General features: G+C 58.7%; 58 protein-coding genes and 4 pseudogenes (2 of these 62 running past the window's edge). 26 read left to right on the top strand and 36 right to left on the bottom strand.

Annotated features, from left to right (window positions below):
- The 5 genes in view from EXN22_RS14755 to napE are tightly spaced (at most 11 nt apart) and all read right to left on the bottom strand, a layout consistent with a single transcriptional unit that may run on beyond the window.
- Positions 1-582, bottom strand: partial view of a cytochrome c3 family protein gene (locus EXN22_RS14755; protein ID WP_130264751.1) — the 5' portion only. 15 nt of this gene lie to the left of the window's left edge; only the first 582 of its 597 coding nucleotides appear in the window; the start codon lies at positions 580-582; its stop codon lies beyond the left edge, outside the window.
- Between the two features lie 9 nt (positions 583-591).
- Entirely contained in the window at positions 592-1,077 is a 486-nt protein-coding gene (locus EXN22_RS14750) for a nitrate reductase cytochrome c-type subunit (RefSeq protein ID WP_130264750.1), read from the bottom strand.
- 11 nt (positions 1,078-1,088) lie between these two features.
- Positions 1,089-3,593, bottom strand: coding sequence for a nitrate reductase catalytic subunit NapA (napA, locus tag EXN22_RS14745; RefSeq protein ID WP_130264749.1), 2,505 nt, complete (start codon positions 3,591-3,593; stop codon positions 1,089-1,091).
- On the bottom strand, positions 3,590-3,850 hold the full coding sequence (locus tag EXN22_RS14740) for a chaperone NapD (protein WP_130264748.1): 261 nt from the start codon (positions 3,848-3,850) through the stop codon (positions 3,590-3,592). The genes napA and EXN22_RS14740 overlap by 4 nt, the downstream gene beginning before the upstream one ends.
- Positions 3,843-4,013 (bottom strand): periplasmic nitrate reductase, NapE protein, encoded by a 171-nt coding sequence (gene napE / locus EXN22_RS14735; protein WP_130264747.1) that lies wholly within the window; start codon positions 4,011-4,013, stop codon positions 3,843-3,845. Before napE ends, EXN22_RS14740 begins: the two co-directional genes overlap by 8 nt.
- A gap of 157 nt (positions 4,014-4,170) precedes the next feature.
- On the opposite strand from napE, the gene EXN22_RS14730 reads away from it, so the two are divergent.
- Together EXN22_RS14730 and EXN22_RS14725 are read left to right on the top strand one after the other, a co-directional pair.
- Positions 4,171-4,521: a DUF3302 domain-containing protein gene (locus EXN22_RS14730; protein ID WP_130264746.1), complete on the top strand. Its 351-nt coding sequence runs from the start codon at positions 4,171-4,173 to the stop codon at positions 4,519-4,521.
- A 3-nt stretch (positions 4,522-4,524) separates the two neighbouring features.
- On the top strand, positions 4,525-5,484 hold the full coding sequence (locus EXN22_RS14725; protein ID WP_130264745.1) for an HlyD family secretion protein: 960 nt from the start codon (positions 4,525-4,527) through the stop codon (positions 5,482-5,484).
- 75 nt (positions 5,485-5,559) lie between these two features.
- Here the strand turns inward: EXN22_RS14725 and EXN22_RS14720 are convergent, their stop codons facing one another.
- A complete protein-coding gene (locus EXN22_RS14720; RefSeq protein ID WP_130264744.1) occupies positions 5,560-7,371 on the bottom strand; it encodes a DAHL domain-containing protein in 1,812 nt (603 codons plus the stop codon).
- Positions 7,368-8,318, bottom strand: a complete 951-nt coding sequence (locus tag EXN22_RS14715) for a cytochrome-c peroxidase (RefSeq protein WP_130264743.1) — start codon at positions 8,316-8,318, stop codon at positions 7,368-7,370. Before EXN22_RS14715 ends, EXN22_RS14720 begins: the two co-directional genes overlap by 4 nt.
- Positions 8,319-8,448: 130 nt before the next feature.
- Between EXN22_RS14715 and EXN22_RS14710 the strand changes: the two genes are divergently transcribed.
- On the top strand, positions 8,449-9,768 hold the full coding sequence (locus EXN22_RS14710; protein WP_130264742.1) for an HD domain-containing phosphohydrolase: 1,320 nt from the start codon (positions 8,449-8,451) through the stop codon (positions 9,766-9,768).
- A 121-nt stretch (positions 9,769-9,889) separates the two neighbouring features.
- Here the strand turns inward: EXN22_RS14710 and moaA are convergent, their stop codons facing one another.
- Positions 9,890-10,894 (bottom strand): GTP 3',8-cyclase MoaA, encoded by a 1,005-nt coding sequence (moaA, locus tag EXN22_RS14705; protein WP_130264741.1) that lies wholly within the window; start codon positions 10,892-10,894, stop codon positions 9,890-9,892.
- A gap of 220 nt (positions 10,895-11,114) precedes the next feature.
- On the opposite strand from moaA, the gene EXN22_RS14700 reads away from it, so the two are divergent.
- Positions 11,115-11,432, top strand: a complete 318-nt coding sequence (locus tag EXN22_RS14700; protein ID WP_130264740.1) for a DUF2388 domain-containing protein — start codon at positions 11,115-11,117, stop codon at positions 11,430-11,432.
- Between the two features lie 19 nt (positions 11,433-11,451).
- Here EXN22_RS14700 and EXN22_RS14695 read toward each other — a convergent pair whose 3' ends face one another.
- Complete coding sequence (locus tag EXN22_RS14695) at positions 11,452-12,843, bottom strand: aldehyde dehydrogenase family protein (RefSeq protein WP_130264739.1); 1,392 nt, start codon at positions 12,841-12,843, stop codon at positions 11,452-11,454.
- Positions 12,844-12,946: 103 nt separating this feature from the next.
- On the opposite strand from EXN22_RS14695, the gene ptrR reads away from it, so the two are divergent.
- Positions 12,947-13,834, top strand: a complete 888-nt coding sequence (gene ptrR / locus EXN22_RS14690) for a putrescine utilization regulator PtrR (protein ID WP_130266830.1) — start codon at positions 12,947-12,949, stop codon at positions 13,832-13,834.
- 50 nt (positions 13,835-13,884) lie between these two features.
- Here ptrR and EXN22_RS14685 read toward each other — a convergent pair whose 3' ends face one another.
- Positions 13,885-14,103, bottom strand: coding sequence for a hypothetical protein (locus EXN22_RS14685; protein ID WP_130264738.1), 219 nt, complete (start codon positions 14,101-14,103; stop codon positions 13,885-13,887).
- A gap of 123 nt (positions 14,104-14,226) precedes the next feature.
- On the opposite strand from EXN22_RS14685, the gene EXN22_RS14680 reads away from it, so the two are divergent.
- Positions 14,227-14,955, top strand: coding sequence for a TraX family protein (locus tag EXN22_RS14680; protein WP_130264737.1), 729 nt, complete (start codon positions 14,227-14,229; stop codon positions 14,953-14,955).
- A 103-nt stretch (positions 14,956-15,058) separates the two neighbouring features.
- Complete coding sequence (locus EXN22_RS26175) at positions 15,059-15,202, top strand: hypothetical protein (protein ID WP_165392215.1); 144 nt, start codon at positions 15,059-15,061, stop codon at positions 15,200-15,202.
- 45 nt (positions 15,203-15,247) lie between these two features.
- On the opposite strand, the gene EXN22_RS14675 is transcribed toward EXN22_RS26175, so the two are convergent.
- From EXN22_RS14675 to EXN22_RS14665, 3 genes are all read right to left on the bottom strand, one after another.
- Positions 15,248-16,834 (bottom strand): ABC-F family ATPase, encoded by a 1,587-nt coding sequence (locus EXN22_RS14675; RefSeq protein WP_130264736.1) that lies wholly within the window; start codon positions 16,832-16,834, stop codon positions 15,248-15,250.
- 71 nt (positions 16,835-16,905) lie between these two features.
- Positions 16,906-17,394, bottom strand: a complete 489-nt coding sequence (locus EXN22_RS14670; protein WP_130264735.1) for a tyrosine-type recombinase/integrase — start codon at positions 17,392-17,394, stop codon at positions 16,906-16,908.
- A gap of 27 nt (positions 17,395-17,421) precedes the next feature.
- Complete coding sequence (locus tag EXN22_RS14665; RefSeq protein ID WP_130264734.1) at positions 17,422-17,784, bottom strand: hypothetical protein; 363 nt, start codon at positions 17,782-17,784, stop codon at positions 17,422-17,424.
- On the opposite strand from EXN22_RS14665, the pseudogene EXN22_RS26385 reads away from it, so the two are divergent.
- The 8 genes and pseudogenes from EXN22_RS26385 to EXN22_RS14630 form a co-directional block, all read left to right on the top strand.
- A pseudogene (locus EXN22_RS26385) lies at positions 17,771-17,917 on the top strand (phage tail protein); the annotation flags it as partial. The gene EXN22_RS14665 and the pseudogene EXN22_RS26385 overlap by 14 nt on opposite strands.
- Positions 17,918-18,276: 359 nt before the next feature.
- Complete coding sequence (locus EXN22_RS14655; RefSeq protein WP_130264733.1) at positions 18,277-18,633, top strand: VOC family protein; 357 nt, start codon at positions 18,277-18,279, stop codon at positions 18,631-18,633.
- A gap of 92 nt (positions 18,634-18,725) precedes the next feature.
- Entirely contained in the window at positions 18,726-19,076 is a 351-nt protein-coding gene (locus tag EXN22_RS14650; RefSeq protein ID WP_130264732.1) for a hypothetical protein, read from the top strand.
- Between the two features lie 104 nt (positions 19,077-19,180).
- A pseudogene (locus EXN22_RS14645) lies at positions 19,181-19,303 on the top strand (DUF2514 family protein); the annotation flags it as partial.
- An 863-nt stretch (positions 19,304-20,166) separates the two neighbouring features.
- Positions 20,167-20,527 (top strand): annotated as a pseudogene (locus EXN22_RS26380) (lysis protein); the annotation flags it as partial.
- A gap of 200 nt (positions 20,528-20,727) precedes the next feature.
- The gene (locus EXN22_RS14640) at positions 20,728-21,471 is read left to right on the top strand and encodes a fimbrial biogenesis chaperone (protein ID WP_130264731.1); all 744 of its coding nucleotides are present in this window, start codon (positions 20,728-20,730) and stop codon (positions 21,469-21,471) included.
- Positions 21,468-22,460, top strand: coding sequence for a fimbrial protein (locus tag EXN22_RS14635; protein ID WP_130264730.1), 993 nt, complete (start codon positions 21,468-21,470; stop codon positions 22,458-22,460). Before EXN22_RS14640 ends, EXN22_RS14635 begins: the two co-directional genes overlap by 4 nt.
- Before the next feature lie 116 nt (positions 22,461-22,576).
- The gene (locus EXN22_RS14630; protein ID WP_130264729.1) at positions 22,577-22,786 is read left to right on the top strand and encodes a hypothetical protein; all 210 of its coding nucleotides are present in this window, start codon (positions 22,577-22,579) and stop codon (positions 22,784-22,786) included.
- A 112-nt stretch (positions 22,787-22,898) separates the two neighbouring features.
- On the opposite strand, the gene EXN22_RS14625 is transcribed toward EXN22_RS14630, so the two are convergent.
- The 3 genes and pseudogenes from EXN22_RS14625 to EXN22_RS26535 all read right to left on the bottom strand — a co-directional run bounded on the left by EXN22_RS14625 (position 22,899) and on the right by EXN22_RS26535 (position 25,689).
- Positions 22,899-23,807, bottom strand: coding sequence for a fimbrial protein (locus tag EXN22_RS14625; protein ID WP_233281631.1), 909 nt, complete (start codon positions 23,805-23,807; stop codon positions 22,899-22,901).
- Between the two features lie 268 nt (positions 23,808-24,075).
- Complete coding sequence (locus EXN22_RS14620) at positions 24,076-24,393, bottom strand: hypothetical protein (protein WP_130264727.1); 318 nt, start codon at positions 24,391-24,393, stop codon at positions 24,076-24,078.
- A 169-nt stretch (positions 24,394-24,562) separates the two neighbouring features.
- Positions 24,563-25,689 (bottom strand): annotated as a pseudogene (locus EXN22_RS26535) (acyltransferase family protein).
- 223 nt (positions 25,690-25,912) lie between these two features.
- Here EXN22_RS26535 and EXN22_RS14605 point away from each other — a divergent pair.
- Positions 25,913-26,479, top strand: coding sequence for a glycoside hydrolase family 19 protein (locus EXN22_RS14605; RefSeq protein WP_130264724.1), 567 nt, complete (start codon positions 25,913-25,915; stop codon positions 26,477-26,479).
- Between the two features lie 5 nt (positions 26,480-26,484).
- Here the strand turns inward: EXN22_RS14605 and EXN22_RS14600 are convergent, their stop codons facing one another.
- The 6 genes from EXN22_RS14600 to EXN22_RS14575 form a co-directional block, all read right to left on the bottom strand.
- On the bottom strand, positions 26,485-27,393 hold the full coding sequence (locus EXN22_RS14600; RefSeq protein ID WP_130264723.1) for a transporter: 909 nt from the start codon (positions 27,391-27,393) through the stop codon (positions 26,485-26,487).
- A gap of 61 nt (positions 27,394-27,454) precedes the next feature.
- On the bottom strand, positions 27,455-29,410 hold the full coding sequence (locus EXN22_RS14595) for an alkyl/aryl-sulfatase (protein WP_130266829.1): 1,956 nt from the start codon (positions 29,408-29,410) through the stop codon (positions 27,455-27,457).
- Between the two features lie 396 nt (positions 29,411-29,806).
- A complete protein-coding gene (locus EXN22_RS26370) occupies positions 29,807-30,427 on the bottom strand; it encodes a fimbrial protein (protein WP_233281629.1) in 621 nt (206 codons plus the stop codon).
- A 519-nt stretch (positions 30,428-30,946) separates the two neighbouring features.
- The gene (locus EXN22_RS14585) at positions 30,947-32,071 is read right to left on the bottom strand and encodes a sensor histidine kinase (protein ID WP_130264722.1); all 1,125 of its coding nucleotides are present in this window, start codon (positions 32,069-32,071) and stop codon (positions 30,947-30,949) included.
- A 476-nt stretch (positions 32,072-32,547) separates the two neighbouring features.
- Positions 32,548-33,033 (bottom strand): YybH family protein, encoded by a 486-nt coding sequence (locus EXN22_RS14580; RefSeq protein WP_130264721.1) that lies wholly within the window; start codon positions 33,031-33,033, stop codon positions 32,548-32,550.
- A 17-nt stretch (positions 33,034-33,050) separates the two neighbouring features.
- Positions 33,051-34,037, bottom strand: coding sequence for a zinc-binding alcohol dehydrogenase family protein (locus tag EXN22_RS14575; protein WP_130264720.1), 987 nt, complete (start codon positions 34,035-34,037; stop codon positions 33,051-33,053).
- Between the two features lie 136 nt (positions 34,038-34,173).
- On the opposite strand from EXN22_RS14575, the gene EXN22_RS14570 reads away from it, so the two are divergent.
- A complete protein-coding gene (locus tag EXN22_RS14570) occupies positions 34,174-35,061 on the top strand; it encodes a LysR family transcriptional regulator (RefSeq protein ID WP_130264719.1) in 888 nt (295 codons plus the stop codon).
- Positions 35,062-35,256: 195 nt separating this feature from the next.
- Entirely contained in the window at positions 35,257-35,580 is a 324-nt protein-coding gene (gene imm45, locus EXN22_RS14565; protein ID WP_130264718.1) for an Imm45 family immunity protein, read from the top strand.
- 172 nt (positions 35,581-35,752) lie between these two features.
- On the opposite strand, the gene EXN22_RS14560 is transcribed toward imm45, so the two are convergent.
- Positions 35,753-36,409 carry a histidine phosphatase family protein gene (locus tag EXN22_RS14560; protein ID WP_233281628.1) on the bottom strand — a complete coding sequence of 219 codons (657 nt, stop codon included), beginning with the start codon at positions 36,407-36,409 and terminating at the stop codon, positions 35,753-35,755.
- 194 nt (positions 36,410-36,603) lie between these two features.
- Between EXN22_RS14560 and EXN22_RS14555 the strand changes: the two genes are divergently transcribed.
- The 3 genes from EXN22_RS14555 to EXN22_RS14545 all read left to right on the top strand — a co-directional run bounded on the left by EXN22_RS14555 (position 36,604) and on the right by EXN22_RS14545 (position 38,940).
- Positions 36,604-36,921, top strand: coding sequence for a hypothetical protein (locus tag EXN22_RS14555; protein ID WP_130264717.1), 318 nt, complete (start codon positions 36,604-36,606; stop codon positions 36,919-36,921).
- 162 nt (positions 36,922-37,083) lie between these two features.
- Positions 37,084-38,520, top strand: coding sequence for an IS1182 family transposase (locus EXN22_RS14550; protein ID WP_130266827.1), 1,437 nt, complete (start codon positions 37,084-37,086; stop codon positions 38,518-38,520).
- Between the two features lie 255 nt (positions 38,521-38,775).
- Positions 38,776-38,940 (top strand): DUF2388 domain-containing protein, encoded by a 165-nt coding sequence (locus EXN22_RS14545; protein WP_233281736.1) that lies wholly within the window; start codon positions 38,776-38,778, stop codon positions 38,938-38,940.
- A 91-nt stretch (positions 38,941-39,031) separates the two neighbouring features.
- On the opposite strand, the gene EXN22_RS14540 is transcribed toward EXN22_RS14545, so the two are convergent.
- Positions 39,032-39,439 carry a hypothetical protein gene (locus tag EXN22_RS14540; RefSeq protein ID WP_130264716.1) on the bottom strand — a complete coding sequence of 136 codons (408 nt, stop codon included), beginning with the start codon at positions 39,437-39,439 and terminating at the stop codon, positions 39,032-39,034.
- Between the two features lie 282 nt (positions 39,440-39,721).
- Positions 39,722-40,591 carry an AraC family transcriptional regulator gene (locus EXN22_RS14530; RefSeq protein WP_130264714.1) on the bottom strand — a complete coding sequence of 290 codons (870 nt, stop codon included), beginning with the start codon at positions 40,589-40,591 and terminating at the stop codon, positions 39,722-39,724.
- A gap of 200 nt (positions 40,592-40,791) precedes the next feature.
- On the opposite strand from EXN22_RS14530, the gene EXN22_RS14525 reads away from it, so the two are divergent.
- Both EXN22_RS14525 and EXN22_RS14520 read left to right on the top strand, forming a co-directional pair.
- Positions 40,792-41,217 carry a bleomycin resistance protein gene (locus tag EXN22_RS14525; RefSeq protein ID WP_130264713.1) on the top strand — a complete coding sequence of 142 codons (426 nt, stop codon included), beginning with the start codon at positions 40,792-40,794 and terminating at the stop codon, positions 41,215-41,217.
- Between the two features lie 12 nt (positions 41,218-41,229).
- Positions 41,230-41,760, top strand: a complete 531-nt coding sequence (locus EXN22_RS14520; RefSeq protein ID WP_130264712.1) for a DUF2867 domain-containing protein — start codon at positions 41,230-41,232, stop codon at positions 41,758-41,760.
- 3 nt (positions 41,761-41,763) lie between these two features.
- Here the strand turns inward: EXN22_RS14520 and EXN22_RS14515 are convergent, their stop codons facing one another.
- Positions 41,764-42,045 carry a hypothetical protein gene (locus EXN22_RS14515; RefSeq protein WP_130264711.1) on the bottom strand — a complete coding sequence of 94 codons (282 nt, stop codon included), beginning with the start codon at positions 42,043-42,045 and terminating at the stop codon, positions 41,764-41,766.
- A 38-nt stretch (positions 42,046-42,083) separates the two neighbouring features.
- A complete protein-coding gene (locus EXN22_RS14510) occupies positions 42,084-42,599 on the bottom strand; it encodes a DUF3016 domain-containing protein (RefSeq protein WP_130264710.1) in 516 nt (171 codons plus the stop codon).
- 85 nt (positions 42,600-42,684) lie between these two features.
- Between EXN22_RS14510 and EXN22_RS14505 the strand changes: the two genes are divergently transcribed.
- The gene (locus EXN22_RS14505; protein WP_130264709.1) at positions 42,685-43,380 is read left to right on the top strand and encodes a metallophosphoesterase; all 696 of its coding nucleotides are present in this window, start codon (positions 42,685-42,687) and stop codon (positions 43,378-43,380) included.
- A gap of 84 nt (positions 43,381-43,464) precedes the next feature.
- On the opposite strand, the gene EXN22_RS14500 is transcribed toward EXN22_RS14505, so the two are convergent.
- Positions 43,465-44,196 (bottom strand): hypothetical protein, encoded by a 732-nt coding sequence (locus EXN22_RS14500; protein ID WP_130264708.1) that lies wholly within the window; start codon positions 44,194-44,196, stop codon positions 43,465-43,467.
- 307 nt (positions 44,197-44,503) lie between these two features.
- On the opposite strand from EXN22_RS14500, the gene EXN22_RS14495 reads away from it, so the two are divergent.
- Positions 44,504-45,130: a LysE family translocator gene (locus EXN22_RS14495; RefSeq protein WP_130264707.1), complete on the top strand. Its 627-nt coding sequence runs from the start codon at positions 44,504-44,506 to the stop codon at positions 45,128-45,130.
- On the opposite strand, the gene EXN22_RS14490 is transcribed toward EXN22_RS14495, so the two are convergent.
- Positions 45,127-47,382, bottom strand: a complete 2,256-nt coding sequence (locus tag EXN22_RS14490; RefSeq protein WP_233281627.1) for an autotransporter family protein — start codon at positions 47,380-47,382, stop codon at positions 45,127-45,129. The genes EXN22_RS14495 and EXN22_RS14490 overlap by 4 nt on opposite strands.
- Positions 47,383-47,699: 317 nt before the next feature.
- Here EXN22_RS14490 and EXN22_RS14485 point away from each other — a divergent pair, with 317 nt between their 5' ends.
- Complete coding sequence (locus EXN22_RS14485) at positions 47,700-47,960, top strand: DUF1652 domain-containing protein (RefSeq protein WP_130264705.1); 261 nt, start codon at positions 47,700-47,702, stop codon at positions 47,958-47,960.
- Here the strand turns inward: EXN22_RS14485 and EXN22_RS14480 are convergent.
- The 7 genes from EXN22_RS14480 to EXN22_RS14450 form a co-directional block, all read right to left on the bottom strand.
- Positions 47,957-48,232, bottom strand: a complete 276-nt coding sequence (locus EXN22_RS14480) for a peptidylprolyl isomerase (protein WP_017133756.1) — start codon at positions 48,230-48,232, stop codon at positions 47,957-47,959. The genes EXN22_RS14485 and EXN22_RS14480 overlap by 4 nt on opposite strands.
- A 147-nt stretch (positions 48,233-48,379) precedes the next feature.
- The gene (eco, locus tag EXN22_RS14475; RefSeq protein ID WP_130264704.1) at positions 48,380-48,859 is read right to left on the bottom strand and encodes a serine protease inhibitor ecotin; all 480 of its coding nucleotides are present in this window, start codon (positions 48,857-48,859) and stop codon (positions 48,380-48,382) included.
- Positions 48,860-48,916: 57 nt separating this feature from the next.
- Positions 48,917-49,687, bottom strand: coding sequence for a 3-hydroxybutyrate dehydrogenase (hbdH, locus tag EXN22_RS14470; protein WP_130264703.1), 771 nt, complete (start codon positions 49,685-49,687; stop codon positions 48,917-48,919).
- Positions 49,688-49,697: 10 nt separating this feature from the next.
- A complete protein-coding gene (locus tag EXN22_RS14465) occupies positions 49,698-51,089 on the bottom strand; it encodes a GntP family permease (RefSeq protein ID WP_130264702.1) in 1,392 nt (463 codons plus the stop codon).
- A gap of 234 nt (positions 51,090-51,323) precedes the next feature.
- Positions 51,324-52,715, bottom strand: a complete 1,392-nt coding sequence (locus EXN22_RS14460; protein WP_130264701.1) for a sigma-54 interaction domain-containing protein — start codon at positions 52,713-52,715, stop codon at positions 51,324-51,326.
- Between the two features lie 29 nt (positions 52,716-52,744).
- Positions 52,745-53,767: an ABC transporter permease gene (locus EXN22_RS14455; protein ID WP_130264700.1), complete on the bottom strand. Its 1,023-nt coding sequence runs from the start codon at positions 53,765-53,767 to the stop codon at positions 52,745-52,747.
- Positions 53,767-54,498: the 3' portion of a microcin C ABC transporter permease YejB gene (locus tag EXN22_RS14450; protein ID WP_130264699.1), read on the bottom strand. It continues 327 nt past the right edge of the window; 732 of the gene's 1,059 nt are visible here — the last part of the coding sequence; its start codon lies beyond the right edge, outside the window; its stop codon occupies positions 53,767-53,769. Before EXN22_RS14450 ends, EXN22_RS14455 begins: the two co-directional genes overlap by 1 nt.

Raw genomic sequence — 54,498 nt, 5'->3', positions numbered from 1 at the left:
CCCGCGCATATCCGGCAGTTTGTGGGCGATGCCCTTGTGGCAGTCGATGCAAGTGGCCTGACCGCTGGCCAGGGCCGTCGAGTGCATGGTCGCTGCGCGCTTGCTCTGGCGAGTGAAGTCCATGAACTCGAAGTTGTGGCAGTTGCGGCATTCGCGTGAGTCGTTGGCCTTGAGCCGCGCCCATTCATGCTCGGCCAGCTCGCGGCGGTGGGCGAGGAATTTTTCGCGGGTGTCGATGGTGCCGAAGAGCTTGCCCCACACCTCTTTGGAGGCTTGCATCTTGCGCGCGATCTTGTGCGTCCATTCATGCGGCACGTGGCAGTCCGGGCAACTGGCGCGCACGCCGGAGCGGTTGCTGTAGTGGATGGTGTCCTTGAGCTCGACGAACACGTTGTCGCGCATTTCATGGCAGGAGGTGCAGAACTTCTCGGTGTTGGTCACTTCGAGCGCGGTATTGAAGCCGCCCCAGAAGATGATCCCGGCAACGAACCCGCCCAGGGTCAGGAACCCCAGGCTGTAGTAGACGCTCGGGCGCCAGAGCACCCCCCAGTATTCCTTGAGCAGCCTGAACAGTGCTTGCATGGCGCCTCCTCAGGGCTTTTGCGCGGCGTTGGCGTCGTCCTGCAGCAGCTTGTCGATGGTTTCGAAGCTGTTGCCCACCAGTGGCTGCACCTCTTTTTGCGCGACATGGCACTGGGTGCAGAAGTAGCGCCGTGGCGATACCGCCGCCAGGGTCTGGCCGTCACGGTCCATGTAATGGGTGATGCTGATCATGGGCGCCTGGCTGCGCGCGCTGTTGGCGCGGCTGTGGCAGGACAGGCACTTGTTGCCGTTGATGTCGATCTGGTAGCCGCGAATGGTGTGCGGAATGGTCGGCGGCTGGTCGGGGTAGTTGCGTTCGCGCTTGAGGTCCTTGTTCTCGTCGTTGGCCAGCGGCGGCGCGGGCAGGCTCTGGGTCAGGGTGCCACCGGGGCGGCGACCGTCCGGGCCCGGGGCGTCGAGGGGGTAGTCGACCTCGGCGGCGAGCGCAAGGCTAATGACGGCGAACATCAGCAACGGCAGGCTGCGAATAGGCATGGTGGTTCTCCTCAGGCCACGCTGATCAGCTCGATGCGTATGGCGCATTTCTTGTAGTCGGTTTGTTTGGAGATCGGGTCGGTGGCGTCCAGGGTGACCTTGTTGATCAGTTTGTTGGCATCGAAAAACGGCACGAACACCAGGCCGCGCGGCGGCTTGTTGCGGCCACGGGTCTCGATGCGCGCGCGTATCTCGCCGCGCCGGCTGACCAGCCTGACCTCACTGCCACGGCGGGCATTGAGCGCCTTGGCGTCGTCCGGGTGCATGTACACCAGGGCATCGGGCACCGCCTTGTACAGCTCTTCGACGCGCTGGGTCATGGTCCCGGTGTGCCAATGCTCCAGCACCCGGCCGGTGCTGAGCCAGAACGGGTAGTCGGCGTCGGGCGCTTCGGCAGGGGGCTCGTAGGGCAGGGCGAAGATGATCGCCTTCTTGTCCGGGTAGCCGTAGAACTGCACGCCGCTGCCTTGCTCCACGTACGGATCGAGGCCTTCGCGGTAGCGCCAGCGGGTTTCCTTGCCATCGACCACCGGCCAGCGCAGGCCTCGCTCGCTGTGGTAACGGTCGAAGCTGGCCAGGTCATGCCCATGGCCACGGCCAAACTGGGCATATTCTTCGAACAGGCCCTTTTGCGGGTAGAAGCCAAAGGCCTTGGCTTCATCGTTGAGGAATCCGGGCTCCAGTTGCTCGAGCGGGAACTGGTCGACCTGACCATTGCTGTACAGCACCTCGAACAGGGTCTTGCCCTGGTACTCCGGAGCCTTGGCCAGCAGCTCGGCGGGCCATACCTCATCGGTGGTAAAACGCTTGGAAAACTCCATCAGTTGCCACAGGTCCGAGCGCGCCTCGCCCGGGGCCGTCACCAACTGATGCCAGAACTGGGTGCGGCGCTCGGCATTGCCGTAGGCGCCTTCTTTTTCCACCCACATGGCGCTCGGCAGGATCAGGTCGGCGGCCTGGGCCGACACGGTCGGGTAGACATCCGAGACGATCACGAAGTTCTCCGGCTTGCGCCAGCCTGGCAGCACCTCCTGCATGATGTTGGGACCTGCGTGCATGTTGTTGCTGGCCTGGGTCCAGTAGACGTTGAGCACTCCATCCTTGAGCATGCGGCTCTGCTGCACCGCATGAAAGCCGACTTTTTCCTGAATAGTGCCGGCGGGCAGTTTCCAGATTTTTTCGGCGGTGGCGCGGTGCTTGGGGTTGGTTACCACCAGGTCCGCAGGCAAGCGGTGCGAGAAGGTCCCCACTTCGCGGGCGGTGCCGCAGGCCGAGGGCTGGCCGGTGAGCGAGAAGGGACTGTTGCCCGGCTCGCTGATTTTGCCGGTGAGCAGGTGGATGTTGTAGATCAGGTTGTTGGCCCAGACCCCACGGGTGTGCTGGTTGAAGCCCATGGTCCAGAACGACACCACCTTGCGCTTGGGGTCGGCGTACAACTCGGCCAGCGCCTTCAGGCGCTCTTCGGGCACGCCCGATTCCTTGGCTGCGCGCTGCAGGGTATAGGGCCGAACGAAGGCGGCGAACTGCTTGAAGTCGATGTCGCTCCAGGTGTTGGCCTTGTCTGCGTTTTTTGCCTTGGCTTCGCGCGGATCGCTGGCCCGCAGGCCGTAACCGATGTCATCGGCGCCGAGGGCAAAGCGCGTGTGCTTGCTGATGAAGTCCTGGTTCACCGCGCCGCTTTCGATGATGTGGTTGGCGATGTAGTTGAGGATCAGCAGGTCGGTCTGCGGCTTGAACACCATGGGGATGTCCGCCAGGTCAAAGCTGCGGTGCTCGAAGGTCGACAGCACTGCGACCTTGACCTGGGGCTGGCTCAGGCGCCGGTCGGTGACCCGGCTCCAGAGGATCGGGTGCATCTCGGCCATGTTCGAGCCCCAGAGCACGAAGGCATCGGTGGCCTCGATATCGTCGTAGCAGCCCATCGGCTCGTCCATGCCGAAGGTGCGCATGAAGCCCATGACCGCCGAGGCCATGCAGTGGCGGGCATTGGGGTCGATGTTGTTGCTGCGAAAGCCGGCCTTCATCAGCTTGTTGGCGGCGTAGCCTTCCCACACGGTCCACTGCCCGGAGCCAAACATGCCGATCGATTCCGGGCCTTTGTCCTTGAGCGCTTGCTTGTACTTGGCGGCCATGATGTCGAAGGCCTGCTCCCAGCTGATCGGCTGGAACTCGCCCTGCTTGTCGTACTGGCCGTTGCGCATGCGCAGCAACGGCTGGGTCAGGCGGTCATTGCCGTACATGATCTTCGACAGGAAGTAGCCCTTGACGCAGTTCAGGCCGCGGTTGACCTCAGCCTTGATGTCGCCATGGGTCGCCACCACGCGGTTGTCGCGGGTCGCCACCATAACGCTGCAACCGGTGCCGCAGAAGCGGCAGGGCGCTTTGTTCCAGTCCAGGCTGACCAGGTCGGCTTCGGTCACAAGGTTACTGGCGCTGGTCACGATCGGCAGGCCCGCCGCTGCAGCGGCGATGGCGGCGGCCTGGGCCTTGGCAAATTCACGGCGGGTCATGCTCATGGCAGGTCTCCTTCTGGGGCGAGGAGTTCGTGGTAGATCAGCGCGGCATTGAGCACGCCGGGCAGGTTGTTGATCTGTTCGATGCGCTGCAGGATCTGCGCTTCGGCGTTGGCCTCAAGCACCACCACCAGCTTGCCGGCGGGGCTGTGCTGATGCAGCTCAAGGTTGTCGAGCAGGCACAGGTTGGCCTTGACCGCCTCGAACAGCTCGGGGCGTACGAGCACAACCAGGCTTGCGATATGCACGCTGTCATCCATGGGGAGGGCCGGGCGGGCCATACACAAGTTGGAAAAACCAGACGAGAAAACCGTAGCCGCCAACGATGGCGACCGACAGCAGGGGGAACAGGCAGACAATCAGAAACACGAACAGCAGGGTTTCCTTTCTGCGCGCTATTTTGTGTTCTTCAGCCAATGACATGGAGCACTCTCCAGCCAAACGTGAAGTGAGCCTAGATCAGCCTCCCTGGCCCGGGTCGCCTGGCGCGACCAACGGTATGCCTGGCCTGCAGCGTTGCTGGCGCGTCGGGTGAACTACACTCATCCCACGGCTTGCAACGCTGCGAAGGTCAGCCATCATGCTTGATTACTTTGCCTTGGGTGTGTTGATTTTCGTCGGCCTGGTGCTGTTCTACGGGATCATCGTGTTGCACGATATCCCCTACGAAATCGCCGTGCACCGTAACCACCCGCACCAGGATGCAATCCATGCCACCGGCTGGGTCAGCCTGTTCACCCTGCATGCGCTGTGGCCCTTCTTGTGGATCTGGGCAATGCTCTACCGCGAAGACCGTGGCTGGGGTTTTGGCGACGGCAAGTCGCCGCAAAACCATGTGCTGCGCCTGGAGCAACAGGTGCTCGAGCTGCAACAGCGTCTTGAGCGCCTGGAAGCGCAATCGGCCGCTGTCGATACCGACAAAGGCGTCTGAGCCATGGACCTGCTGCTGATCCTCACCTATGCCGCCATCTGCGTGGCGATCTTCAAGCTGTTTCGCATCCCGCTGAACAAGTGGACGGTGCCCACCGCCGTGCTCGGTGGCATCGTCATGATCGGTGCGTTGATTTTCACCATGAACTACAACCACCCGTACTCGGAGGTGGCCCGTTCGTATTTCGTCTCGATACCCGTGATTCCGGTGGTGACCGGCAAGGTCATCGAGGTGCCGGTCAGAGGTAACCAGCCGCTGGAGAAGGGCGATGTACTGTTTCGCATCGACCCGGCACCGTTCGAGCATCGTTTGCGCTCGCTCAAGGCGCAGATCATCGCGGCCAGGGGCGATTTGTATCGTATCAACGAACTGATCAAGCGCAACTTCGGCACCCGCCGCGAGCAGGAAGCGGCGATTGCCCGGGTCGACGACTTGCAGGCGCAACTGGACAATGCCCAGTTCGAACTCGACAACACTGTGGTACGGGCACCCAGCAAGGGCTTTGTCACCCATGTCGCGCTACGCGCCGGGATGATGGCCAGTGCTTTGCCGCTGCGCCCATCGATGGTGTTCATTCCCCAGGAAGGCCAATACTTTGCCGCCTGGATGCGCCAGAACAGCCTGTTGCGCCTGGTGCCGGGCGATGAGGCCGAGGTGGCCTTCGATGGCATTCCGGGCAAGGTCTTTCACGGCAAGGTCAATAACGTCATCGCGGTGATCGCCGAGGGCCAGGTGCAGCCCTCCGGCACCCTGATCGGCTACACCGGCTCACCGCCTGCCGGGCGCGTGCCGGTGATCATCGAGATCGACGACCCGGCTTTTGCCCCGTACCGCCAGCAGATGCCTGGCGGCGCTTATGGCCAGGCGGCGGTGTACAGCCAGCATTTCGAGCATATCGCGACCATGCGCAAGATCCTCCTGCGCATGGCGGCGTGGATGAACTACATCTTTCCGTTCCATTGAATTTGCATATCGCGGGGCAAGCCCGCTCCCACAGAGTGGAGCCGGTAGGAGCGGGCTTGCCCCGCGATTAAGTTGTCAGGCCACCCGCGTCTGGTGCACCGGCAATTCGATCCTGAAGGTGGTGCCGACACCGACTTCGCTGAGCACGCGGATCTCCCCCCGGTGGCGCTTGATGATGCCGTAGGACAGCGACAAGCCCAGCCCGGTACCCTGGCCCACCGGCTTGGTGGTGTAGAAGGGGTCGAAGATTTTCTGCAGGCTGTCGGCGGGAATGCCGCAGCCGTCGTCAGCCACTTCGATCCACACCTGCTCGCCCTCGCAGCCGCTGCGCAGGGTGATGGTGCCACGCTGCGGGCCCATAGCCTGGGCGGCGTTGACCACCAGATTCATGATCACCTGGTTGATCTGCGAAGGCAGGCACTCGACCTCCGGCAACGGCGCATAGGCCTTGACCAGGTCGGCCTTGTACTTGAGCTCGCTGGCAACGATGTTCAGGGTCGACTCGATCCCTTGCTGCAAATTGGCCCACTGCCAGTCCTGGCTCGAATCCACCCGGGAGAAATCCTTGAGGTCCTTGACGATTTGCCCGACGCGGCTGATGCCATCCTTGGACTCGCGGATCAGCAGCGGGATGTCGTCGAGGATGTAGTCCAGTTCGATCTCGGTACGCAGCGCCGCCAGGCTGGCACTCAAAGCTACCGGATCGATGGCGGTTTCTGCCTGGCGATAGGCCTTGAGCATGTCCTGCAGGCGGCTGAAATAGTCGTCCAGCGCCCCCAGGTTGGAGGACACAAAGCCGATCGGGTTGTTGACCTCGTGGGCAACGCCTGCGGCCAACTGGCCCAGGGAGGCCAGCTTTTCCGATTGCACCAGCTGGCTTTCCAGCAGCGTGCGCTCGTCGATCTCGCGCTGCAGCGCGGTGCTGGCCTGGGTCAGGGCCAGGGTGCGGCGTTCGACCCGCTGCTCCAGTTCATCATTGGCGCCCATCAGGGCGCGGTTGACCCGGTTGATTTCACTGAAACTGCGCAGCAGGCATACCGCCATGTACAACAGCAACAGCATCAGCAGCGTGGAAAACACCAGCAGGTAGAAGTGATAACGCTGGTCGATCAGCAGGGCGGCACGTTCATCGCGGTCGAGCATCTGGGTGATGGTGTCCAGGCGCTCGGCCACCGCCACCGCTTCGATCTGCTCGAGCAACTGATTGACCTTGGGCTGCTCACGCAGAATCAAGGCGATGTGGCTGCTGAGGATATCGATGGGGTTGTGGAACTCGGCGGGCAGGCGCTCCTTGTTGACCGCCAGCTTGTTCAGGCCCACGAGGATGTCGGCCGCCTTGTCATCGGTGGTCATCTGGGCGAATTCCAGGCTGCTGAGCATCAGGTCGTAGGTGTCGGTGGCGATGCTGTGCAAGCGCAAGGTGTCGGCGGCGTCCAGTTGCCCCAATCGCACCTGGATGCCATCGGCGGCGGTGGGCAGGAACGCCAGGGAGTTGCGCAAGATGGCGTTATGCGACTTGAACCGCTCGACCCACCGCGATTTGTCCTCAAGCGCCTGCTGGTAGTCGGTGTAAGCCGCGCGCCAGGCTGGGGTCGCCGCATGCCGGTGATGGGCTTCGATGCTGTCAAAGGCGCGCCACAGTTGTTTCATCTCCACCAGTGGTGACACCAGCGGGTCATAGTTGTAGTTGATGGTGGTACGCGCCTTGAGTATCTCGTTTTCCCATTGCGAGTCGTTCTGCCTGATTTGCCGGATCAGGTCGCGAGTCTGGGCGTAGGTGTCACTTTCATCGGCCTTGGACATCAGGTACAGGTACACAAGCACCGAGGCCAGCAGCGCGGCGCTGGTGGCCAGCAACAGGAAACTACGGCGGCGGGTCAGCATCATAGCGGCTTGCCTTGCCATTGGCCGGTGAGGGTCTTGAGGAACTGGATGATCAGTGCCTTGTCTTCGTCGCTCGGCGTGCGGCCCAGCTGGTAGCGGAACATCACATCCACCGCAGCCTCCAGGGTGGCGGCCGAGCCATCGTGAAAGTACGGGGCAGTGACGGCGACATTGCGCAGGCTGGGCACTTTGAACACATGGCGATCCTCCTCGTCGCCGGTGACGTTAAAGCGCCCCAGGTCGGCCGGGGTCGGGTTGCCGCGGTCCTTGAAGTAGTCGCCCAGTACGCCAAATTTCTGCAGCATGTTGCCGCCAATATTGACCCCCTGGTGACAGGCGATGCAGCCGTACTCCTGAAAGCGCTGATAACCGTATTTTTCATCGATGCTCAGGATCGCCGTATCGCCCTGCAGGTAACGGTCGAAGCGCGAGCCGGGGGTGAGCAAGGTGCGCTGGAAGCTGGCCAGGGCATTTTGCACGCTGTGTTCATCGACGCCCTGGTCATAGGCCCGGGCGAAGCCTGCGCGGTAGCCGGGGTCATTGGCGATACGTTGCACCACCACCTGCCAGTCGCTGCCCATCTCAGCGGGGCTCTGCACCACCAGGTGCGCTTGCTCCTCCAGGGTTTGCGCGCGGCCGTCCCAGAACTGGCGGGCGTTGAGGCTGGCGTTGAACACGCTGGGGGTGTTGACCGGCAAGGGTTTGCCATCGATACCGGGGGACAGCGGTTGATTGTCGGCACCGCCCTGGTCAAGCCGGTGGCAACTGGCGCAGGACAGGCTGTTGTCACTCGACAGGCGCGGGTCGTTGAACAATCTGCGGCCCAGCTCGACGCGCTCCGGTGCAAGCTCGGGCACCGGCGGCAAGGGCGAGAGCGGGCCACCCACGGTCTGCGCCAGGGCGACGGCTGGCAGCAGTGCCAGCAGACGCAGCCAAAGGACGATAGGCATCGAGCAACCCTCCGTGGTGACAATGCGCTATAAGCCTGAGAATAGTCAGGCCAGGGCGTGCGCGCTAACCGCCAGGGCAAATGTCATCTAGCCTGTGATCAGGAACAATTGTTGAGACAGGGAAGGCAGCATGGATGAAGCCGAAGTGGAAAAGCCGGTGGTGTTGCTGGTGGACGATGAGGTCTCGATCCTCAACAGCCTGCGGCGCTTGTTGCACAGCCAGCCGTATGAGGTGGTGCTGGCCGAAAGTGCAGCCCAGGCCCTGGAAGTGCTTGAGCAACGCCAGGTCAGCCTGGTGATCAGCGATGCGCGCATGCCCAACATGGATGGCGCCACCTTGCTTGCGCTCGTGCATCAGCGCTTTCCCGCTACCTTGCGCATCCTGCTCACCGGTTATGCCGACATGGACACCGTGGCCAAGGCGATCAATGACGGCCAGATCCATCGCTACATCAGCAAGCCCTGGAACGACGAAGAGTTGCTGGTGACCCTGCGCCAGGCCCTGGCCTACCAGCACTCGGAAAGCGAACGACGGCGCCTGGAGCAACTGACCCAGACGCAGAACCAGCAACTCAAGGCGCTCAACGCCACCCTCGAACAACGTGTTGCGGCGCGCACCGCCGAGCTGCAGCAGACGGCCGACATGCTCGACCTGGCCTATGAGGAGCTCAAGCGCAGCTACGTGACCGGCACCGAAGTGTTTTCGCTGCTGGCCAACCTGCGCCTGCCCAAGGCCAAGCAGACCAATCGCCAGGTCATCGAGCTGATACGTGTCTACTGCACCCGGCATGGCCTGGATGAAAGCCGCAGCCGCGACCTGACTATGGCGGCGGCGCTGTACAACATCGGCAAGATGAGCTGGAACGACAGCATGCTGACTTGCCCAGCGGACCTGCTGCCACACACCGAACGTGATCTGTACCGGGCCTACCCGAAACAGAGCGAATCGTTGGTGATGACCCTGGAACCGCTAAAGGAGGCGGCGCAGTTGGTGCTTTACCATCAGGAGCGCTGGGATGGCACAGGCTTTCCCGAGCGCCTGAAGGGTGAAGCCATCCCCCTGGGTGCCCGCTGGCTGAAGCTGGCTGTGGATTTCATCGAGTTGCAACGCGGCCTGGTACTGGAGCGGCAGATGAACAGCGATGAAGCGCTGGTCTACATCCGCAAGTATGCCGGCAGGCTGTATGACCCGGGGCTGGTGGAGGATTTCGTCAACGTCTGCGCCGAGTTCCTCAGTGACGTGACCCTGGCCGATCCGTCAGTCAAGGTCGTGACGACTCGCGAGCTGGTGGGCGGCATGGTCCTGGCGCGCAACCTCAACGCCGACAACGGCATGCTCTTGCTCAATGCCGGCAAAGTGCTGAGTGAAGCGCTGGTGGAAAAACTGATTGCCTTCGAAACCATGGAGGGTGGCCAGTACAGTGTGTTCGTCAAGGTGCCGGATAATTGAGTGGAGTACAAATGTACCCTGTGGGAGCGGGCTTGCCCCGCGATAGCATTCTGTCAGCCACATCGCATCGCGGGGCAAGCCCGCTCCCACCGGGACGGTGTACTCAAGAGCGCTACAAACCTCAGCCGCCGGTCATGTTCATGAACCGCAGAATCTGCACCTGGTCGTTGACATCGAAGGTGTGGCTGTAGGGCTTGAGGGTCATGGCCTGGCGGATGGCCTTGTCCAGGCGCGCCGTATCACCGGGGTGGGCGCGCAGCACCTGCTTGAGGTCACTGGCGTGCTCGTTGCCCAGGCACAGCAACAAGCGCCCCTCGACCGTCAGGCGCACGCGGTTGCAGGTGCCGCAGAAGTTGTGGCTGTGGGGCGAAATAAAACCGATGCGAATGTCCGGGGCCTCGGCCAGGCGCCAGTAGCGCGACGGCCCTTGGGTCGACTCGGCAGATTCGAGCAAGGTGAAATGCTCGGCGATACGTGCGCGCACTTCATCGCTTGAGCAATAGGACTCGCTGCGTTGGTGTTCGCTGATCACGCCCAGGGGCATTTCTTCGATAAAACAAATGTCCAGCTGGCGGTCGATGGCAAAGCGCACCAGTTCGACCACCTCATCATCGTTGCGGCCCTTGAGCACCACGCAGTTGAGCTTGGTGCGGCGAAAGCCTGCGGCCCGGGCGGCATCGATGCCGGCGATGACCCGGGCCAGTTCGCCCGTGCGGGTCATGGCCTTGAAACGCTGGGCGTCGAGGCTGTCGAGGCTGATGTTCAGGCGCGCCAGGCCTGCATCGAACAAGGGTTGGGCCAGGCGCACCAGTTGCGAGCCATTGCTGGTCATGCACAGCTCACGCAGGCCGGGCAGGGCGGCGAGGCGCGAGCACAGCTCGACAATGCCTGCGCGCACCAGCGGCTCACCCCCGGTCAGGCGGATCTTGCGCGTGCCCATGGCCACGAAGCGTTCGGCGACCTGGTACAGCTCTTCAAGGGTGAGGATGCGCTGGCGTGGCAGGAACTGCATGTCTTCGGCCATGCAATAGACGCAGCGAAAGTCGCAGCGGTCGGTGACCGACATGCGCAGGTAATCGATTTTCCGACTGTAGCCGTCGACCAGTTGTGTGCCATGTGCACTCATGAAAAGCGGGGTCTCTTGTCGCGCGGCGCGAAACGCATTGCCGATGGGAGGGGTGATGATTGCCGAGGGTAGGTAGCGCTCACTCCTGCGTCAAATCACTTTTAATGACCAATCGATAAGGCCCGTCTATCGACCGCCCTTGTGCAGCAGGGCAGGGAACTCCCCAGCCCCAACGGCAATCCTAGTTGTTGTTAGGTACTCTTTATCCGGAGGCACCATCATGCGCCGTCTACTGCTCGTTTCTTCGCTTGTGCTCTGTCTGCCCTTTGGCTCGGCCCTGGCCCGCGTCGATGCCGGTGATGTCGCCACCTCGGCCGGGGTATCGGCTTCGCTGTATTCGACCTTCAAGGATGACAAACGCATCATCCCGGCGCGAGACGACGCCTCGTCGTTCATCGCCAGTGACGGTGCCATCCGTGGGGTGTACCTGGAGTCGATGCTGCAGAGCATCCGCGCACAGAACCCGGACCTTAAGGCCAGTGATGAAGAACTGGCCCGGGCTATTTTGCTGCAGGACGAGTTTGGCGCCGGGCGCTAAGCGCCGGTGTTGGCGGTGATCAGTTGCGATCAATCCACACCGTCTGCGCGTTGCAGAACTCGCGGACCCCGAAGTGCGACAGCTCACGGCCAAAGCCGCTTTTTTTCACGCCGCCGAAGGTTACCCGTGGGTCACTGGCGCAGTAGCCGTTGATGAACACGCCACCGGTGTCCAGTTCATCGGCCAGTTGCTGTGCCAGGGCCGCGTTGCCGGTGTAAATCGTCGAAGCCAGGCCGAACTCACTGTCGTTGGCAAGCTCCAGGGCGTGGCGGGCATTGCGGGCGGTGATGATCGACGCCACCGGGCCGAACAGCTCCTGCTTGAACGAGGTCATCTGGTCGGTAACGTCGGCGAGCACGGTTGGCTGGTAGTAGTTGCCCTGTCCTTGGACCTTGCCACCGCCCAGCAGCAGGGTCGCGCCTTCGGCCAGGGTGGCCTGGACCTGTTGATCAAGCTCCTCGCGCAGATCGAAGCGGGCCATGGGGCCGATGTAGGTGTCGGCGTTGTGCGGGTCGCCCATGACAAGGGCCTGGGTGGCTTCGACGAACTTGCGGGTGAATGCCTCGACCACCCCTTGCTCGACAATCAGGCGCTTGGCGGCCGCACAGACCTGGCCGGTGTTCTGGTAGCGGCCGATCACCGCAGCCTTGACCGCTTCGTCGAGGTTGGCATCGTTGAGGACGATGAACGGATCGGAACCGCCCAGCTCCAGCACGCATTTTTTCAACGCCGCACCGGCTTGGGCGCCGATGGCCATGCCAGCGCGTACGCTGCCGGTCAGGGTTACGGCCGCGATGCGCGGATCGGCAATCGCCTTGCTCACGCCTTCAGGGGTGACGTTGATGACTTCGAACACACCCGCCGGGAAGCCGGCCCGCTGGAACGCATCAAGCAGCAAGTAGGCGCTGCCCATTACGTTCGGGGCATGCTTGAGCACGTAGGTATTGCCGGCCAGCAGTGCTGGAACCGCGCCCCGCAGCACCTGCCAGATCGGAAAATTCCACGGCATTACCGCCAGCAGCGGGCCGAGCGGGCGGTACTCGATACGGGCCTGGCCGACAGGCACCGGGGCCGGTTCTGCCTGGAGCATGGCCGGACCGTTGGCTGCGTACCATTCACACAGCTGGGCGCATTTTTCGATTTCGCCCCTGGCCTGGGCGACCGGCTTGCCCATTTCGTCGGTGATCATCCGCGCCATGGCCAGCGCGTTATCACGCAAGGCACCGGCCAAGGCCAGCAACAGCTCGGTACGGGTGTCCACCGGTGTACGCCGCCAATTGGCAAAACCCTGGGTGGCGCGGGCCAGAGCAGCGTCGAGCACGGCGTCGCTTTCATAGGCGTAGTGGCCGATCTGTTCGCCGCTAGCAGGGTTGATCGACAAAGCGTGGGTGTGAAGGTTAATAGCGGTCATCACGGCGGTCCTGATAAGAGGAGAACGCTTTCAGAGTACTGCGTTGTGCCTTTGCCTAAAATTGAATAATACTGAGCAAAACATTCACGCAGCGAGAATGATGATGGATCTGGTGCAACTGGAAATGTTCAAGGCGGTAGCCGAGCAGGGCAGCATCAGTGCGGCGGCCCAGCATATCCATCGGGTGCCGTCGAACCTGACCACACGGATCAAGCAGTTGGAGCAGGAACTGGGTGCCGAGCTGTTCATCCGCGAGAAAAGCCGCTTGCGTCTGTCGCCGGCAGGCTGGAACTTTCTCGACTATGCCCGGCGTATTCTTGAACTGGTCGCGCAAGCGCGGCTGACCGTGGCCGGTGACGAGCCGCAAGGGTCCTTTGCCCTGGGCTCGCTGGAAAGTACTGCCGCCGTGCGCATCCCGTCGCTGTTGGCGGCTTACAACCAGGCCTATGCCAAGGTCGAACTGGACCTGACCACCGGGCCTTCGGGGGCAATGATCGACGGCGTTCTGGGCGGGCGCCTGAGCGCAGCCTTTGTCGACGGGCCGGTGCTGCACCCGGCGCTGGAGGGGGTGCCGGTGTTCGTCGAGGAGATGGTGCTGATCGCACCGCTCAACCATGCGCCGATCACCCGTGCGGCAGAGGTCAACGGCATGACCATCTACGCCTTTCGCGCCAACTGCTCCTACCGTCATCACTTTGAACGCTGGTTTGCCGATGACGAAGCGGTGCCGGGCAAGATCATCGAAATGGAGTCCTACCACGGCATGCTCGCCTGCGTCAGTGCCGGTGCCGGCCTGGCGTTGATGCCGCGCAGCATGCTGGAAAGCATGCCCGGTTGCAGTACAGTGAGCGTCTGGCCGCTGTCCCAGCGTTTTCGCTACCTGCGCACCTGGCTGGTGTGGCGCCGGGGCACGGTGACGCGCAGCCTGAGCACCTTTGTCCAATTACTGGAGGAGCGCGGCGAAGTGCTCAAGGCTGAAGATGACAGGTAGGAGCGGGCTTGCCCCGCGATAGTCTTCTGCCATCCACCTCGCATCGTGGGTCAAGTCGGGTCGCCGCATCGCCGCTCCCACTGGCTGAGCAACTGATCGGCCAGCTCGGCATTGATCGCCACCAGTTTGGCAATGTCTTGCCGCGCCTTGAGCAGTTCGGTATTCAGGTACTCGGCCTCGTTGGTCATCAGCACGGCCTGATGCTTCCACATTTGCACCAGGGTCGGTGAATCAGGTAAGCAGAAGTCTTCTTCGTAGTCGTTCATCATGGCGGCCCGCTGTTGCTGTATGCATATACAGTAATTCAAGTTTGCAACTGTTTGCCAGCCCATCCGACAAACTGCACCGCGTTGGCATTGTCCAACCCCCATTGCCCCCCCACCAGGACAGCCATGGCAGCACAGCGCACCGCCCACAGGGAGATTGCCCTGGACCTGCTCAAGTGGCTGGCAATCATCAGCATGGTTGCCGACCACCTGCGTTTCCTCTGGCCTGAGCAAGTCTGGCTGTTCATGGTCGGGCGCCTGGCGTTCCCCTGGTTCTGCCTGGCGATTGCCGCCAATGTTGCCCGTTCGCTGCCCGGGCAGGTGTACACCCGGGCCAATGCCCGCTACCTGATCGGCTTGCTGGTGTTTTCATTGATCTCCGAGCCGCCTTACCGCTGGCTGAATGTCGACTCGCCAACCCTCAGCGTCATGCCAACCCTGACCCTCGGCCTGCTGGTCGCCTGGGGCGTGCACCATCGCCGACCCGTGATGGGCCTGTTAGCGTTGCTGGCGTTGGTAGTCGGGGCAGGGGCGGCCAAATGGCTGATGTACGGGGTGCCCGGCGTGTTGCTGCCCGCAGCATTCGTGCTGGCCTTGCGTTTGCGCGGTGTGGCCTGGCTGTTGCCCGGGGTGACGGCGGCGATGGCCAACCTCACTGATCTCTGGCTTGCACAGCACTCCTTGCATCCGCTTGCGTTGTTGGCCCTGGGCGTGGCGTTTTGCTCGGCGGGGCTTGGGTTGGCGATGCTGCGCCTGGGCTGGCGCCAACACATCTGGCCGATAGGGCGCTGGGGTTACGCCTTCTATCCGCTGCACCTGGCGTTGATCAAGGCGCTGATCGAACTCAGTCGCTAACGCCTTCTATACTCAGGTCACCGACTGGTTCACCCGCTGCAGTACCGCCGACCCAGGACCACTTGATCAAAAAGGGCATGATCAAAGCCCGGGTGTGAGCATCATGACTATTCACTGGGGGTACCTGTTGCTGGCGGCGATGCTGATCGCCTCCATTGTCGTGCTTGCCTGCGGCGCAGCCTTGGCCCGGCGGCGCCGACGGGAGGAGTCGGTTGCCCGGCAAAACCCGCGCAAGCCCGACCCGTAAAATCCTCGTCGGCAATGGGCTGCCAGGCAGGCAGCCCGGCCTGGATCAGATCACTACACCCTGGCTGCGCAGGTAGTCATCGTAGGTACCGCTGAAGTCGATGACACCGCTTGGGCTCAGCTCGATGATGCGGGTTGCCAGCGAGGAGACGAACTCACGGTCGTGGCTGACGAAGATCAGCGTGCCCGGGTAGTTTTCCAGCGCCAGGTTGAGCGCCTCGATCGATTCCATGTCCAGGTGGTTGGTCGGTTCGTCCATGATCAGCACGTTGGGCTTTTGCAGGATCAGCTTGCCGAACAGCATGCGGCCTTGCTCACCACCGGAGATCACCTTGACCGACTTGAGGATCTCGTCGTTGGAGAACAGCATGCGCCCCAGGGTGCCACGGATCACTTGTTCGCCCTGGGTCCATTGGCCCATCCAGTCGAACAGGCTGACGTCTTCTTCGAAGTCGTGGGCGTGGTCCTGGGCGTAGTAGCCGAGCTCTGCGCTTTCGGTCCATTTCACCGCACCGGCATCCGGGCTCAGCTCACCGACCAGGGTACGCAGCAGGGTGGTTTTGCCGATCCCGTTGGGGCCGATGATCGCCACGCGCTCGCCGGCTTCAACGGTGAAGCTGAAGTTCTTGAACAGGGTCTTGCCGTCGAAGCCCTTGGACATCTGCTCGATGGTCACGGCCTGACGGTGCAGCTTTTTGGTCTGTTCGAAGCGGATGAACGGGCTGACCCGGCTCGATGGCTTGACCTCGGCCAGCTGGATCTTGTCGATCTGCTTGGCCCGCGAGGTGGCCTGCTTGGCTTTCGAGGCGTTGGCCGAGAAGCGGCTGACGAAGGTCTGCAGTTCGGCGATCTGGGCTTTTTTCTTGGCGTTGTCCGACAGCAGTTGCTCGCGCGATTGGGTCGCGGCGGTCATGTACTCATCGTAGTTGCCCGGGAACAGGCGCAGCTCGCCGTAGTCCAGGTCAGCCATGTGGGTGCAGACGCTGTTGAGGAAGTGACGGTCGTGGGAAATGATGATCATGGTGCTGTTACGCGCCGTGAGAATATTTTCCAGCCAGCGAATGGTGTTGATGTCCAGGTGGTTGGTCGGTTCGTCGAGCAGCAGCACTTCCGGATCCGAGAACAGCGCCTGGGCCAGCAGTACGCGCAGCTTCCAGCCTGGGGCGACTTCGGTCATCGGGCCGAAATGCTGTTCCAGCGGGATACCCAGGCCCAGCAGCAGCTCACCGGCGCGGGATTCGGCGGTGTAGCCGTCCATCTCGGCGAACTCGGTTTCCAGCTCCGCGACAGCCATGCCGTCTTCTTCGGTCATTTCTGGCAGCGAATAAATGCGATCGCGCTCGGCCTTGACCTTCCACAGCTCTTCGTGGCCCATGATCACGGTATCGATCACGGTGAATTCTTCGTAGGCGAACTGATCCTGGCGCAGCTTGCCCAGGCGCACGTTCGGCTCGAGCATGACCTGGCCGGCGGACGGCTCCAGGTCGTTGCCGAGGATTTTCATGAAGGTCGACTTGCCGCAGCCGTTGGCGCCGATCAGGCCGTAGCGGTTGCCGTTGTTGAACTTGACCGAGACGTTCTCGAACAAGGGCTTGGCGCCGAACTGCATGGTGATGTTAGCGGTAGAAATCAAGTGCTTATCCTGCGGGGGTTCCAGAGGTGTGTTTAGGTGCCGTCGCCTGATTTGGGCCAATTTTGGGCCAATCAGACTCTAGCCGGCAGCTTCTCCAGCTCCCTCCAATCCGAGGAGGAGCTGATCCATTTTGCGTAAGTAGAGAGCAACATCTCGACGCTATGGCCGAGCTGGTTCGCGATGAACGCGGGGTTCATCCCAGCCATTAGGCACATGGTTGCGTAGGTGTGGCGCGTGTCGTACTGCCGACGTTCACGGATGCTCAACGCGGTGAGCGCGAGCTTGAAGTGCTTGATTGTAACACTTGGCTCTCTGATCCACATCCCGCCTTTGCCTGGCTGGAACACAAATGAGCTGGTCGGCGTGGCGGACTTCGAAGCGATCCGACGAAGATCAGCCAGGCGCCTGGCCTGGCGCAAGGCGTGAAGCGCGCGCTCATTGAGCAGAATGACCCGGTGATGCTTCGTCTTGGTCCGGTCTTCGGGCTGGCCGTCGACGATAATGCGGCGGATGTTTGCGGTTCTCGCCTCCAGATCAATGTCATCCCACTGCAGACCCATGGCTTCCCCCGGGCGCAGCCCGGTGAATTAAGCGAACTCGAAGAACGGCGCATAGATCTGCGAGTACTTGCGCAGTGTCTTATAGAGGTAGGTGATAATTCGCTCGGCCTCTTCCCTGGTGTAGGGATCAACCACCTTCTTCACCACTTTCGGTTTGTCGAGCGATGTAGTGGGGTTTTTCGCGATCAGCCCGTCCAAGACCGCCGTTTTGAACACGCTTGCGAGCTTGATGATTGCATTGCGCTTCACGCCACTGGAGGACCACTCAATGTTGGCGATGATTCCTCGCAGCATGGTTGGCGTGATCATATCGATCCGGCGCAGGCCCAGGTACGGCATCCAATAGAGGTTGAAACTGCTCTTGTAGTTGTTACGGGTGCCCTGGCACATCCTGTCCTGGCCTGAGGGCGATCTGCGCACCATCACCCCAAGCGGCAGTACGCCGCTGCTGGGCCAGCCATTCGTGCATGGCGCCTGGGACTGCTGGCAGGCCTGTGCAGACTGGTATCAACGGGAGTGGGGGCGAGCCACCAGCGTTGTTTCAGGGCGCCAACCAGTGATAGCTTGTTGCCTTCATGCATGGATGAGGTGCTTATGGCTACCCGATTCAAAACGAACAGTGAACTCGAGGCCTGGGACCGCTACTTCGCAGCAGCGCTGAGCGCCTCGGTCGCACCAGCTGGGTTGAAGAACACGTCTATCAGCGCGCTGAATGAGGCTCTCGAACATGCAGCAGCGACCGCTGATGCCATGATGGTCATTCGGGGGCGAAGAGAGCCGAAGACTTGAGGCAAACGCCCAGCCCCGCGCTGGGCTTTTTGCGTCTGGTGCAAACCTTCCGTTTGCCTGTGTTAGATTTTAGGCTCCAACACGGAGGTGCCAATGAGCAACAGAGGGAAGGATCGCCAGATCGACAACATTGAGTTCAACGTCAGCGACATCAAGCGCAGCAAGGACTTCTATGGCGCGGTGTTCGGTTGGTGCTTCGTTGACTATGGCCCAACATACACCGAGTTCAGTGACGGTCGGTTAACCGGTGGCTTCACCACTGGCGAGCCAGTCAGGCCAGGCGGCCCACTGGTCATTTTGTACTCAGACGACCTCGCTGGCGCCGAGAGCAGGGTTGTGGCTGCTGGCGGCAAGATCAGCCGGGAAGTTTTTTCGTTTCCTGGTGGGAAGCGATTCCACTTCGTCGACCCAGATGGCTACGAGCTTGCTGTCTGGACAGCGGCGGTCTGAGGGAGATGGAGCCCAGCCTAGTGCTGGGCTTTTTGCATTTGGCTACCCGGTCAGCTCCGCGCTACAGTCACCCATTTCAAGGGAGGGATCACATGCGAATTCTGATAGGGGCGTTGGCGGTGGCGGTGCTGGCGGGGTGCGCCTCCATGGGGGAGCGTAGAGCCGAAGGTCCTGCTAAGGCCCTAGCTAGCACCAAAGCAGTGAACGAAGTTTCAGAATGTGTTTTGTTCGCTTGGCAGGAGCAGTCACTTGCTGGCGCCCATTACGACGCCTCTCTTCAGCCATTGCCTGGGGGTGGGAAGACTGTTGTAAGTGCCGGTCAGGTTGAGTTTGCAGATTTCAAGCCGGTAAACAACGGAACGAAAGTTGAGGTGTATTTTCAGTCCGGCTTGATGGATTGGCGAAAGAACAGACGAACCGAGGCAGTTCAACGCTGCCTTTAACATTGGCGGGATGGTCATTACAAGAACCCTTGTTGCCGCCTGCAAACCATAGAGGTGTGGACCATGGCTCGCTACGCTTCATCCTTCCCGCGCACAGCACCGTCATGGCGCTCTCTGATCTGTTCGCACGGGCTGACGCTCGAGCGGGAGAGCTGGCGAAAGCGTATGACCTTGCCCGAATAGCTGGGCTGGCGTGCGAGGCGTCCTATACTGCTCTGACCAAATAGCCGGAGCAGTAGAGTGAAGAAGACTACTGCGGGAATTATCGAGGCTGGCGAGCCGCTTATTCGCTAAGCAATAGATGCAATCCGGCTGAACCACCAAGCGAAAGCGGCTGCTGCAGCACCGGAGGAGTTGAGCACTTGCGCCTGCTGGCTGAGTCATTTGGTGGATTATCAGCTGCGGGGTCTTGATCGTCAGCCCCTCACGCGTCACTGAGCTCGCGGGACAAATTTGTGGTCTTGGTATTTCCTAGCTCTTAAGAATCTTGAGCTATGTAAACTCTCTGCTAAGATGAGGGGCGGAAGTGTATATTTTATCGCTTTTGCCTGTTTTATCTTCTAAGGATGCTACTACATGGAGGTTTTATGGGGAACTCTGTAAAGATAACTTTTGAGAATGTTACGGGCCATACGTGGGAGCGTAACGATTATGACTTGAATATGGAGTGGGGGACTACCGATCCTTACCCGCCGTATGTGATGAATCCAATGAAAAAAAATCATTGGGGGGCGCATGGTGTAACGTCTGGATGTGAAGGGAAGGTAACTTATCGGTCGCGTGACAAGCCTGGTCTATCAATGAGAATTTCATTCGATAATCCTCTTGTCGGCAAAAATTCTTACTATGTTGATTTTTTTGGGGATACGTCGCTAACATTTGATGTTGAGAATCCAGGTGGGAATCATGCGAATCCTAAAATTATCATAAGGCACTCTGGTGACTTGCCTGATGATAATTAGGTTTTTAGTGTAAGGTTCCGGCGAGCACTCCTTCTGAATCTAAGTATTAAGGGTGTGCTCGCCAGCTCCTTGCGCTAATTCGATTATGCGAATCATCAAGGCAAAGAAAAGCCCACCAGGCGGGCTCGCGAGAGCGAGAGGCGGCCGCAGTCGCGGTGATCGACTGGCAGAGTTCGGAGCAGGACCGGGGCGGAGCCCGTGAAGATCAGCTGCTGGCCAAAGACAAAACCCACCACCAGGAGCTGACCAATGCTCAAGCAACCCAGGCTCGCCTGCGCGATCGTCTTGCTACTTCTGATCTCCGGTTGTCAGTCTTACTCGCCACCCCAGCCCAGGGTAGTGGCTGTGGGTTGCCAACCACCACCGGCCCCGCGACGCGAACTTGACCGAGCGGCTGCTCAACGAATTGTCGCCATCACAGATGCGGGCGATCAAGGATTAATTGCTCTGCAGGCATGTCAGGCTCATGTCCGCACAATCGCACAATAATGAATAAGGGAACAGGCGCAAAAGAAAGCCACATAAAATATTGGATAACTGAATCGCGAATCTGAAGTGGTTGCCCCCCCTCGAAGACACCATCGCCGTGTTTTAAGAATCGTCTTATGTCTATTGGTGAGGCTGTTCTTTATGATGGCTGTTTTCCTTAAGTATGCGTCGATATCGCGTTGTTTGGCGTGGGGGTTTTGATGGCTATTAATAGCTGTTCTGCGTTGTTTGCTAAAGTTTGTTTATTTTCGTTATGGTCATTCAGCTTTTGTGTTCAGGCTCAAATCAGCTTTGATGGGGCTACACGGTTTGTACTTAATAGTGACCAAAAACTAATCACGATGATCGCGGTCAATGAGGGTGCTGATACGGCACTGGTTCAAGTTATGCTTGAGCGGGGGGAACCTGATGACGCTGAGGATCTCCCACTGGCCATATCGAAACCGTTACTATTAATTCCCCCTTACGGCAAGGCTTCTATAGACATTATATATCAAGGGCAAGGGCTGCCAAATGATAGGGAGTCATATTTCCTTATAAAGGCTTTGGTTGTCCCTAAAAAGGCTAAGAACAAAAGCGAGGTGAGCTTGGCAGTTCAGCATAATTTGAAGCTTTTTTATAGGCCGGTTTTTGCGAGCTCTATTGAAAGTGCTTATGAAGAGATTAGCTGGACTAAGAGCGGTGATGTGGAAGCAGGCGTGGTTGAAAACAAATCACCTTATTATCTGACCATGACCAATATTCAATTTTTTAATCGCGGTGGTCAAGAATGCGGAAATGTCTTGAGCCACATGATGTTAAAGCCATTTCAGGCTGTCTCCGTCTCAGCCTTGGGATGCGGTAAAGATATTACCCATGTGAACTATCGGGTTGTCGGCGATTCGGGGATTACCTACGCAAGAACAGCAAAATTTCCATTAGTTACAGGGGTAGAAAAATCATGAAGTATCGAGAATTTATATTTGCGGCGTTGTTTTTCTTAATATGGATCCCTAAGAGCTATGCGCTGAAGTGCGAGCAAAAGGGAACCGCGTTAGTGAGTGATTCGTATCTGGTCAATACGAGCGTTGCAATACCGAACCAACTGCCTGCAGGTACGATCTTGTACCGGCAGCCTAGTCAAACTGTCGAAGTTTTGTGTTGGGTTGACATCAATGGCCAGTCAGAGGAGAACATATATTTTTATGTTAACCCTCGCAATGTTAGCGTTGGTGATGATATTGAGATTGGGGTGACATATGAAGGCAATGACTATCTTTCCTCTGCACTGGCAGGAGGTAAGCTCGACATCGGCTGGAGCGTAAGAGGGTGTCCTAATGAATTAGTTTGCGGGTCGCAAAAAGAGTCTAAGACAATGACGTACTCTATCTTCTTTGCAAAAAAATCTCCTGCAGGGGCAAGCAAGGAGGGACCGTTAATATCCATGGCTAACTATATGGCATTCCAGTTTGATGGCAAGGGCGGGGTCAGGCCGGGGAAAAGTTACAATTTGACAGTTAAAGGATTGGATCGCTTCAGGTACGTGCCATGTGTTTCGTCTATTGATATATTTCCGGGCTCTATTAATTTTGGTAGGTTTACATCATCTTCCGCCAAAGTCGGGGAGATTATTAAAGAGGTTCCGTTTGTTGTTAGTGAGCGCCGGAGTTGCGACGCTGTTTATGGGGTTGACGGGTATCTTGAGCCGATGAATGCAGTGCTGTCGGAAGACATGACAATACTTTTGCCGTCCAACAATAAGTCTGTTGGGATTAGTATTTTCAAAGGTTCCGGTCAGCAGGCAGTTAAGTTTAGAGAAGAGTTCGAGTTGACACCTAAAACCAGTCCGGTTGGCAACTCAGCTCAATTCACTGCAAGGCTTCAGTGGATGACGGATACCCCGATCTTGGGTGGTTTCGATGCTGGGGCCATTGTGAACATTTTTTACAAGTGAGTTTATATAGGGGGCGTGGTGCCGGCTCAGTCTTCTGCACATCGATTACGCTCCTAGCCGCTCAAATACCAAGAGAAATCTATACTGTTTCGACTAAATGAACGGAGCGGCAGAACGTGAAGAAGACCCTTGCGGGAGTTGTCGAAGCACGCGAGCCACTGATCCAGCAGGCTATCGATGCGCAGCGCCGCTACCAAGCATCCCAGGACGCCGGGCGGCCAGGAGAGGAGGTTGAGCGTCTGAGGCTGCAGGCCGAGTCGCTTTATCAGGCTGTCACTGAGTACCCGTTGCGTGCACTAGGCGGCGAAAGCGCAACACGGCACTAATCCGGCATGATCAGTTCGCCCACCGGTAGCGCACATTTCCCACTGCAGTGTTCTCCCTAAATCATTCGAACACATCCGATGCAGACGGAAAGTCAGACGTCCTTTAAATGCTTCACAGGTAATTCACGATAAAGGTCACCTCGGTGTTAGCGCTGCCCGCCCGGAGTTCTTCAGTGCCTAGACGGTAGTAGGCTGCGGATAGCGGGATCTTGAAGTTGAGGCCGGTCGTGGTGAACGCGTCGAACGGATAACTGGTATCGAGTGCGATGGGCTGGCCGAGAGCATTCATCAATTGCAGGCCGATACCTTTGGCGGTGGATTTGGCGTTGAGCGCAACAATGCCGTTCGGGCCATCGATGACCGGGGTGTTGGCCTTGAGCGAGTAGGTCACTTTCTTGATGCCGTTCTGGCATTGATTTAAGGCAATGTCGAAAGGCACCGTTCGCGGCTTGGCGCCAGCCTCGCGAAATTCCTGTAGTTGATAGTCGTCACCCATCACTACCGGCACGGATGGGGTCTGACAGGAGGCTGCATTCAATACGATGGGGTTGAGCAGGTTGAATTTTTTCAGGATCAGATCATCGTCTTGCAGGCTTGCCAGGTAGCCGGCATCGACGTTGACTTTGGCGTTCAGCTCACCCGTCTTGACAACTTCGAACCTGATACTGCCTACCCCCATGTTGTACCCGTTGCTCGGAACGATCGGTTGCAAAGACGTTTCATAACGACCCAGCATATCTGCCCAGATGCGGAACGACAGCCCTGTTCTACCCAGAGGTAAGGTTCTTTCTCCAGCGCTCACCGTGCCCAGCTTTGGATTGAGCGATACACCGTATAGCGAAGTTGCCGTGCACTTCCATAGATGATTTCTGGAGGCGTGCACTGTGTCTTGGTAGACGACTGTGCCATTGGGCGTGTCGATGGGGATGGTCAGACTTTGGTTCGCCAGATCGGCGCCGAAGTTAAGGGTCTCGGTGGTGGAGTTGATGGCTGTGCAGCTCCCGGCCATGGCGTCAGACATGCAAGTTAGCAACGCTGAGCCAAAAAAGGTGAGTAGCGGGCGCTGTGGTTGTAATTGCTTCATTGGGAGAAATTTACATGTCGGCCAGGAAGCGCCGTACGATAAACATGCAGCATGCTGATGGGCATCAGGCGATTCTTAAAGCACTGACCGAGTCCGCCGATGAAGGAAGTCGAGCACCTACGACTGAAGGCCGAGTCGTTGTACCAAGCAGTCACTGAATGCTAGTTGCGTTCGCTCGACGGTCCTGCGCGATCGCGGCAATGACTCATCTCCGGCCATCTGGTGCCGGCGGCATCGTGCCCCAGTTGGGGGGGCATCCGCCGAGCTGCCGATTCTTCAGTCCGGTATTTTCCACCAAGGCATCGGATAGCTTCCAGGTCATCTGCTCGATGCTTGCCTTCAGCTTGGTGATCTCGACGGCCTGGTCGTGATGGATGGCGACCAGCTTCTCGATGTTCTCCCGGGTCCGGTCGAGCTCATACCGTAGCTGTTCGCACTCGGCCTCAATCAGGCGAGCGTGCTGGCGCAACATTTGAGCAGGCGTGGGCATGCCCAGCGCGAAGCTGTCGTCTTCGATGATCACGGTGTCACCTACCAAACGCTTGATGAATTGGCCGCAATCGCCTGACTTCCCCGCACTCCAGCGTCGGCCTGTAGCGCCGCCCTGGATTATCGAGTCTGCTGACTTCTACCTTCTTTAAAATCCGCCTATCTGAAGGCGGATTCTTATGTAGCGCTAACCAGAAAGTTATCTATGCGACTTCTTTTTGTGTGGCGACTGTTTTTGATGTCTTTAGATTGGATAGTAGTTTTGATACGCTTATTTTTGAAGAATCCCTCAAGGGCTTTTCGATCAGGTGGTAAACCACCTCTGAAAGAATTAGTGAAACTCCTACGTTAATGGCGACGAAATATGCAAATGGCATATTTCCAAATCCGTATATGTCCATCAGTGAAGGTAGGTTTGTTACAACAAGCCAATGGGTCAGGTAGAGGCTGTAACTCGCATCGCCGAGCCTAACAAAGAAAGAGTTTGCCTTTAAATTGTTCCTTTCAAGCGTTAGCGCGATAGCAACTATACAGAAGGCTGAACCTCCGACAAGCAGAGGTCTGGAAAATGAACCCAAAGCGCTAACGACTGAACCAATTTGGTACAGGCCACCAAGGACTGCTACAGACACTGCTAGTGGAAGCAAAAGCTTCATGGTTAGCTTTTTAGCGTCAAAAAGCGAGTAAAGATAAACACCCAGAATGAATTCGATCATGAAAGGGTGCAGCAGTATGTTAAAAATCCCTGTCGGACGGAACTCAGCCAATGCGGAAGTCCAGCAATTACCACCAAGGCGAGTAGGGCTGTGAAGAACCTAGTTGGCCTGGCCCCGACCAGCAGGCAGACAGAAAACAACACATAGAACCAGAATTCATAAATTAGAGTCCAGCCAATGGAATAGATAGGGCCTCTATTCCAGTGGGTGAATGTCAGGGATTGCAGGAGCCAATCAAATGATGTTTTGGCAAAGTTGTACTGATCGCTAAGATACCACGGGCAGGAAGTCAGGTTTGGCGGGCATGAGATAGACATGAATGCAAGGATGTATGCGACGATTGTAAATCGCCAGTACAAAGGTATTACCCTGAAAAGCCTTCTGACTAAGAATTCAATCGATTTCTGCGGGGCGCTTCCCTTCATGCCTTTGGATACAAAGGCCATGATAAAGCCGGAAATGATAAAGAATACATCGACGCCAAAAGCACCGATTGCAAAAAGATCTGTTGGTATTCCGCTTCCCGCATATCGATTAATTAGTAGATGTGCGAATACCACAGAAAAGGCGGCGAAGAACCGCAGCGCCTGTATGTTGTTTATTGTTTCTCTCATTGCAATGCCGGTCCTTTTTACCGCTTTACTTGTCTGCTTGATGGGAATGTCATCAGTTTCCGTGACTTCATTGCCGCTCAGCTCCTTTCGGAGAGGGGCATATGCTACCCGACTCATCGACCCAAGCGAACGCCTTTGGAAGCAAATTGCTAGCCCAATATCAGACCAACCGTCGCTGAAGCTGAAATCTGCCGACGGTAGGTCCCCCTACCCGGAGTAACACATGTCCCCTTTAAGCGAGCAGCTGCTGCTGCAGATTTTCCCTAATGCCCGCCCAGTTGCGGGCATTTTTTTGCCTGCGCTGAACCGGGCCATTGCTTGCCACAAGATCAACAGCCCATTGCGCGTAGCCGCGTTCCTGGCCCAAATCGGCCATGAGTCTGGCCAGTTGCGCAACCTGGTGGAGAGCCTGAATTACAGCGTTGAGTCCTTGCTGGCGAAGTTCAGTCGCGATCGCATCAGCGAGACGGATGCCAAGGCCTATGGCCGCGCCGCCGGCCGCCCAGCAAATCAGCAGACCATTGCCAATTGTGTCTATGGCGGAGCCTGGGGTACGAAGAGCCTCGGCAACAAAAGGCCAGGAGACGGCTGGCTGTACCGAGGCCGCGGCATGATCCAGATTACTGGTCTGGTGAATTACATTCCGTGCGCCGCCGCCCTGGGCCTTCTGGGGCACCTACGAGCACGGCCGCTCGACCCTGAATGCCGAGACGGCTGCTTCCGACGCAAAACGGACGATCGCGGTGGCTACAAATTCTTTCAGTTGCAACCCACGACCCTATGTTGCTGAAATCCTCACCAGACGTACTGCAAGCGCAACGTCCAAGTGTTTACGTCCGGCGAGCCTGTGCGCTCAGAGACGGTATCAGAATAAGCAATCAAACCCCCGAACTGGGGCGATAGCATGAAGCCCAGGCTGGCACCCAGTAATGTGTTCTCTTGCTGATTATCCTGGTTGACGCCATTGATCCTGGTTTCTCCGCCTTTGTTGTAGGTCGCATCGAGGGAGGCCCACAACGCGCGATTGAAGCTGTAGCTGTAGTGGCCTTCCACAGCGTACAGCGGCTTCTGCTCAAGCTTGTTGTCGCCCAGGTAATCATCATTATCGCCATACAGAGATACGTAGGTGTTGACCTCGAGCCAGGTCGGCCCGATAGGCGTGCCAAATGCCAGCTCCGGCTTGAACACCCAGCGGTTGGCGCCGATATTGATGATGCGCTTCTTGTCGTAGTCGCCCGTGGGCGCCGTTACCCACAAGGCCCCGGTCAGGAATGTCTCGGGCTGCCAGGTGACGAATTCTTCTTGGGTCAGCGCCGGCCCGCCGAACAGGTTGTGCACGAAGACCAGCTGCACATCACCCATGCCGCCGTTGTGCTTGGTACCGTCAAAAAACCGCGCGTCGTCGAATGATGCGCTGACATCAGCGTACGGCTGGATTACCTGTATCGCAGAGTTTCGTCCGTCGATGCCAAAGGATCTTGCGTAGCGCAGGATGTACAGGTCGGCGTTCAGCGACAGTCCGTCGATCGGTAATGAAGTGTCGATTGGTGTGTTGGTGTCGATGAGGTTGTAATAGCCAAAGATCATGTTCAGGTCGGTTGGAAGGTTCTGCCAGTCGCGAGCGTTGTCTGCGTGAGCGGTTATGGACGCGGCAATGCTGATACCCAGCAGCGTTGTGTCGATACACCACGAGCGTCGAAGCATGGAGGGTCCTCACTGTTCATCCATGGAGTTGCCCCGGTCATGTACCGGGGCTTATGGCAGGTCAAGGCGTGACGATGTCGAACATCGTCGGGAAGGTATCAAGCAGTCCCAACAGCTCGTTGACCTTGGTGACATCCCCGTCCACCTTGGCCTTGCCTGCGGCAATTTCCTTGTCCAGGTCCACGCCGCCCATCATCAGCCCGGCGAAACCGAGCTTGTCGACTGTCAACGTGGCGTCGGCTTTGTCCAGCACCTTGCCTTCGGTGTAGATGATCACACCGTTGCGTAACTCCACCGCGTAATTACTGCCATCGGGCTGTTTCCAGTTCAGCAGTGCGTGCTTGCCGATGGCTTTTGGGCCGTTGATCCGCACGCCCAGGTAATCGAGCAGCAGGTCCGGGCTCATCGCAGCCACCATGTCCGGGCTCGAGGTGCTGATGCCCGGCACCTTCGGTACGCCATTGCGCAGCTCGTAGGCGCCCATCAGGTATTCATTGCGCCATGTCGGGTTTTCCGTTTGGTAGCCCAACTGTTCGAAGGCATCAGCCTGCAAGTTGCGCGCCTGCTGATTGGAAGGGTCGGCAAATACAACATGCTTGAGCACCTCGGCGGCCCAGCGGTAGTCGCCCTTGTCGATCGAGGCCTTGGCCTTGGTCATGACCGCTTCGGCACCACCCATGAATTCAACGTACTTCTGGCCCGCCTCGGTGGGTGGCAGCGGGTGCAAATTGGCCGGGTTGCTGTCGTACCAGCCCAGGTAGCGCTGGTAGATGGCCTTGGCATCATGGTTCACCGATCCGTAGTAACCACGGTTGTGCCATTTTTTGCCGGTGCTGTCGGGCAACTGCAATTGTTCGGCGATCTCGACCATGGTGTAACCCTTGTTCGCCAGGTTAAGGGACTGGTCATGGATGTACTTGAACATGTCCCGCTGGTCGGCGATGAAGTCGACGATGCGTTGCTGGCCCCACATCGGCCAATGGTGCTGGGCGATGACCACTTCGACCTCACTGCCATGGGCGTTGATCGCCTGGTTTAGGGTCTTCCACCAATTCGCCGCGTTGCGTACCTGGGCGCCGCGCAGGGTGTACAGGTTGTGCAGGGTATGGGTGGCATCCTCGGCGGTATTGAGCAATTTGAATTGAGGGAACCAGATCAGCATTTCCGACGGCGCTTCGGTGCCCGGTGCCATCTGGAACTCCATCTCGACGCCGTCGATGTTGCGCTTCTCGCCAGTCTTGGTAATGGTGTCGGTCGGCGCAATCAGGGTGAAGGTACCGAACGAGGTCGTTTTGCCGAGCCCAGCATCCAGCTGCCCACGGGCACTACGCGGCAACAACGCGCCGTACTGGTAGAGGGTGCGTCGGCTCATCGCGTTGCCGGCCAGCACGTTCTCGCTCACGGCTTCTTCAAGGAAGCCCTCGGGTGCGATGATCTTGACCTTGCCAGACTTCACGTCCTCTTCGTTGGTTACCCCTTTTACGCCACCATAATGGTCAGCGTGACTATGCGTATAGATCACCGCAACAACGTCTTTTTTGGGCCGATTTTTGTAGTACAAGTCGAGACCCGCTTTGGCAACTTCAGTGGTTACCAGCGGGTCGATGATGATCAAGCCGTTATCCGTTTCGATGATCGTCATGTTGGACAGATCGAAACCGCGAATCTGATACACCCGGTCGGTGACTTTGAACAACCCGTTGTTCAAGTTCAGCTCCGCAATTCGCCACAGGCTCGGGTTGACCGTATCGGGTGCCTCGCCTTTGATGAAGTCATAGCTGGTCAGATCCCACGACGTTCCTCCTTTTGCATCTTTAATCGTCATTGGCACCAGCGTTTCGATGAAGCCTTTCTTGGCGTCCTCAAAATCCTGCTTATCTGAGAAAGGCAGCTCTTTAAGCACCGCCGCATTGGCCTGCCGCGTTTGCTCGCTCGCATCCTTTGGCGCCACTTGAGCCAAAACCAAGCCACTGTTCAGGCTAATCGCCATGACCAACAAATGATGACGAAACTTCATCAAAATCACTCCTGTGGGACAGTTAGTCTTTCTCATTGCTGAAGCGAATAAATTAGCGAATGCCACAGTTACTAACCACGGGACGCTTGCCGGCAGAGTTGACCCCGCAGTGAGTGGCGCAGATGCGATAGGGGATGGCTGATTTCGCAGAACCTCCTTCACGAATACTCTGGTTAAGACGTCTTGGGGAATGCCAAATTCGCCTTTGCCGCTCAAGCATAGACGTTGGTTAAAAATGTGCCGGGAAGAGGCCACCGCTGATTCGGCAGGCAATCGATGCGCAGCGCCGCGACCATGCCGCCCAGGTTTCAGGTCAGCCTGCCCGGGAAGTCGAGCGCCTGCGCCTGGAGGCCGAGTCACTTGCAGACGAGGAAAGTCAGACGCCCCTTAAATGCCTCACAGGTAATTCACGATAAAGGTCACCTCGGTGTTAGCGCTGCCTGCCCGGAGTTCTTCAGTGCCTAGACGGTAGTAGGCTGCGGATAGCGGGATCTTGAAGTTGAGGCCGGTCGTGGAGAACGCGTCGAACGGATAACTGGTATCGAGTGCGATGGGCTGGCCGAGAGCATTCATCAATTGCAGGCCGATGCCTTTGGCGGTGGATTTGGCGTTGAGCGCAACAATGCCGTTCGGGCCGTCGATGACCGGGGTGTTGGCCTTGAGCGAGTAGGTCACTTTCTTGATGCCGGTCTGGCATTGATTTAAGGCAATGTCGAAAGGCACCGTTCGCGGCTTGGCGCCAGCCTCGCGAAACTCGTTGAGTTGATAGTCGTCACCCATGGCTACGGGGACGGCAGGTGTCTGGCAGGAGGCAGCATTCACTACCAGAGCATTGGCCAGGTTGAATCTATTCAGGATCAGTTCGCCTGATTGCAGGTTGCCCAGATTACCGGCAGCAATTCTGACTTGCGATGCCAATGGGCCTGACTTGATGATTTCCAGGCGGACCGTGCCGGATGCAATACCATAGCCTTTTGGGCTGATCGCAAATAAAGAAGGCTCATAACGATCTAACATGTCCATCCAGATACGGAACGAGAGCCCCGTTTTACCTAAGGGGAAGGTCGTTACGTTACTGGCCGGAGTGCCTAGTGCAGGATTTACTGCCACGCCATATAGCGAGTTGTACTGGCACGACCAACTGTGGGTTGTCGATTGCTGCGCGGTGTCCTGACCACTGTGCCATCCGGCGTGTCGGCGGGGATTGTCAGGCCTCCACTGGCCAGGCCTACGCCGAAGTTGAGGGTTTGAGTGGTGGGGGAAGGGTTGAATGTGCAATTCGCCGCCATCGCGTCCGACGCGCAGGCCAGCATCGTCGTCGCGGCAATGCCGAGCAGGGGATTCTGTAGAGTCAAATGCTTCATGAAGAGGGCTACACGGGACGGAAAGAGCGTTGCAGCCTAATCAATCAAAGTATCAATGGACATCAGGCGATTCTGAAAGCTGAAAGGACGAATTGTCGCCATTGCCGATGGAGGTGACCAAGGATTGATTGCGCTGCAGGCCTGCCAGGCATACTTTAAAACAATTAGAGTCCTAGAGAATAGGTAGCGACACACGAAAAATTGTACCCTGTTCAAGGGTCGACCCTACTTCAATTTTTCCGTCGTGCCCCGCAACAATTTCCGCAGCTATAAATAATCCCAAACCCAGGCCTACTGTCTCCCCTCGGTTGTCGTTTGAGTACCTCGAGTAACGGCCTTCAGGGCTGAAAAGAATAGGTATTGCGTCGGGAGGAATGGGCTCGCCAAAATTCAATACATCGAATAAAACTGAGGCCTCATCAGCTTTCAGGGTTACTTCTATGGGTTGTTTCAAGTCTCCATGGCGCACTGCATTGCTAATCAAATTAGAGAACACCTGTGCCATCCGTACTGGGTCAAACTGACCTACGACTTTTTCATTGTTTTTAAATACAATTTGCGCGTCAGGATGGCCGGTGCGCAGTTCATTTACGATGCCTTGACATATGTAAAGTAAATCAGTGACTTCTCTATTGATAGGGATTCCTACCCCAAGATTACAACGTGCCAGGTCGAGCAGGTCGTTAACCATCTGATTAGCATTTCGAGCGCTGATAGCAATCTGGGTCGCAAGCCTTTTTTCGCGGTCGGGCAATTTATTCGATTTGCGTAGCAGGTCGGCACCCATCGTCACAGCGCTCAACGGCGTTCGAAGGTCATGGCCCAGCACGCCTAAGACCATTTTTCTGTTCGCTTCCACGGCTTTGCCATAGGACGCGATCGACTCGGCCAGCGCTTGATCAATTGACTCGTTGAAGCGAACCATTTCCGTGATTTGGTGGCCGTCCCCTAGATACTCTTGGGCCAGCCATAATCGGAGAACACTCGATCTAAGGGCGCGATATTCGGAAACCATCTGATCCAAGCTGAAACCAGCTATCAAGCGGGTTATTGCATGTGTTTGCGCCGCCGTACTTTCTTCGCTGGTAGGTCCGTGGCCATGGGACTTTTCAATCTGTTGCTGCTCGCTCTGAGAGGTTCGCATGTCGAGCACGACCGCTCTCAATATCTGCCCTGCATGATTTCTGAGGCCGCGCTTGTCGAGATCGGGCATGGGAGTATCTACCGATCGTGCGAAATCTTCCCACCCTTGGAGAATGGCTTCCATGTTGACGAGGATGAAATCTGGCAGCTGCATGGCGATCTCATTGAGCGTCTGGTTCAGACTGATACTATCAGCCTAGCGACATGAGAAACGGCACGTAGGACTCATGATGAACCGTTCGTCATGTGGCCCGAGGCGCTCTTCAAATGACCTCTTGAAACACTTTGCTGACATCCACAGCAGCAACATGAGGAAGACGCTGACGAGCAGTTCTCGAGGCAATGCGACGCTACCACGCAGCCAAGGATGTTCATACCGTAGCTGTTCACACTCGGCCTCAACCAGGTGAGCGTGCTGGTTCAACATTTGAGCAGGCGTGGGCATGCCCAGCGCGAAGCTGTCGTCTTCGATGAGAGACTGAATGCGCCGGGTCCCGCGACGGCCAACAGCACAAGTCCACCAGCCATTGCGACGTTCTTGAGGAACATCACCATCTGGATTTGATCGCTGAACGCGGGTTCTGAAACCGCCAACGATTAACAGCCCGGCACCGAATTCATGTCGGACTCTTACGGCAATCTGGGTGGATGGGTGGTCGAGAAGATGTAGCGCGCAAAGCGCCATTCACCATCGGTTTCTCGATGCAGCAGGAAGATTTCCTGGTTGCCTTCGGCGCTGGCCTGCCGGTCGCCGGACAGCGACTTGACTGTTCCGTTAGAGCGCGTACGCGCAAACGCCCAGTCGCGTGACAGCGGTTGAATCTCATCGATGGTAAAACGTATGTCGAGCTTGATTGTGTCGAAGACCTGGCCATACGCCGCGCGCACTGCGTCACGGCCTACGGCCGGCGGGCTGTGCTGTGGCATGAACACGGCATCGTCTGCATACAAGGTCATGACACGGTCGACGTCGGATGCGTTCAGTGCGGCCTCATAGTGGTGGAGCTGCTGGGTGACGGCTGTCTTCACAGCATCCTTGGCAGCGGGTTTGGCGGCCTGAGCCGTCATGGGTAGCAGACACGCGCCGAGAACCAGTACGATCAATGTGGTACGCATGGCAGTTCTCCTTTATGTCAGAGCATGACGACGAGCTTGCCCAGTGCACGATCGCTTTCCATCAAGCGGTGCGCGTGGCGGACCTCGTCGAAGTCGAAGGTTCGGGAAAGTATGGAGGGCATGCTCTTGGCGGCGAGTTCCTTTGCGAGCCACGCTAACGGCGTGTCCTGCAATGGCAAGGCCGGTGTTCCCAATAAGCCGCTCGGGAAGAAGTTCAGTCGCGTTCCGCCAGGCAGGTCCTGCATCAGGTGGAACTGCTCCACTACCGGCGGGCCACCGAGCAGGCCGATGACGCTCACAGCGCCGAACGGTCGCAGTGTCCTGATCGTGTCGCGCAGTGTTGTGGCTCCGACGATTTCCAGTGCGGCATCCACCCCTGCAGGCGTGATTTCGCGAATACGCTGAGCTATGTCACCGTTATCGACGACCACCTCGTCAGCGCCCATTTGGTAAAGACGTTCGATGTTCTCAGCGCTGCGCGTAGTTGCGATCACTGTCAGTCCGCGGGCCTTGGCATAGGTGATGGCGGCCAGGCCAACCGACGAAGTGCCTCCCCGTACCAGCAAGGTCTGGCCTTGTTGGATGGCTAAGCTCTTGTCAAGCGCCCCCCAGGCAGTGAGATACGCCTCCGGCAGCGTGGCCAGTTGTTCCCACGAGAGAGACAGGTTGTCCAGTGAGATCACGTTATTGCGCAGTACCGTAACCTGCTCGGCATAGCTGCCATTGCGGCTGAACTGCATGCCGCCCATGGCCGTTGCCACGCGCTGGCCGGTGCGCAAGACCCCGGCGGGGTCATGGATGACTTCGCCCACGGCCTCGATGCCGGGCACACGTGGGGTGGTGATGTCACCCATTTTGCCAGCGCGCAGGTAGGTTTCTGCGCGGTTGAGGCCAAATGCACGGACGCGGATCTGCACTTCGTCCGAGGTTGGCTCGGCTGACGGGATATCTCGCAGTTGCAGGGCTTCAGGGCCGCCCGGTTGTTCAATCACATAAGCTTTCATGGTCGTTTCCTCAGGTACGTTGCGGCTTGCTTGAAGCGATGTTTTCAAGCAAGTGAGTGCACTATCCACTACTCGAATGTGGAAGATAATCCACGCGTTAGATAGGCTATATCTCAAAAATGAGAGGATTGCTGTGATGGACTTCAACGCCGTCCGGATGTTTGTCAGCGTGGCGCAGACCGGTAGCCTCTCGGCTGCCGCCGAGCGCCTGGACATTGCGCTACCCACCTTGAGTCGACGCATTCGCGAGCTTGAACAGCAGTTGAAGGTGCAACTGCTCGAACGTTCTGTACGGGGCACCAAACTCACTGATTCGGGGACGCGCTTGTACGAACATGCCAGCCGTGGCATTGAGGCGTTGATTGAAGGCGAACACGCCGTGCTCAGTGATCAGGCGCATTTGAAAGGGCACTTGCGGCTGTCGCTGCCGCCTTCATTTGAACCGTGGTGGGAGGTACTGTCGGCGTTCCAGCGCCGCTATTCGCAGATCCAGATCAGTGTCTACACCACCGAGCGCCGCATCGATCTCATCGAAGATGGTGTCGATGTGGCGTTGCGCGTGGGCACGATCGCGCACGAGACGATGGTCGCCCGTCGCATGCTGACCTACCGTCACATTCTCGTAGCCAGTCCGGCATTGATTGAGCGCCTGGGTGCACCCAGAAGCGTCGAGGCTTTGTACGGTTTTCCCTGTGCGCTCTGGAGCCAGGGTGCCAATTCGACATGGCAGTTGGGAGGGGTGGTGTTCAAACCTGAGGCGATGCTGTCCACCAACGACTATGCGCACCTGCGCAGCCGGGCGTTGATCGGTGATGTGGTAACCGAGCTTCCGCCATTTCTGGCGGCGAGTGCCATCCGGGAAGGGAACTTAGTTGCGCTACTTCCTGAACATCCACTACCGGAACAGCAAATCAACTTGCTCTACCCATCACATCGCCACCCGTCTGCCATTGTGCGGGCGTATCTGGACTTTTCGCAGGAGTACATGGGATATCTGGTAGAGGTGTCGTCTACTTCCGAGTAAAGGGTCACTTTTGGCCGTTTTTGCCTATCGCGACCGGCCGCTTCGGGTCGATAGCCGCCACTCGCTACCGACCGCTTCCGACCCAGAGCAGCCGTTCGATAAGCACTATCTTCAGCCCAGCAGATGTTTGAGCCACGAGTTGTCGTACACTGCTCAAAGCTTTGGGCTACGTGTACATAAGGAATAGTGAGTTTCATGACAACACTTCTTGAATGCTCAAATGAGGTTTTCAGTCGCGGAACCGTGTTCAGAGTCAGGGGTTCATACCCTTATGAAGAGGTTGTGGATTTCATGGTTTTCGAAACATTGGACGAGGATCGTCGCTTTGGGCTGATGGTTACCACTGGCTATAAAGCCGGGCTGCCGCTGGTTTGGCTACCTGGGGAGAGCAATGCAGAATGCCTCGGCCTCAGCAGGGAATGGGTTTTGGCCAACTGGGGCAAGTGGATCTATCCGGACTGTGAAATCTCGCAAGTCCTTGTGATTGAAGGCTATAAACCTGGCTCGCATGTGGGGTAGTTTGACTATCCCTCCAGGTGCTGAGCGGTTGGTGTCGTATTGAATCGACGTTGCTTTCGTAGACACCTCAACCGGCTGCAATGGGTCGATAGCCGCCACTCGCTACCGACCGCTTCCGACCCATAGCTGACCTTCAGATATCCCCTTAAGGCCAAGGGTATTAGGAATTACCTTAATTGCCCGGTGGTAGCGAGGCCTGTAGCGTCTTTAGGTCAGATGTCGGGAGTACAAAGCTTTCCAAGGCCAGCATGCTGCCGTTGGAGAGTTGCCAGTTGTAGAAGTCTGAAAAGTCACTCTTGGCCAGCGCCCGGATAGTCTTCGCAACAAATCCGTGCGCTACAAGAAGTACACGCTTCGACGGATATCTCGACTCCAGATCTATCAATCCTCCTCTGACCCGCTTCACAACATCAGCAATCGATTCTCCTCCGGTGGGCTCGAGCCCCCATTGACGCGTAATGTTTTGCGACCAAAGCTGCGGATATCGTTCCCTTGCGTCTGCCTGGGTCAACCCCTCGAAAACCCCTACATCACGCTCTCGAAAGCAGTCCATTGTCTGGGCCGGGAGCTTGAGCTTCTCGTTAAGAATACTGGCGGTTTCCATTGCTCGTAGACGGGGAGATACGACAAGCGTGTCCAGCTCATGGGGCAAACTCGCCCTTAGTTCTTGAGCTTGCTCACGCCCCCGTTCTGTGAGCGATGGGTCGAGCGATCCCAGGTAACGATGTTCGGCATTCGCCCAGGTTTCACCATGCCGCACGACATACAGATCCATGAAATCCATCTCATCAGTGTAAAAGCGGGGGATTGTATCAACCTTGAAGTACATGGCGCGGATGATCTCGAGCGTCCGCTATGGGTCCAGGCTGTGTGAAAACGTAGCCGAGGCTTTAGGATGTCCTCAAGCAGGACGAGAATCACCCATGTACACAAATCTGGTTCTTTCCAAACAGCACCTGACATTTGGCTTCTTGGGATAGTCTGTCAAGCATGACTCCTAACGCATGCCACAAGGATCTCCCAATGACACTGGCTGACTTGCAGCGGCTGTCCGTATCTCAGAGCGAACTAGTTCTTCCCTACGTCCATGCGATTAAAGCTCTGCAACTCCTGGAGGCAACCGGCGCTACCTTGGTGGGATGGGAGGGGTGGTTGCACTATCCAGACGGCAGGCTAGGGCATTCCGATATATATCAAGGCACCACCGACACTTCAACGTTGCCCTCATCACAGGCTTATAACTGGGCCAAAGCCTCCATGCGCCTGTCTCAGAACGAACACGAATCTCAGAGCGAGACTTCCGATACCAAGCTACTTTTTTGCATCACTGTGAATCCTTGAAAATGCCCCGCTGGTTGCTGCTGACGCTAGGATAGTCGGTGATTTTTTGGTACCGCAATTTGAGGTTTTTTATCGGTACGAAATCCACCATCGGCCCAGGCTGTGTGAACGCCCCCTCGATTGTCTAACCTTATGATCTTCGAGACCGTGGCGGGGACGACCATGAAGCGGTTCATTGAGGGTGAGTCTCGGACGCAAGTCACGTTGCTGCCGGAATGTCTGGATGATTACATCACCGAAGAAAACCCAGTTCGGGTAGTCGACGTTTTCGTCGATGAACTCGACCTTAAAGCACTCGGGTTCGAGGGTGCCAATCCCGCGACAACGGGCCGTCCGGCTTACCATCCAGCAGTGCTGCTAAAAATCTACATCTATGGCTATCTCAATCGGATTCAGTCCAGCCGCCGACTTGAGCGTGAGGCAGAGCGCAACGTCGAGTTGATGTGGTTAGTGGGCCGATTGGCGCCTGACTTCAAAACGATTGCCGACTTTCGCGGAGACAACGGTAAGGCCATTCGCAGCGTCTGCCGACAGTTCGTAGTGCTTTGCCGCAACCTCGATCTCTTCTCCCAATCGATCATCGCCATCGACGGCAGCAAATTCAAAGCCGTGAATAACCGCGACCGCAATTTCACTCAAGGCAAAGTGACGGCGCGCATGCAGCAGATCGAGCAGAGCATCGACCGCTATCTAGCGGCAATGGATTCAGCGGATCGGACATCGCCGGAAGTGGTTGAGGCGAAGACTGAGCGGTTGAAGGACAAAATCGAAAAGCTGAAACAGCAGATGGAAAAACTCAAGGACATCGATGCTCAGCTTCAGGCCAGTCCTGATAAGCAAATATCCCTCACCGATCCAGATGCCCGCTCAATGGTCACAAGCGGCCGAGGCTCCGGCACAGTTGGCTACAACGTACAAACAGCAGTCGACGACAAACACCATTTGATCATTGCCCATGAGGTGACCAACGTTGGTAATGATCGTGGGCAACTGAGCAATATGGCTAACCAGGCACGTGAAGAAATCGGTGCTGAGGCGCTGACGGTGGTTGCTGACCGAGGCTATTACAAAGGGCCGGATATCCTGGCTTGCGAGCAGGCTGGCATCACCACTTTTGTACCGAAAGCACTGACATCAAGCAGTAAAGCGGAAGGTCGATTCGGCAAGCAGGACTTCACCTACATGGCTGCATCGGACAAGTATCGATGCCCTGCGGGCCAGTTGCTGACCCGACGGCATTCCTCGGTGGAAGACGGCATGCTACTGCACTGCTATTGGTTTTCAGGATGCCAGAGCTGCTCCATGCAGAAGCAGTGTACGACTGGTAAAGAGCGGCGATTAAAGCGTTGGGAGCATGAGGCAGTAGTCGAAGGCGTGCAGATCCGATTGGAGCATGATCCGGGGAAAATGAAGGTTCGCCGGCAGACTGTCGAGCATCCCTTTGGCACGCTCAAATTCTGGATGGGAAGTACGCACTTCCTGACCAAAACCCTGCCGAGGGTAAGCACCGAGATGAGCCTTTATGTGCTTGCCTACAACCTCAAACGAATGATGAGCATCTTCGGCATCGCAGGGCTACTTGAGGCGATCAGGGCGTAAACCCCGCCGTTTACTGGCCCGCAAACAGCTATATGGGCCGCTGACGCGGCCCATATAGCACTACAAATGTCTATTTCGCTGGGTAAGGCTATTCACGCTCTTGCCTGCTGATTCCACAGGCAATCCGCGCGACTCTCAGTTTTCGACGTGTTTACTGCGTTTTCACACAGCCTGGGTCGATAGCGGCCGTTACAAACGCTTACCGAAGATAGCCAAGCAAGTAGCCGGAACAGTGCTAAGGGAGGCGACCAAAAAATACTCACCGCTCGCAATGATGCTGCAGCTTTCGTCGCGAGCGATGGAGGTATTCGAGGCGCTAGCCTGGAGGCTGCATTCGAGGTTTTGCGCACTCAGAATGCGGTGGGCACAGTCAGCGATATCGAGTTGGCTGAAGCAGTTCTGGTTTACGAATTGCGCTAGCAAATAAGCGTTCCGACCACTGGCAGCCGGCCCTGCGATGATTTTCCGGAACGGCCAAGCTGTGGCGGGCTGATGAGTGCATGATCATTCGCTAATTAAGGGCAGCGGCTTTTTTTTCGAGAAGCGTTGCACCCATCACCAGCATTTCGTGGAGCTTCAGCCTGTCTACAACCGTGGCTACCCCTAGATGGTTGTCGCCCTGCCAGACTTCTCCTGCGACCAGTCTTACGTCGAGCCCCGTTTGTGCCGGCCTCAGTTGTTCATTACCGACAGCATGCCACCGCTGTCGCTTGACAGGCACTTTCGATGTGTAGACGAGAAGTTCAAAGTCACCCGGCAGGCCACTAGGCATCTCCCGTGCGCTCACCGAATCCTTGTACACACCCAGTAAAATTACGTCTTTGTACCGCTGTGATACATAAAGAACTTTGGCTGGTTTATACCCTTCAGGGATAGGAATCAATACAATGTCACCGACGCAGGTTTTTTGAGTTTTCATGCCGTGTCTTCGCTGCAGGCTGTAGAATCCTGAGAGATCTACTCATAAATGTAAGGAGTCAGGGTGCGCGGTTTAGAGAAATTCGTATCGTTTCAGTTCGTGCTCACTATGGCGTTCATCGCACTGGGCGCGTCCCTTCACGGGGCGGGCAAGGTCGGGTTTTGGGGCATGTTCGCAATCATGATGTTGCCCAATGTCGTATTTGCTGTGCTTCGGGTTGTCCGGCGTCGGGCAGCCGCCTGAGACCTGACTGGGCCTCAGGGGCGAAAGCTGCTTGCTCCGTTATTGCAACGGAATATATATATCTGTTTGCCATTGCTCCAGCGGTGTCTGGGGATAGGCGCTCAGGTATTGAAAGAACAGCGACTGGTCACGAAGTTCCTCGCCACTGCCGGGAAGCCAGTCGCGGTAAATCGGATAGATCGTTTCACCGATGTGGTCCGGTGAACCGGTATGTCGCACCACGGCGCAGCGGCCGCCAGGAATGACAAGCTCGTGTACGCCGAACGTATTTGGCGCCACGGCTTCATGAATCTCGCCGCAAATGGCGAAGCGAAAATCTTCTGCAGGTGTCGTATCGGGGTTGTTATAGGGAATGCCAAAGGTGCGACTCGATGCCGCCGGCGACTGTCCGCTGTGCAGGCGCCACTGGATGAACGTGCGCACGCTTTCACTGACCAGTCCAGCTGCTCCGTGGTGTTCAAGCGCTGCTACCCTGACCTCGGGGAATTCCACAATTCGTACTTGCATGATGATCGTCCTGGAAAAATGAGGGATTGCGAAGACCGCATTCCAGACCTGCCAGTTCGGCTCCTTCCTGAACGCACTCGGCGCCATGCCGAACGCCCGCCTGAATGCCCTGGAAAACGCCTCGGGGCTTTCAAAACCAGCACCCAGGGCTGCGTCCAGTACCGAGTGATCAGCGGTGGCAGCCAGGCGATGTGCCGCGCGCCGTAGCCGCATCAGTTGCACATAACGTGAGACGGGTACGCCGACGAACGCGGTGAATTGGCGATGGAAGTGAAATGCCGAAAAGTTCGCCACGCCGCTCAAGGTTTTCACCGACAGGTCACCTTCAAGATGGGCATCGATGTAGGCGAGCACGGCGTTGAAGCGTTTTGTGTAAGCGAAGTGGCTCGGCATGTCAGACACTGGCAAAGGTTCCTGGAAGTAGGGTCGGCAACAGAGTCGACGATAACGGCGTGTACGCGCCTAGCCGCGTTTGCTCAAGGCACCTTTTGTTGCGACTCGTTCGTTTTCTTCCAAGGCCTTGCTGTAGACTCGGGGCGTTGCCAGGAAGGCGAGGTTGCCCGTCCAGCTGGCTACACTACTCACCCTTTACGGAAGCTCCCATGTTCACGATGAACGCCCTGGTGCCAGAACTGATCGTCAGCGACCTGCAACGCAGTCTGGCTTTTTACTGCAATATTGCCGGTTTTTCGCTGGAGTACCAGCGCCCTGAAGACAAGTTTGCCTTCCTCTCGTTTGGCCAGAGCCAGCTGATGCTCGAGCAGGATTGGCACACTGAATCGCCCTGGCGCGTAGGCCCGCTGGAGGCGCCTTTTGGCCGCGGGCTGAACCTGCAGATCCTCTGCGAGAATGTCCAGGTCCTGGCCGATGCCTTCGAAGCGGCCGGGCATCCGTTGCGCCGCGCGGTCGAAAGCCATTGGTACCGTAGCGACGATCGCGAGATCGGCCAGCGCAATTTTCTGATTCAGGACCCGGACGGCTACCTGCTGCGCTTCTTCGATAACCTTGGGACACGCGACTGCCGGTAAGGACAGCTACCGATGAACAACAGGATCAACGCCTGTGCGGTACCGGCGGGCTCGGGCATCTACGCGCAGTTGCCGGGGGCTGATTTCGTCGATGCCCACCAGGTGAGCGTCGACGATGGCGAGCGCTCGGCGATGGGCCACTTTCTCATCCTGATGAACAGCATGCCGCGCTGGATCGACAACCTGATGGTACTGCGCAATCGCGTGGTGCAACTGTTTGGTCTCAAGGACCTGGGGCGTCTGTCGCGGATCGACTTGCAGCGCGACGAGGCGTCTTATCAGATCAATGAGCGGGTCGGGATTTTTACCCTGATCAGCAATAGCCCGGATGAAGTGCTGCTGGTCGATCGTGACAAGCACCTGGACGTCTACATCGCGTTGCTACGGCGTCCCTTGGGCGCCGACAAGCGCCGCGAGATTGTGGTGTCCACCGTGGTGCACACGCACAATCGTCTCGGCCGGTTGTACATGCTGCCGGTTGCGCCTTTTCACCGGTTTATCGCGCCCATTGCCCTCAAGCGCCTGATCTGCGCCAAGGCTTGAGCTTCAGACAAAGCCCTGGCCGTGGAACCCGCGTGGCAAGCGCTGGCGGCCGGGCAGGGCCCTCAGGCGCTCGATCCAGGCGCTACGCCAGTCGCTGGCGGCGTGTCGAGCGGCGGCTCTACGCGCGCGTTGCGCGGCATTGCGCTGGTCCTTGCGGGCGGTCTTGAACGCGTCGGTATTGCGGCAGCTGCGGCACTTGACCCGATTGAGTTCGGTGGTGGCTGCCAGGTTGTTACCGTGGTGACCACAGGCAAGGTGGCCAGCGGTTTTGAAGTGAGTGACCATGGGTATCCTCCTCGGCACTGTTGTGTGTACAACAATGGTCAGGCGCCCGGGACCGAGGTGCTGAACTGCTTGCGAAACCACTCCTGGAGCATGGCTTTTTCGGCATACAGCCGGTCGGTATCGGCGCGTCGGCCAGGGCGTTGCAGGTAGAACTTGTCACTCAGGTGCGCTTGGGCCTGGCTTACTGCATGACCTGGTTGCGACAGGGTGTACTGCAGGTCGATACTGGGCCAGGTGACATCACGCATTATGCGCACCGAGTAGGCATTGGCGCGCCACGGCTCGTACTGGCCGGCGAGGTCGATATCACGGATGTCGATGCGCAGGCGTTGGCCGGGCGGCAGGTAACGCTGGCCGAGTTTGACCAGGTAGGTGCTCAACTCCTTCATGACATAGGCGTCGGCACCGCGCGCATAGCCATTGCTGTCGAGGCTGGCATCGCGAAAGTGTTCGGGTTTGTCGAAGCTGACTTCGACGTTGGGCGTGGCCGCAGGTTGCGCCAGGCTGTTGAACGCCAGCAGGCTAAGGCTGGCCAGGGTCAGGGCAGGGCGCATGATTCACCTCCAGGTGCAGCCTTGCGCAATTTGCCGCACAGGCTTCATTGTACGCCTGTGCTGATTGAAAACAGAGGAGTCGGTAGTGCGCAGGATCGAGCGATTTACAGCCAATACGCGCGGGCGTGACATTGCCGTGGGCGACATCCACGGGCATTTCTCGCGCCTGCAGCAACGGCTGACAGCCATCGGCTTCGATCCGGCAGTGGATCGCCTGTTCAGCGTCGGTGATCTGGTCGACCGTGGCCCGGAGTGTCCGCAAGCGCTGGAGTGGCTGGCCCAACCGTGGTTTCACGCCGTGCAAGGCAATCACGAAGCCTTGGCGGTGACCCACGTCGATGGTGGCGTGCTGGACTACAGCCAGTACCGGGCCGCTGGTGGCAGCTGGTTCCTGGCCCTGCCGGAAGCTGAACAGGCGCGATTTGCCGAGCAGTTCCGGCGCCTGCCGCTGGCCCTTGAGGTCGAGACCGGCGACGGGTTGATTGGCCTGTTGCACGCTGACAGCCCCTTGCGCCGCTGGGCCGAGTTACGTGAGCAACTGGAGGATACACCGCCAAAAGAAATTCAGGAGGTCTGCCAATGGTCACGCAAGCGTCTGTATGCCGGAGATGACACGCCAATCGAGGGGCTGCGGGCGTTGATCGTCGGTCACACCCCGCAACGTGAAGTGCGGGTGCTGGGCAATGTCTGGCATATCGACACCGGCGGCTGGGCCAGTGGCTGTTTCAGCCTGCTGGACCTGGGCAGTTTGAGGGTGATCAGCGACACGCCCGGTGAATGATCACGGCCAAGGCCACTAAATCATCGGACAAAGCAAACGCCCCTCCCGTTACCGGGAGGAGCGTCTATGCAGGCTCAGCCGAAATTACAGGGATTGCAAGGAGATGCTCGCCGATTGCGAATCTTGTGGGCTGTCAGCATCCATCCATACCCACTGGGAGCCATCACCCTGCAGGTTGTAGCTGATGTTCTGGATGGACGTGGACTTAATGGTAACCGCCCCATCTTCGCTGGCGGTTGGCCCCATCTTGGTAACCTGCTTGGGTAGCAGGCCGTTGGAGGTTTCATTGACCACGAACACGGTCGCCTGGGCTTCGCGGAACTGGCAGGAAATGAACTGGGTGATTGTACTGGCGATCGTCAGGTTCATCCATTTTGACGGTGGCACTGCATAGTAGCGGTTGTACTTGTTGAACGGATACTGGTCGCCATTGGCCTGCAACTGTTGATTGCTCAAACCGGCGGTGTTGGTGGGCATGCCCACGCTCCCGAGCCAGATCTCCACTTGGGACAGGCTGCTGTTAGTCGGAATTGACACCGAAACTGTCTGGGTATCCGTACCCGAGACAAAACCCATTGAAGCCAGGCCGGCATTGGCCGTGGTACCCGGGACCGTGATCGAGCACGGAGGCTGGCTGTTGCTCCAGACTACATTGACGGTAGCGTCTTTGTCGTTCTGCGCCGAGTTGTAGATGAAGATCCCGTACAGCTGACCTGGTTGCAGGGTCGTGCAGGTGGCGGTATCGCCACCTTTGAGGGTAAGACGCTGACCACCGTTCCAGTTGGTTTGGGTGGCAAGTAATCCGACGCTTTCCATGGAAATATCCTTTTCCTGATGATGAAAGAGCAGGTGACGGCGAGCTGCCTCTTTTTGTGTGCAATCTCCGTGCACCTGTGCACTGATGTGCCAGAGGGAGGTATAGTCAATCTCAATGTTAAGATTGATAATTTTTCGCTATCAATCGTGAGGTGGATTCAAGCGATTCGCAGTAACCGGTCTCTAACCTGTTGTTCTACAAAGGGCTCGGTGTACCGCCAGAGACACAGTTATTTCGTCCAGCTGTACCTTGACCCGCAAAGCTGCCACAGCGGAACCTTCTGCCTCCTGTCACCGGAGAGCCACCATGGACCTGTCCACCCTCGCCCTGTTCATCCCGGCGTGTTTTGCCCTGAACATGGCCCCAGGCCCCAACAACCTGCTGTCGCTGAACAACGCCAGCCGCTATGGCCTGCGCATCGCCTGCGTGGCAGGTATCGGCCGGTTGTTCGCTTTTGCCGGGATGATCGTACTGGCGGCCATGGGCCTGGCGGTGGTACTGCACACCAGTGAATACCTGTTCCTGGCGATCAAGGTCCTGGGGGCTGCCTACCTGTTCTACATCGCCTGGCAGCTGTGGCGCGCACCCGTGGCTGAGGCTATGGTGGCTAGCGGGCGCCAGCACGGTACCTTGCGTCTGGCGCGCCAGGAATTCTTCGTGGCGGCGGGCAATCCCAAGGCGATTCTGATCTTTACCGCCTTCCTGCCGCAGTTCATCAGTGTTGGCAGTCCGGTGCCGGTGGCCGAACAGTTCGCCTGGCTGGGCGGGTTGTTCCTGTTGCTCGAATGGCTGGCCATTGCCATCTATGCCTGGCTCGGCGCCTACCTGCAGCGCTGGTTCAACCAGCCCGGGCCACGGCGCCTGTTCAACCGGGTCAGTGCCACGCTGCTCAGCTGCGCCGGAGCCGGTTTGCTGGCAGCGCGGCGGGCCTAATAGCTCAAGCGCACGCCGAGGTTGGCACCAACCCGTTCCTGTTGACGGGCATCGAGGTTGCTGGCGTAATCGATACCGGCATGCACACTGAGGTTCTGGCTGAGCTGCGCAACCAGGCCGGTGCCGATGTCCATCGAGGTGTAGCGGTAGTCGGTCTTGACCTGGTCGAGATCGTCGAAGGTGACCGTGTCGCGGCCGCCGTCGCCATGCCAGACGTTGACCTGCAGGTAGGGCTGCAAGGGCACGCTGGCGGATTTGAAGTTGCCTTGCAGGCGCAGGCCCAGGCGCCCGGTCCACTCGGTCTGGGCGTCATAGCTGACGTGGCTGACACTGTCATTGGCGCTGTCCAGCGACACTTGCTGGGCGATGATCTGTGCCTGGGGTTCCAGCACCCAGTGCGCCGACAGCTCAAACGGATAGCCAGTCTCCAGAGACGCTGTCACAGCATGGCCATCGAGGTCGAGCTTGTCGCCGCGATCGGATTTTGCCCGGCCATCGAGGTTGGCATACTGCACCACCGCATCGACATACCAGTGCTGTGGGCCGACCAGGGTCCAGTAGGCGCCGACACTGTCGCTGTCGAGCTTCAGGTCGCCCACCGAACTGTCCTCGATGCCCAGGGCAAAGCCTTTCACATCACCGTTCAGGCGGCTGTGGCCGACATACAGGCCAACATGCTGGCGATAGCCGTTGTCACCTAGCCAGGCAAACAGGTCCTGGCCAACCTTGAAGCCGTACAGGTTGCCATCCAGGCTCGGGTCCACGGTGCCCGACCAGCTCTGGTGGAAACTGTTGCCATAAGCCTGGCCCCAACTGGCCGACAGCGCGCCGGTCTGCTTGAGCAGGTCCTGGTCGCCCTGGCGTTGATGAAAGGTGCCCAGCGCGGACCGTGCGATCAGCGCTGCAGCTCTGGGGGCGGCGGCGTATACGGCGACTTCCGGGCGATACAGCGGGATGCTCACGCCGGCCACCGGCGCCGGTACGGCTGGCAGCCCAAGGGTCGGGGCCGGGGTGGGCAGCGGCACGACCACAGGTTCGACCGGGGTCGGGTTGCCGGGATCAGGCGCTGGCTGGGGTTGCGGCGCGGCGGCCACGACGCTTGAGCGCAGGTACCAGCTATTGACGCTGTCAGGGGTCACCCCGCCTTTGTACAGGCGGTAGTCGAAGGCACCGGCGGAAAGGGTCTGGGTCTGGACGAAGGCACCAGGGCTGCTGGTGGCGCCGTTGGCCGCTTCGACCACCTGGATACCGTTCTGCGTGGTCGATGCGCCAGCTCCGCCAAAGTTGCTGATCTGCAAGTTGGTGGTGCCGGTGATTGCCCCGCCGTTGACCACCAGCCGGTCCGATGCTGCGCCGTCGCCGGCGAGCACGCTGTTGAGTTTGAGGGTGCCATTGTTGCCGGTGTAGTTACCGTTGATGGTCAGCCGACCCTGGGCATCGTTGCCGCTGCTCAGGTCAATCAGCCCGCTGTTGGTGACGGTCAGGGGTTGGCCGGCAGTGAAGGGGCGGATGCTCCCGGTCGTGGAAATCAGTGAACTGTTTGCATCGATGTTCAGGCTGGTGGAAGCGCTTGGAGTACCGGTATCGCCCAGGACAAGGGCATCGTTCAGAGTGAAACGGCTGGCGTTGTTCAGGTTGACTGTTTCCCAGTTTACATAGCGTGCGCCGCCAACGGGTTGGCTGTTGTCGAAGCTCAGGGTGTCCTGGCCGGTACCGCCGTTGACGACAGTGGTCAACAAGCTGGGATTGAGGTCGCGCAAGGTTGCCAGGTCGTCGTCGCCGCCCATGTCGATGGTGCCGCGGATGATCCCGCCGCCTTGCCAGGTCAATACATCCTTGCCGAAGCTGGCGAGCAGGTTACCTTTGAGTTCACCGCCGCTGATTTCGAATTTATCGACGCCGCCACTGGTGCTGATGTTGCCGCCAATGGTCCCGCCCTTGAGCAGTATTGTGTCGTTGCCAAAGCCGGTAACCAGGTTGCCGACAATCGTGCCACCGGACATGTCGAACAGGTTGTTGTCCAGCTTCATGTCAACCCGGCCGATACTGCCGCCCAAAAAATATGCCTCGTCACCGTCTTCAAAGGCTCCGATGATCTGCCCCGCAGTCATCCTGAAGGTGTCGCGGGCATCGCCCTGGGCCAGGGACTGAACTGTCCCGCCGGTCATGCGGAAATCATCGATGAACGCAGTTTGCACGATGGCACCGGAGGTATCACCTGGACCGACCGAGATATCTTGGGCAACGGACATTAAAGGCAGGGTGCTAAATACCACAATAAGCGAGGCTCGCATCAGGTAGGCTCCATTTCCATTCAGGTCATCGACCACTGCTGATCCAGCTTTCCTGAGAGATCTGGACGGTCCTGCCCTGATGTATAGAGCAATCAGAAATATCGACAACTGGCAAAAATGCTAGGTGGCCAGTGGCCGCCACTGCCTGGGCGCCGGCAAAAGCGCGGGATCCTTATAGTGAAAGGGTCTGATTCGACTGGAGAACATCGCCTAGGCTTGCAGGTGGACCGGGCAACACGGAACCGCTGTCCGCCACCTGCCAAGGAGACACACCGATGCTCTCGACCCTGGAGTTGCGCAACATCATTGAAAGCAGTTTTCTACCCACCCGTTGCCAGTGCACCCTGGCCGCCGACCGCTCGCTGACGGTGCGGGTGTTCGACCGCAGTTGCGAGCGGGTCGATCTGTTGGTCACGGGCATCGATGCCGAGCAATTGACCAGCAGCCGGGCGATTTCCAACCTGATCGTCGGGCTGCGCAACGACCTGGCAGACCAGCGCTCAATACGTGCCCAGCGGCGCAGCGACAGCCTTTAATCGCGGTAGAACACCTGCACCAGGTGATAACCGAACTTGCTTTTGATCGGCCCGTGAACGGTGCGCAGCGGTTTCTTGAAAATCACCTGGTCGATGGCGCCGACCATCTGCCCCGGGCGCACTTCACCCAGGTCGCCACCGCGCTTGCCCGACGGGCAGGTGGAGTGCTTCTTGGCCAGTACGTCGAACGCCTCGCCCTTGGCAATGCGTTGCTTGAGCTGTTCGGCTTCTTCAGCAGTCTTGACCAGAATATGCCGGGCCTGTGCTTTCATCTCAAGGTACCTTCGCAAGCGGTAAAAACCGCGCATTATGCCTGATCGCGCGCCTCATACGGTAGGAGCGGGCTTGCCCCGCGATGGAGTGAAGCCTGGCAGGGCCAGACCCGCTCCCACAGGCCTGTGAGGGCGGCGTTGTCAGCCTTATTCCACTGTAGCTTTTTTCACTTTGTTCGATGCCGACCACACCCGGTAGCGCACTTCAACGCCGTCCGGCACATACACCACCACCGGCAGCTTGCTGTTGTAGCGCAGCAGGAAGCCTTCACCGACCACCGGCACGAACGCCTGTTGCTTCTTGCCATCGGGGCAGGCCATCAGGGTCGAGGCCGGGCCCGAAACCGTTTCCAGCCGGTAGTAGCTGTAGCCCCAGCCTTGCAGGGTCTGTTCTTGCAGGGTGCCGCCCAGGTGCTGGCGGTTGCAGTCGACTTCCAGTTGCTTGCCCGCCAGCACTTCAAGTTTGTAGGCCGATTCGTCAGCCTGCTTGGGCAGGTGGATCACCTGGCGGGTAAAGCCTTGTTCGGCCTCGGGGTAGGGCGCCACCTCCTTGAGGCTGGCGGCCTGTACCGAAGTACCGACTGCCAGGGTCAGGGTGAACAACGCGGTGAGGGAAAGTGGGCGCATAAGGCCTCCTTGCAGGTCAAAAAAACACGATGCCGCAATCAGGCCCCGGACTGCCCGTCACTGGGCCAGCCAGCCGCCATCGATGTTCCAGGCGGCGCCACGAACCTGACTGCCAGCCTCGCTACAGAGGAACAATACCAGCTCGCCCAGGTGTTCGGGAGTGACGAAAGCCAGCGACGGTTGTTTCTCGGCCAGCAAGTCGTGCTGGGCCTGCTGCGGATCGACGCCGTTGGCGGCGCGGTCATCGATCTGTTTCTGCACCAGCGGGGTCAGCACCCAGCCCGGGCAAATCGCGTTGCAGGTGACGTTGCTGGTGGCGGTTTCCAGGCCCACCACCTTGGTCAGGCCGACCACCCCATGCTTGGCGGCGACATAGGCGGCCTTGCCGGTGGAACCGACCTGGCCGTGCACCGAGGCGATGTTGATGATCCGCCCCCAGTTGCGCTGGCGCATGCCCGGCAGCACCAGGCGGGTGCCGTGGAACACGGCCGAGAGGTTGACGGCGATGATCGAGTCCCAGCGTTCCACCGGGAAGTCTTCGACCGCCGCCACATGCTGAATGCCGGCATTGTTGACGAGAATGTCGACGCCACCGAACTCGCGCTCGGCATAGGCGAACAGGTCTTGAATCTGTGCCACATCGCTCAGGTCCGCCGGGTGATGACCCACACGCGTACCGTGCTTCGCCACTTCGCTGACGGCCGCACTGGCATCGCCAAAGCCATTGAGGATCAGGTTGGCGCCAGCCTTGGCCAACACCTGGGCAATGCCCAGGCCGATGCCGCTGGTGGAACCGGTGACGACTGCTGTCTTGCCCTTGAGAATCATGCTGTGCTCCTTAGACGATACCGGTGGCATAGAACGTAGCAATCACCACGAACACCGCCAGGGTCTTGATCAGGGTAATGCCGAAAATATCCTTGTAGGCCTCGCGGTGGGTCAGACCGGTGACGGCCAGCAGGGTGATCACCGCGCCGTTGTGCGGCAGGGTGTCCATGCCGCCACTGGCCATGGCCGCCACCCGGTGCAGCACCTCGAGGGGAATATTGGCGGCGTTGGCCGCGGCGATAAAGCTGTCGGACATCGCCGCCAGGGCAATGCTCATGCCGCCCGACGCAGAGCCGGTGATACCGGCCAGCAAGGTCACGGTGATCGCTTCGTTGACCAGCGGGTTGGGGATCGCCCGCAGGGCATCAGCCAGCACCAGAAAACCTGGCAGCGAGGCGATCACCGCGCCGAAGCCGTATTCCGAGGCGGTGTTCATGGCCGCCAGCAGCGCGCCGCTCACCGCGCTTTTGCTGCCTTCGGCCAGGCGGCTCTTGATCGCGCCGAAGCCTGCGACCAGCACTAGCAGGATCCCCAGCAGCAAGGCCGCTTCCACCGCCCAGATCGCCGTGAGTTTGGCGATGTCGGTTTGTACCGGCGTGCTCATGCCCGGCAGGTTCAAGGTGTGGCTTTTACCGTACCAGGCTGGAATCCAGTGGGTGAACAGCAGATTCATCACCCCCACCAACAACAGCGGCGACAAGGCCAGCAGCGGGTTGGGCAGCTTCAGGTCGGCGGCGGTTTCCGGTTCGTTGCGCAGCTCGGTACCGTAGCCTTCACCGGCGCGCTGGGCCTTGTTGCGTTGGCGCTGCAAATAGAGCATGCCGCTGCAGAACACGAACAGGGTGCCGATCAGGCCCAGCCAGGGCGCGGCCCAGGCGGTGGTGTTGAAGAAGGTGCTGGGGATGATGTTCTGAATCTGCGGGGTGCCGGGCAGGGCGTCCATGGTGAACGAGAATGCGCCCAGGGCGATGGTCGCCGGGATCAGCCGTTTGGGGATGTTGCTCTGGCGGAACATCTCGGCGGCAAACGGGTACACCGCGAACACCACCACGAACAGCGACACGCCGCCGTAGGTGAGCAGGGCGCAGACCAGTACGATCACCAGCATCGCCTGGCGGGTACCGAGCAGGCGGATGGCGGCGGCGACGATCGAGCGGGAAAAGCCCGACAGCTCGATCAGCTTGCCGAACACGGCGCCGAGCAAAAACACAGGGAAGTACAGTTTGATGAAACCAACCATCTTCTCCATGAACACCCCGGTAAAGGCCGGGGCCACCGCCGAAGGGTCGGTCAGCAGCACCGCGCCAAGGGCGGCGATGGGAGCGAAGAGGATAACGCTATAACCACGGTAAGCAGCCAGCATCAGCAGCGCCAGGGCTGCCAGGGCGATGATCACACTCATCGAGTGTCTCCTTGGGTGCATCTTGTTTTTGTTGGTGAGCAGGAGATAGCGGGAATCGTGCCAATTACATAAGTATTTGTTTTTTATAGATTTAATAATGATTCTATAGATTCATATCTCTAAATTGAGACTGGTTCTTTCGTGGGGCAAGCCCGCTCCTACAGGGAAGGTGCTGACTCTGTGGGAGCGGGCTTGCCCCGCGATAGCAATCTCAAATTAGAAACAACTATCTCATTATGGAGACTTGATCCCCAAGGCCACCAACTTCTTGTACAAGGTAGACCGCCCTAACCCCAGCTGCCGCGCCGCTTGCGGCACATTCCCGGCGCAGCGTGCCAGGGTGTTTTCCAGCAGTTGCCGCTCAAAATCGGCACACGCCTGCTTGTAGCTCAATGGTGCTGCCGCAGCCTGCAACGGCGCCAGGTCGCCCAGCGCGGCCTGTACATCGCGCAAGCCCAGGCGCGCGTGATCGGCCAGCAAGGTCGCCCGCTCCAGCACATTGCGCAGCTCGCGGATATTGCCCGGCCAGGCATGCCGGGCCAGCAGCGCCTGGGCTTGATCTTCCAGCTCGTGCTGGCTGCCCAGCTCTTCAAGAATGGCTTCGCTCAGTGCCGGCAGATCCTCCAGGCGTTCACGCAACGGCGGCACCTGGATCGGCAGTACGTTCAAGCGGTAGTACAGGTCGGCGCGAAACTCGCCCCGGGCCATGGCCATCTGCAGGTCGGTGGAAGTCGCGGCGATGATCCGCACATCGCTCTGAATCATCTGGTTGGAGCCCACCGGCTCGTATTCCTTTTCCTGCAATACCCGAAGCAGTTTGCTCTGCAGCGGCAACGGCATGTCACCGATCTCATCGAGAAACAGCGTGCCGCCCTCGGCAAGCTGCAATTTGCCCGGGCGACCTTTGCGCTCGGCACCGGTGAAAGCGCCGGGGGCGGTGCCGAAGAACTCGGCTTCAAGCAGGGTCTCCGGAATGGCCGCGCTGTTGATGCTGACAAAGGCCTTGTGCGCCCGTGGCGAGGCAGCATGAATGGCGTGGGCCAGCAGCTCTTTGCCCGTGCCGGTTTCGCCCAGTAGCAACACCGGTGAATCGCTGCTGGCCCCGCGGCGGGCACGGCGCTTGACCTCAAGGCTGGCGGCGCTGGTACCGATGAACTGGGCAAAGCTGTATTTGGCCTGGCGGGCACGCAGTAACGAACGGGTCGAGGCCAGCTCCTGCTGCATGCTGGCGTAGCGCTTGAGCAGTGGCGACAGGCTGCGCAACTCGTCGAACAGGGCAAAGCCGATGGCGCCGATCAGCGTGCCGGCAGCGTCGTGCACCGGCAGGCGCATGACCACCAGGGGCTCCTTGGGGGTGTCGAGCATGTCCAGCAGGATCGGCCGACCATTGTTCAGCACCTCGCGCATCAGACTGCCGGGGATCACGCTCTCGCACGGCTGGCCGATGGCGCTGCCGGCGTCTTCAAGGCCAAAACGCCGGGCATAGCGTTGGTTCATCCAGACGATGCGCGCGTCGCGATCGACGATGATCGTGCCTTCGCTGGACTGCTCGATGATCTCGAACAGCGAACGAATCGCCAGCAGGCGTACCTGCTGATAGTCCTTGAGGCTGTCACTGTCCTGCATGGGCCGCTCCGCCGGGTCAAAGGCTGCGATTATGCCCGTGGATCGAAGGCTTCGCGCAAGGCATCGCCGATGAACACCAGCAACGACAGGATCAGGGCCAGGGCGAAGAACGCGGTGAAGCCCAGCCAGGGTGCCTGCAAATGCTGCTTGCCCTGAGTCACCAACTCGCCCAGCGAGGCGCTGCCGGCGGGCATGCCGAAGCCGAGAAAATCCAGGGCGGTGAGGGTGGTGATGGCGCCGGTCAGAATGAACGGCAGGTAGGTGAGGGTGGCGTTCATGGCGTTGGGCAGAATGTGCCGCAGGATCACCCAGCGGTCCGGCAGGCCCAGGGCGCGGGCGGCCAGCACGTATTCGAGGTTGCGCCCGCGCAGGAACTCGGCGCGCACCACATCCACCAGGGCCAGCCAGGAGAACAGCGCCATGATCCCCAGCAGCCACCAGAAGTTCGGCTCGACAAAACCACTGAGGATGATCAGCAGGTACAGCACCGGCAAGCCCGACCAGACCTCCAGCAAGCGCTGGCCGATCAGATCGACCCAGCCTCCGTGGTAGCCCTGCAGGGCGCCGGCGGTGATGCCAATCAGCGTGCTGATCAGTGTCAGCGCCAGGGCAAACAGGATCGACACCCGGGTGCCATAGAGCACCCGCGCCAGCACATCCCGGGCCTGATCGTCAGTGCCCAGCCAATTGACCGCTGACGGCGGGCTGGGTGCGGGCACCAGCAAGTCGTAGTTGGGGGTGTCGGCGCTGAAGGGCACAGGGGCGAACAGCATCCAGCCGCCCTGACCTTCGATCAACTGGCGTACGTACTGGCTGCGGTAGTCCGGCTGAAATGGTAACTGGCCGCCGAACTGCTGTTCGCTGTAGCGCTTGAAGGCCGGGAAATACAGCTGCCCCTGATAGCTGAGCAGCAATGGCTTGGCGTTGGCCACCAGTTCCGCGCCAAGGCTCACCAACAGCAACAGGCCGAACAGCCACAACGAAATCCAGCCGCGTCGATTGCGCCGAAAGCGCTGCAGGCGCCTGCGCGAAACCGGCGACAGGCTGAACATCAGTGCGCCCTCGTGGCAAAGTCGATGCGCGGGTCGACCAGGGTGTAGCACAGGTCACCGATCAACCTCACCAGCAGGCCGAACAGGGTGAAGATGAACAGCGAGCCGAACACCACCGGGTAATCGCGCGACACCGCCGCTTCGTAACTCATGCGCCCCAGGCCATCGAGGGAGAAGATCACCTCGATCAACAGCGAACCGGCAAAGAACACACTGATCAGCGCCTGGGGGATGCCGGCCACCACCAGCAGGATGGCATTGCGAAACACATGGCCGTAGAGCACGCGCTGCTCGCTCAGGCCCTTGGCCCGGGCAGTGATCACGTACTGGCGGGTGATCTCGTTGAGAAAGGCGTTCTTGGTCAGCAGGGTCAAGGTGGCGAAGCCGCCGATCACCAGGGCGCCCACCGGCAGCACCAGGTGCCAGAAATAGTCGGCTACCTTGCCCAGCAGGCTTAGTTGGTCGAAATTTTCCGAGACCAGCCCGCGCACCGGAAACCAGTTGAGCGAGGTACCACCGGCAAACAGCACGATCAACAACAGGGCAAACAGGAATGAGGGCAGGGCGTAGCCGATGACGATCAGGCTGCTGCTCCAGGCATCGAAAGCGGTGCCGTGGCGCACCGCCTTGCGTATGCCCAGGGGGATCGACACCAGGTAGGTGATCAGGGTGGCCCAGAAGCCCAGCGACAGGGTCACCGGCATCTTTTCCAGGATCAGCTCGGTGACCTT

The sequence above is a fragment of the Pseudomonas tructae genome, from assembly GCF_004214895.1.
GTDB classification, from domain to species: domain Bacteria; phylum Pseudomonadota; class Gammaproteobacteria; order Pseudomonadales; family Pseudomonadaceae; genus Aquipseudomonas; species Aquipseudomonas tructae.
Note: the sequence above shows the minus strand (reverse complement) of the source record. Positions and strands in the feature narration are given on the sequence as shown.

Excerpts from the sequence above, each read along its gene's own strand:
- EXN22_RS14750 (WP_130264750.1), bottom strand. The coding sequence starts at position 1,077 with ATGCCTATTCGCAGCCTGCCGTTGCTGATGTTCGCCGTCATTAGCCTT.
- napA (WP_130264749.1), bottom strand. The coding sequence starts at position 3,593 with ATGAGCATGACCCGCCGTGAATTTGCCAAGGCCCAGGCCGCCGCCATC.
- EXN22_RS14740 (WP_130264748.1), bottom strand. The coding sequence starts at position 3,850 with ATGGATGACAGCGTGCATATCGCAAGCCTGGTTGTGCTCGTACGCCCC.
- napE (WP_130264747.1), bottom strand. The coding sequence starts at position 4,013 with ATGTCATTGGCTGAAGAACACAAAATAGCGCGCAGAAAGGAAACCCTG.
- EXN22_RS14730 (WP_130264746.1), top strand. The coding sequence starts at position 4,171 with ATGCTTGATTACTTTGCCTTGGGTGTGTTGATTTTCGTCGGCCTGGTG.
- EXN22_RS14725 (WP_130264745.1), top strand. The coding sequence starts at position 4,525 with ATGGACCTGCTGCTGATCCTCACCTATGCCGCCATCTGCGTGGCGATC.
- EXN22_RS14720 (WP_130264744.1), bottom strand. The coding sequence starts at position 7,371 with ATGATGCTGACCCGCCGCCGTAGTTTCCTGTTGCTGGCCACCAGCGCC.
- EXN22_RS14715 (WP_130264743.1), bottom strand. The coding sequence starts at position 8,318 with ATGCCTATCGTCCTTTGGCTGCGTCTGCTGGCACTGCTGCCAGCCGTC.
- EXN22_RS14710 (WP_130264742.1), top strand. The coding sequence starts at position 8,449 with ATGGATGAAGCCGAAGTGGAAAAGCCGGTGGTGTTGCTGGTGGACGAT.
- moaA (WP_130264741.1), bottom strand. The coding sequence starts at position 10,894 with ATGAGTGCACATGGCACACAACTGGTCGACGGCTACAGTCGGAAAATC.
- EXN22_RS14700 (WP_130264740.1), top strand. The coding sequence starts at position 11,115 with ATGCGCCGTCTACTGCTCGTTTCTTCGCTTGTGCTCTGTCTGCCCTTT.
- EXN22_RS14695 (WP_130264739.1), bottom strand. The coding sequence starts at position 12,843 with ATGACCGCTATTAACCTTCACACCCACGCTTTGTCGATCAACCCTGCT.
- ptrR (WP_130266830.1), top strand. The coding sequence starts at position 12,947 with ATGGATCTGGTGCAACTGGAAATGTTCAAGGCGGTAGCCGAGCAGGGC.
- EXN22_RS14685 (WP_130264738.1), bottom strand. The coding sequence starts at position 14,103 with ATGATGAACGACTACGAAGAAGACTTCTGCTTACCTGATTCACCGACC.
- EXN22_RS14680 (WP_130264737.1), top strand. The coding sequence starts at position 14,227 with ATGGCAGCACAGCGCACCGCCCACAGGGAGATTGCCCTGGACCTGCTC.
- EXN22_RS26175 (WP_165392215.1), top strand. The coding sequence starts at position 15,059 with ATGACTATTCACTGGGGGTACCTGTTGCTGGCGGCGATGCTGATCGCC.
- EXN22_RS14670 (WP_130264735.1), bottom strand. The coding sequence starts at position 17,394 with ATGGGTCTGCAGTGGGATGACATTGATCTGGAGGCGAGAACCGCAAAC.
- EXN22_RS14665 (WP_130264734.1), bottom strand. The coding sequence starts at position 17,784 with ATGTGCCAGGGCACCCGTAACAACTACAAGAGCAGTTTCAACCTCTAT.
- EXN22_RS14655 (WP_130264733.1), top strand. The coding sequence starts at position 18,277 with ATGAGCAACAGAGGGAAGGATCGCCAGATCGACAACATTGAGTTCAAC.
- EXN22_RS14650 (WP_130264732.1), top strand. The coding sequence starts at position 18,726 with ATGCGAATTCTGATAGGGGCGTTGGCGGTGGCGGTGCTGGCGGGGTGC.
- EXN22_RS14640 (WP_130264731.1), top strand. The coding sequence starts at position 20,728 with ATGGCTATTAATAGCTGTTCTGCGTTGTTTGCTAAAGTTTGTTTATTT.
- EXN22_RS14635 (WP_130264730.1), top strand. The coding sequence starts at position 21,468 with ATGAAGTATCGAGAATTTATATTTGCGGCGTTGTTTTTCTTAATATGG.
- EXN22_RS14625 (WP_233281631.1), bottom strand. The coding sequence starts at position 23,807 with ATGTCTGACGCCATGGCCGGGAGCTGCACAGCCATCAACTCCACCACC.
- EXN22_RS14605 (WP_130264724.1), top strand. The coding sequence starts at position 25,913 with ATGTCCCCTTTAAGCGAGCAGCTGCTGCTGCAGATTTTCCCTAATGCC.
- EXN22_RS14600 (WP_130264723.1), bottom strand. The coding sequence starts at position 27,393 with ATGCTTCGACGCTCGTGGTGTATCGACACAACGCTGCTGGGTATCAGC.
- EXN22_RS14595 (WP_130266829.1), bottom strand. The coding sequence starts at position 29,410 with ATGAAGTTTCGTCATCATTTGTTGGTCATGGCGATTAGCCTGAACAGT.
- EXN22_RS26370 (WP_233281629.1), bottom strand. The coding sequence starts at position 30,427 with ATGTTAGATCGTTATGAGCCTTCTTTATTTGCGATCAGCCCAAAAGGC.
- EXN22_RS14585 (WP_130264722.1), bottom strand. The coding sequence starts at position 32,071 with ATGCAGCTGCCAGATTTCATCCTCGTCAACATGGAAGCCATTCTCCAA.
- EXN22_RS14580 (WP_130264721.1), bottom strand. The coding sequence starts at position 33,033 with ATGCGTACCACATTGATCGTACTGGTTCTCGGCGCGTGTCTGCTACCC.
- EXN22_RS14575 (WP_130264720.1), bottom strand. The coding sequence starts at position 34,037 with ATGAAAGCTTATGTGATTGAACAACCGGGCGGCCCTGAAGCCCTGCAA.
- EXN22_RS14570 (WP_130264719.1), top strand. The coding sequence starts at position 34,174 with ATGGACTTCAACGCCGTCCGGATGTTTGTCAGCGTGGCGCAGACCGGT.
- imm45 (WP_130264718.1), top strand. The coding sequence starts at position 35,257 with ATGACAACACTTCTTGAATGCTCAAATGAGGTTTTCAGTCGCGGAACC.
- EXN22_RS14560 (WP_233281628.1), bottom strand. The coding sequence starts at position 36,409 with ATGTACTTCAAGGTTGATACAATCCCCCGCTTTTACACTGATGAGATG.
- EXN22_RS14555 (WP_130264717.1), top strand. The coding sequence starts at position 36,604 with ATGACACTGGCTGACTTGCAGCGGCTGTCCGTATCTCAGAGCGAACTA.
- EXN22_RS14550 (WP_130266827.1), top strand. The coding sequence starts at position 37,084 with ATGAAGCGGTTCATTGAGGGTGAGTCTCGGACGCAAGTCACGTTGCTG.
- EXN22_RS14540 (WP_130264716.1), bottom strand. The coding sequence starts at position 39,439 with ATGAAAACTCAAAAAACCTGCGTCGGTGACATTGTATTGATTCCTATC.
- EXN22_RS14525 (WP_130264713.1), top strand. The coding sequence starts at position 40,792 with ATGTTCACGATGAACGCCCTGGTGCCAGAACTGATCGTCAGCGACCTG.
- EXN22_RS14520 (WP_130264712.1), top strand. The coding sequence starts at position 41,230 with ATGAACAACAGGATCAACGCCTGTGCGGTACCGGCGGGCTCGGGCATC.
- EXN22_RS14515 (WP_130264711.1), bottom strand. The coding sequence starts at position 42,045 with ATGGTCACTCACTTCAAAACCGCTGGCCACCTTGCCTGTGGTCACCAC.
- EXN22_RS14510 (WP_130264710.1), bottom strand. The coding sequence starts at position 42,599 with ATGCGCCCTGCCCTGACCCTGGCCAGCCTTAGCCTGCTGGCGTTCAAC.
- EXN22_RS14500 (WP_130264708.1), bottom strand. The coding sequence starts at position 44,196 with ATGGAAAGCGTCGGATTACTTGCCACCCAAACCAACTGGAACGGTGGT.
- EXN22_RS14495 (WP_130264707.1), top strand. The coding sequence starts at position 44,504 with ATGGACCTGTCCACCCTCGCCCTGTTCATCCCGGCGTGTTTTGCCCTG.
- EXN22_RS14490 (WP_233281627.1), bottom strand. The coding sequence starts at position 47,382 with ATGTCCGTTGCCCAAGATATCTCGGTCGGTCCAGGTGATACCTCCGGT.
- EXN22_RS14485 (WP_130264705.1), top strand. The coding sequence starts at position 47,700 with ATGCTCTCGACCCTGGAGTTGCGCAACATCATTGAAAGCAGTTTTCTA.
- EXN22_RS14480 (WP_017133756.1), bottom strand. The coding sequence starts at position 48,232 with ATGAAAGCACAGGCCCGGCATATTCTGGTCAAGACTGCTGAAGAAGCC.
- eco (WP_130264704.1), bottom strand. The coding sequence starts at position 48,859 with ATGCGCCCACTTTCCCTCACCGCGTTGTTCACCCTGACCCTGGCAGTC.
- hbdH (WP_130264703.1), bottom strand. The coding sequence starts at position 49,687 with ATGATTCTCAAGGGCAAGACAGCAGTCGTCACCGGTTCCACCAGCGGC.
- EXN22_RS14465 (WP_130264702.1), bottom strand. The coding sequence starts at position 51,089 with ATGAGTGTGATCATCGCCCTGGCAGCCCTGGCGCTGCTGATGCTGGCT.
- EXN22_RS14460 (WP_130264701.1), bottom strand. The coding sequence starts at position 52,715 with ATGCAGGACAGTGACAGCCTCAAGGACTATCAGCAGGTACGCCTGCTG.
- EXN22_RS14455 (WP_130264700.1), bottom strand. The coding sequence starts at position 53,767 with ATGTTCAGCCTGTCGCCGGTTTCGCGCAGGCGCCTGCAGCGCTTTCGG.